The following is a 57671-nucleotide window of genomic DNA, read 5'->3' on the forward strand; positions in this document are numbered from 1 at the left end:
GGCTGGTCGCGCTCTACCGTTCGTGGGGCGACCGGTACGAGACCTCGTTCGCAGACCTGGAGCAGCAGAGTCAGGCAGCGACAGAACGGCTCCGATCCCGCCTCCGGGGGCTCGGCTACCGCTGACTGCCCATGCAGGTGCCGGGCCCATCGAGGTCGCCGGAGCGGACCGTGCCCGCATCGGCCGTGACTGCTCCCGACAGTCGGGGGCTCACAGGAGTTCCACCACGCCCCTGGGGCCTTCCCGCCCCGGGCCCAAGTCGGCCGAACCAGCCCTCTGTCACTAGGCGTTCCGGCGCCGCAGGCCCAGGCTGACCGGGACTCGGCCCACTGACGGTCCGGTAGATTCAGCGATACGGCTGATCTTCAAGGGAGCGGCAGCATGCCGCGCGTGCGACACGGGGGCAGTGGGTGCGGAGCGGACACGCGCAGGACCGTCGACAGAAGGCCCTGCTGGAGTGCTGGCGCGCGATCGAGCTGTTCAGCCCGCCGACCATCCCGGCGCTGCCCCGCCGACGCCCCGCCGCACGCTCCGGGCCGAGGGACGAGTACGTAACCGACCTGACGCCGGAGCCGGGCTGGCCACCGCTCCTGCCGTGGGCTTCAGACCATCCGGAGACGGGGGCACGGCGGGCACCGTACGGTCGCATGTGGCGGCACGAGGTCTACTGCGGGGTCTTCGACCTGGAACTGCTCCGCCAGGCAATGATCGCCGTACTGCCCGCGGGGACCGATCCCGACCCCGGCGTGCCGCAGACTGAGCTGGTGCTGTCGGGCCAGAGTGCGATGTTCGCGCTGGTCCTAGACGACGAGGGCCGACCGCTCGAAGACACGTCCGTGATTTCCGCGTGCGCCTGGGCTACCGGCCGCCTCTTCGATCCGGGGCCGTCCACACCGGGGTGGCTGGACGGATTCGAGGAACTCGACGAAGCATTCGGCGGGGCGATCGACGAGCTCACGGCCACCACGATCCCTTACGGTCCCACCACACCGGCTGCCGAAACAGCGTACGCGCGGTGGCCCGGCTCCGAGGGTACTGCGGGAGCGCCGGGCACGGCCGGCGGCGGCTGGCAGCGGCTGCTCGCCGAGATCCTGGGCGGCGCCGCCGTCGGCGCGGTCGGGGCCCTGTTCGGCGAGGTCGCCGGCGCCGCCCTCCAGGGCGCGGCGGAACCCCTGGTGCGCCGCGCCGCGGACTGGGCCGCAGCCCGCCGCCCCGCCGAGGAGCAGGTGCGGTCCGGGCGGCCGGACGGCACCCGGGGCGTCCCCGAGGGGTCGTCGGCCGGCGGTCCTGACGTGCCGACCGAGGCGGATCACGGGGCTGGCGCCGGTGCCCGTCCACTCGGCTTCGCCGATCTCGTCGCCCTGACCGCGCAGATTGCCGACCTGTGCGGAGTACAGGACCACCTGCGCCCGCAGGTGGTCCGGGTACGCAGCAGGCTGGTCCAACGGCCGCGGGACCCGCAGGCGAAGGCCGCCGCCGCCGCGCCGTTCTTGAACAGTCTGCTCCCCCCTGATCTGGCCCGGGTTTCCGCGGCCGTCGGGAAGGGGTTAGGCCCGGCGCTGGAGGCGTACCTGACCGAGCTCGACGCCGTCGCCGTGGGGGCGCGGACGGATGTGCGCCGGGAGCGCGGGGTCGTCCTGGAAGGGGTGGCTCCGGAGCTGGTTCCGGCCGGCCGCTGGCCCGCACCGGCGCGGTTCCCGCTCGCGCTGAGCCAGCAGTTCGCGGTCGACCGGATGCTCGCCGACCGAGCGGGAACCACGGGTGGGATATTCTCCGTGAACGGCCCGCCGGGCACGGGCAAGACCACGATGCTGCGGGACCTGGTCGCCGCACTGGTCGTCGAGCGGGCAGCGGTGCTGGCCACGTTCGACCGGCCCGAGAAGGCGTTCACCGGTCCGGCCTGGCACGGCAGGGACCGCCAGGGCACCTACCCCCGCACCGTGTCGCGGCTCGACCCTCGGCTGACCGGGTTCGAGATCGTGGTCACCTCCTCCAACAACGGCGCCGTGGAGAACATCACCGCCGAACTGCCCGGCATGGGCGCGCTCGGCGAGCACTGGCACGGCGGCCCCGACCACTTCTCCGACCTCGCCTCCGCGCTCCTCGGCGGGCCGGCCTGGGGTCTGGTCGCAGCGGTGCTCGGCAACAAGACCAACCGCAAGGAGTTCGCACAACGGTTCTGGTGGGGCCGGCTGCCCGAGAAGGAGACCCGGGCCCGCTCCGCTGCGGGACTGCCGCCGCTGCGCGGCATGCAGGACGTCCTGCGCGACTGGCTCCCGCCGAAGCCCCCGCCCGGAGGCCGGCCTCGCGTCACCCCGCCGGACCAGGCCGCGGCGGCGGGTACCGCCCAGCCCGTGCCGTCGTGGACCGAGGCCGTCGCTGCGTTCCGTACCGCCCAGGCCGAGGTAGAGCGGCTGCGCGCCGAACGCGCCCGGCTGGCCGGGGCCCTGGCGGCCGTCGAGTCCCCGTCGGCCGGGCAGCGGATCGCGGACCGGGAAGCCGCCGTGTCCCGGGCCGACCAGCAGGTCGCCGCCGCCACGGCGGTCCTGGACCGGGCCGCCGCCGCCTCGGCCACCGCCAGGACGGCCACAGTGGTGGCCGAGGCCGGATACGGGACGGCCTCCGAGCATGTACCGCGGGCCCGCCAGGAGCTGGCCACCGCCCGCGCGGACCTGTCGGCCGCCCGTGAACTAGCCACGCACCACCGTGAGTACGTGACCGCGCTCACCGCCCGCCACGACGCGCCCCCGGTCATCGAGCGGGGCCTGCGCGGCGGACTGCGCCGCCTGCTGCAGAGCTCTGCCGACCGGCAGGCCGCCGAAAGGCAGCAGGAGCTCACCCAGGCCGAGATCGCGCACCTGCTCATCCAGCAGCGCGCTGCGCTCGAGGAATCCCTGGAACAAGTCGCCGCGGCCGTGCGCACCGAGTCCCTGGCCGCCGACCGGCACACCCGCTCCGGCAGCGCCGTCGACGATGCCGCCGCCAGCCTCACCGCCGCCCTCGACCACGAACGGGCCGCGAGCGCGCGGGAGGCCGTGGCAGCCGCCGCCCTCCGACACGCCCGGCACATCGCAGACTCGTCCCGCCGCGACCTGCGGGTCGCCGTGGCCGAACTCGACAGCCGCCACCGCGAACTGCGGGAGGCGGCCCGGACGCTTCCGTTCCTGCCGCTCGGCTGGTCGCACCTCGCCGAAGCCGACCAGGAACTCGGCTCGCCCTGGTCCGACGAGGCCTGGTCCACCGCGCGCAGCGACCTGTTCCTGCGCGCCCTCGACCTGCACCGCGCCTTCGTCGCCGGCGCCGCAAAGAAGGTCCGCGGCAACCTCCAGGTCCTCATGGAGCTGATGGCCGGCACCAACGGGCCCGTACCCGACGAGGAGTTCGAGCACGCGTGGCAGACCCTCTTCCTCCTGGTGCCCGTCGTCTCCACCACCTTCTCCTCCATCGGCAGCATGTTCGCCCGCCTCGGCCGGGAGTCGATCGGCTGGGTGCTCGTCGACGAGGCCGGGCAGGCCACCCCACAGGCCGCGGCCGGGGCGATGTGGCGGGCCCGTCGTGCCGTTCTGGTCGGCGATCCGCTCCAGCTCGAACCCGTCGTCACCATGCCCACGGCCCTCCAACGCCGGCTGCTGAACGCCTACGGCATCGACGAGCACTGGCTGCCCTCGGCCACCTCCGCCCAGGCCGTCGCCGACCGGACCAACCGCTACGGCACCTACCTGCCGGCCCCGGACACCGACGACGAGCACGTCTGGGTGGGCTCGCCGCTGCGCGTGCACCGCCGCTGCGAAGAGCCGATGTTCACGGTCAGCAACGAGGTCGCGTACGGCGGCCTCATGGTCCACGGCACCAAACACGAAGCGTTCCCCGATGCGGAACGGGACGGCCTGCTCCCCAGCCGCTGGCTCAACACCGACGACCCGGCCCGCCCACCCGAGGACCCGTGGGGCGAACGCGACCGCCGGGCCTTCGAGTTCATCCTCGACCACTTGCACCGGCACGGCGTCGACATCGAGCGCGTGCGCGTCATCGCCCCCTTCCGGGCCCTCGTGGCCGAATGCCAGAAGATCTGCCGCGGCCGTGAAGGCTGGACGTCCGCACTGATCGAGGAGCGCTGCGCCACCGTCCACCGGGCCCAGGGCAAGGAAGCCGATGTCGTCGTCCTCGTGCTCGGCGGCGGCCGGCCCGGCGCCCGCGCGTGGGCGGCCGGCACCCCGCACCTGCTCAACGTCGCCGCGAGCCGCGCCAAGCGCCGCCTCTACGTCATCGGCGAGCGCGACCTGTGGGCCCCGCTCCCCCACTTCGACGTCCTCGCCCGCGAGCTCACCGATTTCCACCACCGCCGCGACCACGCCACCTGGCCGCCGGACGGCGAGTAACCGCCGACCAAACGGCAGAGCAGAGGACTACACGGACGCCACGATGCAACGCCGCAAGCCCGACTCAAGGCGCAAGCCAGAATCGACCCCTTGGCCCGTGCACGACAGATTCCACTCATCCGCAGAACGGAAGTTGGCCGACTCGCGCCTTAGCAGCCAGGTCGCGCGTGATTCCCAGATCCCCGGCGAGGGTGCGGGTGAACGCCTGCACCTGTTCCCGGAGCTGGGCCTACATACCTTCGGGGGTCGTAGATCAACGTGGTCTGGGCAGGGCCGTTGTCGGCGTGGGCTGCTATGCCTGGGTGGTCTGTTTGTGCGGGAGGAGAGGGGCTCGTGCCGTACACGGCTGTGCATGCCGTCTTGGGGCGGCTGTATGCAGGGCTGCCGGATCTGGGGCGCGGGATCGTCTGGGAGGACGTACACCGGGTACGGCCCCGAGCACCACTGTCCTGTCCGGACTGTGAGGGCGCAATGAGTGCGGTGCTGCGGGGCGGGACCCGGTTCTTCGCACATCACGGAAAGCGGCCAGACGACTGCCCGCTGGAGAACGAGAGCTTCGAGCATCACATGACGAAGCTGGTGCTGCTCGGGGCGATCCGCGATGCGGGCTGGCACGCCGAGCTGGAAGTGAGCCCGCCGGACAAGTCCTGGCGGGCCGACGTGATGGCCACCTCCCGGGACGGCAGCCAGCGGATGGCGTGGGAGGCGCAGTTGTCGCCGATCACCGTTCCCGACATCCAGGCACGCACAAACCGGTATGCCGAGGCGGGGATCCGAGTGTGCTGGGTGTCGCCGCACGAGAAGTCCCCGAAGTGGATCGACGAGGTGCCCGCAGTGCGGGCCCAGCCTTCGGAGGCCGGCGGGGCGTGGGCGGTGGATGATGGTGTCGCCGCGTTCGACTGGAGTTTCGGTGCGTGGGGTGTGCGGACGACGCCGCTGCTGGTGTTCGTCCGGTGGGCGCTGGAAGGTCAGGTCGAGCCGGTGGTAAGTCTGCGCCGGTATCACCGGGTGAAGCGGCGGGTGGGTGGGCGGCTGTGGGTGCTGCGACGTGGGATGTGGTGGACGTCGGCGAAGTCGGCCCGCTTACAGGCCGAGCACGACGTGATGCGCCGGCGCCAGGAGGAGAGGAAGCGGGTCGCGGAAGAGGCGCGGCTGGCAGCGGAAGCGGAGGCCGAGCAGGTCCGCTTGGAGGAAGCCGCGCGGGAGGAGGCGCGCCGCCTGGAGAAGCTGGAGGAGAGTAACCGCAGGGCGCGGGAGTTGTCGGATGCACGGCACGCCCGGTGGCTGGAAGAACGGGCGGAGCAGGTGGCTCGGCGAAACCGGAAGCTGGCCGAGGCAGAGGAGCGGCGGCTGCGCGAGGAAGCCGAGGAAGCGGAGCGCGTCTTGCGCGCGGAGGAGGCCAGCAGGGCGTGGTGGTCGTTGCTCTCCGGCGCTCAGGTGCGGGAGTTGTTCGAGGCGGTCGCTGCCTGGGCCCGGCAGGAGCACAAGGTGCAGCTACGGATCCCGGATGGGCTCTACCCAGAACCGCGCTACGGCCACGGCGCTCCCCTGTTCAGGGTGGATGGGTACCTGTACGGGGTGGCCCGGCCCTGCCCCGGCCTGCTCGTGCCGTCAAACGGGGTCGGCCAGCTGACGGTGTTCGTCCGGAACAAGACCGAGGCCAAGATGCTGGCTGGCGTGAAGTGCAAGGAGCTCGTGGTCTTCGATTTGCCGGAGCACGAGCAGCTCTTCTTCGGATAGTCCGACCGCCCCGCGGCCGACAAGGCGCCAACGGCGCGCCAAGCGCGGCCTGGACTGTGAGCATTGCCAACTGCACAGGTCACCCCGTTACAGGTAAGCACCAATCGAGCCGTCTGCCCTGCCTGCTCTCCACCGGAGCGGTGCGGGCTGAACAACAGTAAGTCCGTCCAGATCATCTATCGCCTCAACGGCTTCATCGACGGGCAGTCACTTACGGCGTACTCACCATCTCCTGTTCGCCGCGTGCGCGCCTTGGGTGCCGTGTTTAAGCTTGGAACCGGTGCTGTGCCTGGTGATCATTTGGGCACAGACTCGACGAAACAGAGCAGGCCGGTGACAGCCGCGCACCGGTATGCCGCAGTGCGCGGTATGTGAGCTCCCTTCCGCGCCAAGACTGACGAGGTCATCCTGGTGACATGGCGACCCTCCCGAAGGCTCCCTGCCCCTCTTGCGCCGTCCCGCACGCCCTGCTACCTACGAAACGAATCGGGTACGGGTCAGTCAAGGACCACAAGATCGAGCCCCGGGCACTGGTGCTGTGTCCGGGCAGCATGGTCCACGTCGCTTACGCCGAGGCGCGGGCGTGGCAGCTCGAGTTCGAGCGCGCCCAGCAAGACGCAGCAGCGTCGACCGCGGTGGAAGAAGGACTCTTCTAGGGATGACGATTGGGCAGCCGCCCCTATTCAACTCATCACGGAAACAACGAGGAGCACGCGAGGATGACCCACCCACAGCGTCCCGTCGGTCATCGCCCACCTCCCCACCCCGACGATGGGAGTGTCGTGAGTAGCGGACAGGCGTCGCTGAATGGCAGCGCCGCCCCTGCGCCTTGGGTGGCAGGTGCGGTTGTGGCTCACGAGGGCCGCGTCTTGCTCGTCCGGCGACGGGTCGCCGAGGGCCAACTCTCATGGCAGTTCCCGGCGGGCAAGGTCGAGCCGGGCGAGTCCTTCGAGGAAGCCGCCGTACGCGAGACGAAGGAGGAGGCCGGAGTGGACGTGCTCGCCGTGGCCCCGCTCGGAAAGCGGGTACATCCGATCACCGGACGACGGGTCTCGTACACGGCCTGCGAGCTGGCCGGCGGGACCGCGTATGTCGCGGACGTCGACGAGATCGCCGAGGTCGCGTGGGTGGCCCTGTCAGAGATCCCGCGGTACATCCCCTACGGACTCTTCGAGCCCGTCCAGCGGCACCTGGACGTCGTCCTTCAACCTTGACGTAGCTATCAGGACGAGAGCCTCTGCTGCTTGACCCAAGCCTGCACGTCCGACACCTTGAACTGGATCTTCGCGTTGCGGCCAGCGCCAAACTTGTAGGGGGTGAGCCCCAGGCGTGGCGCTTCCCTGTAGACCCACTGAACCGACATGTTCAGGTAGGTCGCCGTCGACTTGACGTCCATGAATTGCGGCGTCACGTGGCACTCCGGGGCTTGCGTGAGGGACCAGGGCCCAGCGCCCTGATGTCCAGCAGCCTCGCAGCGGTCCTCGGGCTTGGTGAGGCCGCGCATCTCCGGTACATGGTCCTGAGCCAGTAGATGCGCCCTGCCCCGAGCCCGAGGGAATACCTGGCGGACCTCGCCGATTGTCGCTTCGGATGATCCGAGGACTTGCATGGGGGCGGGCGTGAGTGATCTGAAGGCGTTCCGGATACGGGATGGCCGGGCGGTGGAGATGGCGGGGTCCTCCGTCGCGTTGGAGCGGCAGCTGCAGTCGCTGATCGAGGCCAACATGGAAGCCATGCTCGGCATCCGCTTCCTGGCCAGCGAGTACCCGACCGGGCGCCACCGCGGGCGGATCGACTCCCTGGGCCTGGACGAGACCGGGACTCCCGTGATCATCGAGTACAAGAGAACCCGGGACAAGGAGGTCATCACCCAGGCGCTCTCCTACCTGGCGTGGCTCGAGGACAGTCACGCGGAGTTCGAAGGCCTGGTGCGTGACCGGCTCGGGGCTGATGCCGTGGAGACGGTCGACTGGACCAATCCGCGGCTGGTCTGCGTGGCCGGCAGCTTCACCTCGCACAGCGCCGTCGCGCTGGAGGTCATCGGGCGCCGGATCGACCTCATGGCCTACCGGATGTTCGAGGACGTCGTGACGCTGCAGTTGGTGGCTTCGGTCGGCGGCCAGGCTGCGCCGGTCCGTCGGCGGGTGTCCGCTGCCTCGGAGCCGGCGGGGACGACGGTCCCGAAGTCGGTGCAGCAGTATCTCGACGAAGCTCCGCAGGACCTGCAGGACCTGTTCGCGGATCTGGACGCCGTGCTGCTGGCATACGGGGACGTCCGCCGGGAGGCGCAGGTTCACTACTTCGCGTACCGCAGGATCAAGAACGTCGCGACCGTGCGCGTCCAGCCGCGCAATCGGGTCCTGGTACTGAACTTGAAGGTGGATCCGCGGACGGTCCAGCTGGCCGAGGGGTTCTCCCGGGACGTGAGCGGTCTGGGGCGCCTCGGGACCGGGGACCTAGAGGTGCGGATCAGGTCGCACGAGGATCTGGAGCGGGCCGGTGAGCTGATCCGGCAGAGCATCGACGCAGGCTGATCACCACCAGGGCAGAGGGCGGCTGCCGTCCGGTTTTTGCCGGACGGCAGCCGCCCTTCTGTCGTTTCACCCTGCGGGCCCAGGCGCGGCCGTCTCACTTGCCGGGCCCGGCCAGGGCGAAGTCGCCCTGGAGGCTCGTCTCACGGAGACGCTCCTCGGCGATGCCAGCGTAGTGGTCGGAGAGCTCGACGCCGATGAAGTTGCGGCCTTCCAGCAGAGCGGCCACGCCGGTGGAGCCGCTACCGGTGAAGGGGTCGAGGACCGTGCCGCCAGGCGGGCAGACCTGGACGAGCTGGCGCATGACCTCGACAGGCTTCTGCGTGATGTGGACCCGGTCCTTGCGGGGCTGGGAGGCGACGTAGTGGCCCGGCAGGTAGAGATCGCGGGTGTTGTCGAGGCTTCCCTTGACGCCCCAGACGATGAACTCTGAGTCCTGCTTAGGACCGCCCTTGCGGGGCCGGGAGGCCGGCTTGATCCAGGGGATGGTGCCGGACCAGGTCCAGCCGGCCATCTGGAGGGCATCGGTGGTGGTCGGTTCCTGCCTCCAATCGGTGAAGACCATCACCACCGCGTGTTCTCGAGACGCCCGATACGACTCGGTGAGCAGGTCGGTGAGCCAGGCGCGATACGAGCGCTGATCGCGGTTCTCGCCGGGGAAGTTCTGCAGGTCGTGCTTGGCGTCGCCGCTGGTGTACTTCGCGCGGGCGGTCCGCCCGGTTCGGTCCGAGCTGGTGCGGCCGCCAGAGTTGTAGGGCGGATCGGTGATCACTGCGTCCACGCTCACGTCCGGCAGGGACTTGAGGACGGTGAGCGCATCTCCTCGGTGCAGCGTGTACGACACAGGTGCGGCCTTTCATTCGTCTTGCGGTCGGTCGCGATCCCAGATCTGTTTTGGAATCTGGGAGTACGCACCGGGGATTACCCCTCCATAGAGCCTCGGGCGGCGCTCTCGTGGGTTTGGTGCGGTGGAGGTTAACCGACTTCCCCAGCCGTGCCGAATGAGCCCGCGCTCCCCTCGAAGGCGGACCTTCACGAATTCCCAGCCTGCTTGGTGCGGCCGGATTCCGTCTCTACAGTCTCGCCGAGTCCAAGCCCTGGAGCTGCTGGAAATTCGGAGGGACGTACCTCTCATGTGCCGAATGAGATTACGAGTGCGGCTGGCTGCCGCGCGCCAACACCAAGGACTTAGATGCGAGTTAGCCGCTCCCCTGCGTCATCACTGCCTTTGGCCCGCTGAGGCCGAGCATTCACGACCAGTGCGGCACCGGTGGCCTTTCGACGAGAACTCCGGTGCTGCCCTGTCTACGAGTAAGGAGCTGCGGATGCAGCTTGCCCGGGCACGTCCAACTCCCTGGCCCAGGCTTCGGCGTCAGCGAGCATCCGGCGGTCACCCGTGATCAAGGTTGCCGCGATAGCCGGCGCGGTAGCGGTCGCTCCACTGATCCTGATCGCGCCGCTCACTGTTGCTCTGATCGGCTCCTCGAACGCACAGGCTGCCTGCGGTGACCAGCAGGGTGTCGATACGGCCGCGGTGGCCGGGCAGGTGGAGTCGGTCCTCAAGGGCAGCAGCAGCGGCTCAGTGTCCGTGCCGGGCCTGGATGACCCCAAGGAACAGATCCCGAACGCCAAGGCGATCCAGGCGACCGGCGTAGCGATGAAGGTGCCCGTTCGCGGGCAGATCGTCGCGCTCGCCACCGCCCTGCAGGAGTCAGGGCTCCGGAACCTCGACTACGGGGACCGGGACTCGCTGGGGCTGTTCCAGCAGCGCCCTTCGCAGGGCTGGGGGACACCAGAGCAGGTACGCGGTCCCGTCTACGCCTCGACGAAGTTCTACGAGGGACTGCTCGAGGTGTCGGGGTGGGAGTCGATGACCGTCACCCAGGCTGCTCAGGCAGTGCAGGCGAGCGGTTTCCCCGACGCATACGCGAAATGGGAGCCGTTGGCGACAGCACTGCAGAAGGCCATCAGCACTGTCCTCCCCCAGGGCGGCGCGGCAGCCCCTGCGCCCCTTGGTGGTGGGTGCGGAGCCGGTGGCGACGGTACGGGCTTCGCTCCGATTCCGCCCGGCTCGCTCCCGGACGGGTACCAGATTCCGGCGGATGCCCCGAAGCCCGTACAGACGGCTATCCGTTGGGGCCTGGGGCAGCTCGGTACCCCGTACCAGTGGGGCGGTGCCTGCACCGAGCCGCGGGGCCCGGACCCGATGGGGCGGTGCGACTGCTCCTCGCTGATGCAGATGTCCTTCAAGGCCAGCGGAGTCTCACTGACCCGGACCACGTACACACAGGTCAACGAAGGCCGCGCGGTGAGCGTCGACACCCTCCAACCCGGCGATCTGCTGTTCACGCGCGGCACGGCCGCCGTACCCGAACACGTCGGCATGTTCATCGGCTCGGGGCTGATTCTGCACGCACCCCGGACCGGTGACGTGGTCAAGATCTCGACCCTCGCGGACTGGAAGCCGGACGTGCTCGCAGCCCGTCGCGTCGTCTGACCGATCTCCCGCCTTCCCCCTCTCCCCCATCCCACTCTCGGGCCTCCCCATGCCCATTTTCGAACTGGAGTTCCCCATGAAGTTCGTTGAGAAGATCCAGTTCCTTGCGTACGACCCTGGCGTCACACCGCGCGAGGGTGGCCTTCCCGGACTCGATGTCCTCAAGAACGTGATCAGCTCCATCAACCTGTTCGGCATCATCGCCGTGGTCGGAGCGCTGGCCATCTCCGCGCTCGTCTGGGCCTGGGGCCACCACAGCGGAGGCCACCAGGCGGAGGCGAACGGCAAGAAGGGCACCGTCGTCGCGGCGGGTTGTGCCCTGCTGCTCGGCGCCGCCAACGGCATCGTCGCGTTCTTCTCGGCGATGGGCACGCAGGTCCACTGATGCCGAAGAAGCGTCTCCCCGAGGGAAGGCACAGCGCTCCTGCCACCTCGTCGGTCTGGCGGCGGATCCTGATCGGTGCCGTCGTACTGGCCGTCCTGACCGGGGTGGCCGGACTGCTCGCCTATTTCACCCGCACCGATGCCGGCGGTAGGGCGAAGGAACCGGAGGCCACGGCATCGGCCGCTCCGTCCGTCCCGGCCAAGCCCTCCGCGGGATCGGGGGGCAGCGCCCCGACGCCGCCCACGACCAGTGACCCGATCGCCTTCGGGAAGGCGGCAGCTCAGGCCCTGTGGAGTTATGACACCCGCACCCTCTCCCAGCCGGAGCACTTGGCCGGCCTCCAGCGGTGGATGACAGGCGAGGCGAGGTACGCGGACTGGGCCTCCGTCACCAAGCAGATCCCTGACCCGGTGCTGTGGTCCCGGTTGCGGGACAACCAGCAGCACATCACCGCCACCGTGGGCGAGGGGCACTTCCCGAAGGTGTTCAAGGCAGCCCTGGCCGCCGACCCCGGTGCCATCACCTCCGCCCACGTCTACGCCGTCACCGTCTCGGGGCGTCAGTCCATCGCCTGGGCCGGTGCCGGCGGTGGAGCGGAGGCCCGCTCCCTCACGCTCGCGGTTCAGTGTCGGCCGCAGCAGAGCTGTGCGCTGGCCGGCGTCCTGCCGACCGTCTCGCCGTGACTCCCCCCGTCCCTGAAAGGAGGTACCCCCTGTGGGAGCCTGCGACATCCCCATGATGGACAAGGTCTGCGGCATCGTCGGCGGCGTGGTCGGTTCCACCGGCGAAGCCGTCACCGACGGCATCGGCGCCTGGATCGCCAAGTCCATGGGCGAGATGGCCCAGGGCGGCGCCGATCTCGCCGCCCAGGCCGTCGACCAGACGACCGGCATCGATCTCAATGCCGAGTGGTTCCGCTCGAACTACGAGCTGCTGCTGCCGATCGGCCTCATCCTGACCGTCGGCACCTTCTGCTTGCAGCTGATGCGCGCCGCGTGGCGCCGCGACGAGCGGGCGCTCGCCCAGGCCGTCAGCGGCACGGTCGGCGGCGTGATCTTCGCGTTCGCCGCCATCGCCTTCACCACCGTCGCCCTCAACGTGGTCGACGCGCTGAGCGCCGGCTTGTTCCAGGCGGCAAACAGCTCGATCGACGACGCGGTACGCCGCATGATCAAGGTCAACCTCTACGGCGCGATGTACGGCTTGGGCTGGGGCATCCCCTCCATCGTCGCTCTCGGCGCCGCCGTCGGGGCGTTCCTGTACTGGGCCGTGATGGTCGCCCGCAAGATCGGGATCCTGGTCCTGGTCACCTTGGCGGTCTTCGCGGGTGCCGGCGGCGGCTGGGAGGTCGCCCGGCGCTGGCGGCGCGGCTGGATCGAGGCCACCGGCACGCTGATCGTCAGCAAGATGCTGATGACGATCGTGTTCCTCCTCGGCATCTCCGCCATGGGCAAGACCGATCCGGCGGACGGCCTCGGTGCCCTGTCGGACGCCATGGCAGGCATCGTGATCATGGTGCTGGTTCTGCTGTGTCCGTACGCGACCTACAAGTTCATCCACTGGGCTGCGGACGGCGGCGGGCAGGAGGATCTGCACCGCACCGGTGTGGCGGGCGCGGCGGTGGCCGCTCAAGCCGCGAAGACGGCGGGGCAGCTCGCTGTCCAAGCCGGTACCGGTATGCCTGCTCCACAGGGACCGGCAAAGGTTCCAGGGCAGGGCTCCGACGGTGTCGTGTCCGGGATCGATCCGAGCGGAGGCTCGGGAGAGATCTCCGGCGGTGAGCAGAAGCAGACCAGCTTCCGATTCGGCGAGGACGCGGGTGCCACCGGCGACAAGGGCCACGCACTCATCCGTAGGCCTCCCGGTGACGGTGACCGCGGGCAGCCGCTGATCCAGCGCCCCGGCCAAGGCGTCGGCGGCGCGTTGGCCGAGACTGCCCCGGCCTCGTCCGGGCCGACGCCGCAGGGCTCCGGGGGATCGGCCACGCAGCCGATCCAGGTGTACCGGGCGGCGCCCCGTACCGGCTCGGCGGGTCCCGTCGGCGGGCCGACACCGCAAGGCGACGCCACATCTCAGTGGTGGGTCTACCCCAGTCAGCCGAACGGTCCAGCCTCCTAGCCCTGCCCAACCAGGGGGCGGGCCGTGGCCTGTGCGGCCTCAGCCCGCCCCCGTTCCCTCACCTCGCGCTTTCTCAACGTTCCAAGGACGGCCTCGCCATGCCCTTCGACTCTCCACAGCCCGACGGCCCTGCCACGGTGAAGTTCCCCCACCGCTCGCGCCGGGGCGTCCTGCTCGGACTGTCCGCGCCACAGCTCATCGCCGCCACCATCACCGGCCTGCTCCTGCTCGCGGTGCTGATGGCCTCCGGTGTAGCCAGCGCGCTCAAGCTGATACCCCTGTGGGCGCTCATCCTCTCGGCCGTCTTCGTACGTCATCGCGGCCGGTCGCTCGCCGACTGGGCACCGATCGCCCTGCGGTACACATGGCGGCGTAGCAAGCGCCAGCTGGTCTGGCTGACCCGGCCCTCCAGTCGACCGCGGCGCGACGGACTGCTCCACCTCCCCGGCACCGCCGCGTCCCTGCGCGTCGTCACCTCGCCGGACGGCCGTCTGAGCGCCGTACACGACCCCCACAACGGAACCCTCACCGCCGTGGTCAAGGTCTCCTCCCGGGCCTTCGCCCTGCTCGATCCCTCCACCCAGAACCACAACGTCGCCGGCTGGGGCCGCACTCTCGCCGCGCTCGCTCGCACGGGCCACATCGCCCGGGTCCAGGTGCTGGAGCGCACCGTGCCGGACAGCGGCGACTCCCTGAACCGGTACTGGGGCGCGTACGGCAATCCCCAGGCGCACCTTGCCGGGCCGGTCTACGCCGACCTGCTGACCGCGGCCGGCCCGGCCGCAGCCCCGCACGAGAGCTACGTGGCGCTCGCCCTGGACCTCAAGGCGGGCCGCCGTCTGATCAACCAGGCCGGTGGCGGGCTCTCCGGCAGCTTCGCCGTCCTCACCCAGCTCACCTCCACCTTCGACCAGGCCGCCCGCAACTCAGGCCTCACCCCGGGCAGCTGGTTGCTCGCGACCGAGTTCGCCGCCGTGATCCGTACGGCTTACGACCCCAAGGCGCTGGCAGCCCTCGACCAGTGGTCGGCCACCGGACGACCGCAGGCCGACCCGGCTGCCGCCGGCCCCGTCGTCCTGGTCGAGAAGGCAGACCGGATCGAGACCGACTCGGCCCACCACGCCACCTTCTGGATCGAGAACTGGCCCCGGATCGAAACCTCTCCCGGCTTCCTGCACCAGCTTCTCTTCACCTCTGGGGTACGGCGCACCCTGTCCCTGACCTACGAGCCCAAGGGGCTGGACGCCGCACTCAAGGACGTACAGCGCAAGAAGGCCACCGTGATCGCGGACGCCGCCGAGCGCCAGCGCAAGGGCCAGGTCGACTCCGAAGAAGACTCGGTGGAGTACGCAGACATCAAGGACCGCGAACGCCAGCTCATAGCCGGCCACGCCGACGTCGCCCTGACCGGGTTGATCACCGTCTCCGCCGACACCGCCGAGCAGCTCAACTCCGCCTGCGCGGCCATCGAGACCGCGGCCGTCGCCGCCCTCGTCGACCTCCGGCCGCTGACCTGGCAGCAAGCCGAGGCCTTCACGAACGCCGCCCTGCCGCTCGCCCGCCCGTAGCCGACCGAAGGGGTTCCTCATGCCGACCGAGTCCCAGGCGGAGCTGGCGTACGCCACCGAGGCCCTCGACTTCCACCGGGCAATCACCGTCCCGGCAGGACCCGTCGCAGCGAGCCGCACCGAACTAGACGGCCTGCACCGCCATCTCCTCTCCCTGTACGCCCTGTTCGACGCCCATGCGACGCGTACTCAACCGCTGGCCAGGGCAGAGGCCGACCAGCTACGGGCGGCCCGGATCCGGATATGGCAGGCGGCGGAGCATCTCCACGGCGCCTTTCACGCAGCTCCCCGCCCCGGCACCGGCCTCATCCCCTCGCGCGAGGAGTGCCGCAGCCGCCTCCCGCAGGGAGCGCCCGAGCTGACCATCTGCCGACGCCACCTGGAGACCGCCGTCCTCGTACGGTGCGACCACACCCCCGCCGAGCTGCGCGGCCCGTCCACCCGACTCTGATCCAGGAGCACCAACATGTCCTCCCGCACCCGGGCGACCGCCAGCCCCCTCTTCGTCCCGCACAAGACCGACCGTCGCTCCGCCCGCGTGGCCCGTGACGAGTTCGCCGCCGCCCGCGTACAGGCGAGGCACGCCTCCCAGCCGGAGACCATCCGTACGAAGACCGGCGCCGCCCCCGAACTGCGCCCCACCTACCCGGCCGCCGGCCGACCTGGACCGGACTCCGGCCGCGGTGGGCGGCTCAAGCTCCCCGCCCACCGCATGACAACTGCGACCGCGAGCGGCGCGTACCCCTTCCTCGCCGAAGGCGGTCTCGGAGCCCAGGGGATCTACGTCGGACAGGACGTCCACGCGGAGGCGGCGTTCACGTACGACCCGTTCGCCCTCTACGGGCGCCTGGAGGGCTTCACGAACCCCAATATCCTGCTCGCCGGGATCATCGGCATGGGCAAGTCCGCCCTCGCCAAGTCCCTCGCCGTGCGCGCTGTGGCCTTCGGTTACCGCATCTACGTCCCCTGCGACCCGAAGGGTGAGTGGACGGTCGTCACCCAAGAGCTGGGCGGCCAGACCATCGCCCTGGGCCCCGGTCTCCCCGGCCGGCTGAATCCCCTGGACGCACCAGCCAGGCCTCACGCCGTCAGCGAGGCCGACTGGACCACCGAGGTCCGCAAGCGACGCCTCCTGCTGCTCGGTTCGCTGGCGAAGACCGTTCTCCGACGCGAACTGCACCCCATGGAGCACACCGCCCTCGACATCGCGCTCGACCACGTGGTGGCGTACCGCACGTCGACCGGCACCACCCCTCTGCTCGGCGACGTCGCCTACGTTCTCGGCTCCCCCGAGCAGCTCGAGGCCGCCACCGGCGACCGGTCGGGACGCCTCGGCCACGCTGCTGAAGACCTCGCTCACGCGCTCCGTCGTCTCATCCACGGCGACTTGGCCGGTATGTTCGACGCGCCGTCGACCGTCCGCTTCGATCCCGGCGCGCCGATGCTGTCCATCGATCTGTCCCGGCTCGGCGGGGCGGGCGACGACACCGGCCTCGTCCTCGCCATGACCTGCGCGAGCGCCTGGATGGAATCCGCCCTCTCCGACCCGACGGGCGGGCGCCGCTGGGTGATCTACGACGAGGCGTGGCGCGTGATGCGGCACGTCGCTCTCCTGGAGCGCATGCAGTCCCAGTGGAAGCTGTCCCGGGGCCTGGGCATCGCGAACATGATGGTCATCCACCGCCTGTCCGACCTCTTGACCGCCGGGGATGCGGGGTCGCGAGGACGAGCCCTGGCCGAGGGCCTGCTCACCGACTGCTCGACCCGGATCATCTACCGCCAGGAAGCCGACCAGCTGGCCACCGCGGCCGCTGTGCTCGGACTGACCGGGGTGGAAACCCAGGCGGTCTCCGCCCTGACGAAGGGCCGCGGCCTGTGGAAGGTCGCCGGCCGGAGCTTCATCACCCAACACCTGCTCCACCCGCGGGAACGGGAACTGTTCGACACCGATCTCCGCATGGCTGCATGACCCTCATACCCCTGATCCGCGGCTCGGCCAAGCCCGGCGGCCCGGCTGACTCTTGCAGCCCACGGAGTTGCCGGCCTATCCCGGCTTCGTTGGTCCCAGAACCCCTACACCGAGAACGCCACGACGAAGGGACTTCAGCCAGTGCTCCTCCCCCTTGAGCCCGACGTCGCATTCGGTTGGCACCCGGACCTCGGCGTTGCGGCAGCCGTCGCGGACGCGCGTCCGTACCTCGACGAGGTCCTACGTGAACACGGGTTCAGCCACAGCGCGGGCAGGGACCTCTACCTGCTGCCATCCGACACACCGCACGCAGCGGCTGTACGCGCGGCGGCCGGTGCAAGCCGCCGGTTTCAGGAGGCTCACCTGACCGTGGTGGCCGATCCCCGGCTCGCAGCCGTTCAGGCCAGCGCCCGTCCGGCTGCGGTATCCGACGGCACTCGCGAGCGGCAGCAGGCAGTCGGTGTCGACGAAGTTCTGGAGCAGATCCGCAACCGGCACGGCGGCTCGGCTACCGATCTCGGAGCGTTCATCAACACCGCGGCCGCCTGGTGCGACCGGATGGCCACGTCCAGTGGGGAGGACCTCGCTGACGACCTCCGTTCGCTCTCCGCCGAGGTGAACACATCAGTCAGGCCGGCGAGCCGTGCGGCACAAGCGCGGGCAGCCACGGCCTCCTCGGTGCGTCGCCCGGCTTCGGCACCGACCGCACCCATTGCCGCCCCACGCCCTGACTCCCCTCCGGTCAGGCCCAACCGTTCCCGTTGACCAGTCCCCCTCATCCCCGAGAGGAATGCACTTCCATGGCCGTCAAGACCCTCTGGTCGATCGAGCACGACTGCGGGCACACCACGCAGGCCGATCTCTCCGATCGTCAGGCCGATCGCCGTGCCGGCTACGCACGTTGGCTTGCCCAGCGCGATTGCACGGACTGCTGGCAGTCCTGCCGCAGCCAGGACGCCACGTCGCGATCGGATTGGCTGGAGCAGAAACGTTCCGCCGAACAAGCCCGCGCGGCCGAGTGGGCCGAGCGGTACCGGATGCCGTCGCTCGAGGGTGTCGGACGTGCTCTCGCCTGGGGGACGCGGTGCCGTCACCAGCTGGTGACGGCCGCCTACACAGCCCTGGTCGTGGAAGGCGAGATGAGCGACGCCGAGTGGGAGGGGTTCGAGGGCTCTCTGCGGCCACTCACCCGCGCCGGCTGGTGGATCGACCAGCGGGATGCCGACCCGGAGGACCTTCCCGAGCTCGTCGAAGCCGCCACCTCGGACGACCGGCCCACCGAGAACCCCTTCTTCTGAGCCGCACTCCAGTGCCGCACCTGCACAGGTCAGTTGCTCGACCGACCACGCCACAGACGTCCAGGAGTCCCTTCCGTGAACCGCAGATCCCTCGCCCTCTCGGCCGTCTCCCCCACCCCCACTTCCCCTGACCGGACTGTGACTTGCCCTCACCTCGTACCAGTACGCCCACGTCCACCACCGGCACCGACTTCCTCCTCTATGTCCTCTTCGCGGCTGTCGGACTCGGATTCGGTGCCGGATCCCTGGCCTGGCTGTTCGGGAACCTCGCCGAATCGCTGATCGGATCCTCCGGGCCCTGGACCGCGTACGAACCGATGGCCGCCTTGCTCCACGCCTCCGATGCCTGGCCGCGGCTCCCCCGGGTGGCGCTCGTCATCGCCTGCTACGTCCTGCCCGTGCTGACCGTCCTGGCGGCCGCGCTGGTGGGCGGAGGTATCTGGCTCCGCCTCCGTGGCAATCCGAAGGGGTTGGCCGGACAGCGTGAGCTCGCGTCCCTTCTGCCGAAGGAGGGCGCGGCGAAGTCCATCAGCCTGCGTCCCAGCCTCACGGGCAGCAAGCCCAAGAACGTGGCCCCGAACGATCGCGGGGTGCTGCTCGGTACGCTGCAGCCGGGTCGCAGGGAGATCCGCTCCTCGTGGGAGGACGTCCTGCTCGCCATCATGGCGCCGCGCTCGGGAAAGACCTCAGGCCTCGCGATACCGGCGATCCTCCGCGCGCCCGGGCCCGTGCTGCTGACCTCGAACAAGGCGGCCAACGACGCCTTCACCGCCACCTTCGACGCCCGCGCGGGCGTCGGAAGGGTCTGGACACTCGACCCTCAGCAGATCGCCCACGCGGATCGGACCATGTGGTGGGACATCCTGGCCGACGCCCGTGACCTGGCCGGCGCCCGCCGTCTGGCGGGACATTTCGTGACCGCCTGCGTCGACGAGTCGAGCGCCGGTGACTTCTGGTCCACGGCCGCCGCCAACACCCTCACCGCGCTCTTCCTCGCTGCTGCCAACGACGGCCGCCCGATCACCGACGTACTCGGCTGGCTCGCCTCTCCGGCTGACCGCACTCCCGTCGACCTGCTGCACGACGTGGGGCTGGAAGCTGTGGCAGCCCAGCTCCACGGCACGGTTGCAGGCGCCGTCGAGACGCGCGACGGCATCTTCGAGACGGCGAGGCAGTACGCAAGCTGCCTGCTCGACCCGGGTATCGCTTCCTGGGTCACCCCTCCCTCGAACGCGGCCGAGGTGTGGGAGTTCCAACCGGAGGCGTTCGCCACCAGCAGGGACACCCTGTTCCTGCTGTCGAAGGACGGAGGCGGTTCCGCCTCCGCGATCATCGCGGCCGCTGCCGACGCGGTGATGCGCGCCGCGGTGATCCAGGCCGAACGCGATGGTGGCCGGCTCGATCCTCCCCTGCTCGCGATCCTCGACGAGGCCGCGAACGTGTGCAAGATCAAAGACCTCCCCGACCTGTACTCCCACCTGGGCTCGCGCGGGGTCATCCCGATCACGATCCTGCAGAGCTACCGGCAGGGCCAGCGTGTCTGGGGCGACACCGGGATGGACGCGCTCTGGAGCGCTTCGACGATCAAACTCATCGGATCGGGTATCGATGACGCCGACTTCGCGGACAAGCTCTCGCGGCTCGTGGGCGACCACGACGTGCCCACCGTCTCGGTGTCCACCAGCGAGTCCGGCAGGTCGACTTCGGTGTCCATGCGGCAGGAGCGGGTGCTGCCTGCCGATGCGATCCGCGCTCTGCCCAAGGGGTCCGCGCTCCTCCTCGCGACCGGCATCCGGCCGGCTCTCCTCGGCTTGAAGCCTTGGTATCGGGAGCCGGACGCCGACCGGCTTGCCACCGCATCGGCGAAGGCCACCGCAGCCATCACCGAGCGGGCCGTCGGCAAGGTCGTCGACCAGAACGAGTTCGGCAAGGCGGCATAGGTATGACACCGCTGCTGTACGCGGAGCAAGCCACCCTGGGTGCGATGCTCCTGGAGCCACACCAGCTCGGCCGACTCGCGCCCTGGCTTCAGCCGGCCCACTTCTACCGTCCGATCCACCAGGCCCTGTACGCCGCGGCCCTCAAGCTGAGGGACGACGGTCACCCCGCCGCCTGGCTCGGGGCGGAGGAACCGATCCCCCTGTCGTGGCTAGCCGACACCGTCGTCGAGGCTGGCACCCATACCCAGGGCGTCACCGCGTCGTATGCCCACCAGGTCGTCTCCGCCTGTCCCCGTCCCGGTCATGCCGTGGTCTACGGGCGGATGGTGCTGGAGGGAGCGATCCGCCGCTCTGTCGCGCAACATGCGACCCAGCTCCATCAGGCCGCTCGCACCGATGCTCCGCGAGGAACATCGGAGGAGTCGGTCCGCCAGGCCGGGGCGCTCGCGACGGCCCTCTGCGACCTCGGCGGTCGGTGGGGCACCGACGTGCAGCCGGTACCGCATCCGCTGCCACCCTCATTCGTGCCGGCCGAACCGGACGAACAACTGCTGGCTGAAGAGGAGTACCTGCTCGGCAGCCTCAGTGCCCGCCCCGAGCAGCTGAGCCGGGTGGTGGGCTGGCTGCATCCCGGGGACTTCGCCGACGCCGGCCATCAGCAGGTCTACCGAGCGTTGGGAGCTCTGCACCATAGGGGCGAGCCCGTCGACCAGCTGACCGTGCTGTGGGAGATCCAGCGTCGCGGCGCGCTCGCCGACCGGACGCTGGATACAGATCGAGTGCTGCGGATCTGCGACAGCTCATCGCTCGGCGGGGCTGCGGAGCACTACGGCGAGCGCGTGGTGCGCGCAGCCCTCGTCCGTACCGCCTCCGACACCGCTCGTCGGGTACGCGCCCTGACCGACGACGAAACCCTCGCTCCGGGGAGGCTGATCGGCCACGCCCTGCATGCGCTTGGGCCTCTGAGCGCCGTCCACGACCGCTTGCGCACAGCCACCGGTGACTTGCCGGCCTCCCCGCCTGCGCCTGCCAGGGCGGCACCGGCACGTGAAGCGCGAGCTGATGCCGCGCGCATCCGCAGCAGCGCCCGTCGTCCGGGCTCGCCCCCGGCCCCGGCCTCCACTCCACATCCCGTCTCTTTCCGCCCTGCCCCACGACGGAGTCCCTCATGACCGTACGAGCAGTCCACCCGCCCGACGAGACGTTCGCGCTCCACGCCACCGGCCGTGCCTTCGAGGAGGTGCGGGACATCGTCGAAGTGCCCTCGAGCCGCCAGGAGATACCCGATCTCTTCGTCGCGGCTGACCAGCTTCAGCGTCTGTCCGCGTTGATCGCGGACGTATCCGATGAAGTCCTGTTCCGCGTTGCAACCGATACGGCGGAGCCCGACCCGGGACCGGTGATCTTGGCCTATACCTCGGCGCTCGTACCCGCCGGACGGGCCATGGAGGCCCTGACCGCATCGGCCGAGCAACTCGGCTTCCTCCGACGCTTCGCCCACGTCCTGCCCGGTGCTCCGGAGCTCGAGGAGGGTCGGGAGGCGGCGTTCCTAGTGGTGCAGGATCGCCTGGAGACCGCGCGCGTGGAGCTCGGCGACGCTGCTCAGGGACTGTACGGCGCCGCCGCCCGGCTCGGCGGAGCCCCGCCACGCTCCGTGGCCGCGCTCAGCCGCTCTGCCCGCATTACGGACGCGACCGCTTTCACCTCCCCGGCACACCGATCGACGCCACCCGCACGGCTCGCGTACACACCCGCTCCCCGTCATGGCCGATGACCACGTGAGGTCCGGCAGCGGGCCACTCATCGGGAGCCTCTGCTCGGGCTACGGCGGGCTTGACCTGGGCGTTCAAGCAGCACTGGGCGGGACCGTCGCCTGGCACGCCGACATCGATCCCGGCGCCACTCGAATCCTCGCTCGGCACTGGCCAACCGTTCCGAACCTCGGCGACATCTCAGCCGTGGACTGGACCACCGTGCCCGAGGTCTGCGTCCTGACAGCCGGCTTCCCCTGTCAAAGACGTCTCGGTCGCCGGCCGCCGAGCCGGGCTGGCCGAAGGCACCCGGTCCGGTCTCTGGCACCACGTCATCCGTGCCATCGAAGCCCTCAACCCCTGTCTGGTGGTGATCGAAAATGTCCGTGGACTGCTCACCTCGCCCGCCACTTCCCCTGGCGCACTGGAACTCTGCCCGTGGTGCCTGGGAGACGCTGCAGATCAGCCTGCTGTGCGGGCATTCGGTGCCGTACTCGGCTCCCTGGCCGACCTCCGGTTCGATGCACGTTGGTGCGTCCTACGGGCCTCTGACGTCGGAGCGCCGCACCGCCGCGAGCGGGTCTTCCTCGCTGCTTGGCCTTCCTCCCACCGTCGCGCTGTTCAAGACGCCGACCAGCAACCTGGCGACGAACGGCGGAAGTCAGCATCCTGCGAAGCGCAAGCACGGCGGCCACGGTCCGACTCTCGCGGACGAGGTGGAGTGGCTGCTGCCGATACCGACGCGCGCCAAGACGACCAAGGCTTCATCGGGCCTGCCCTGCTCCGAGGGGAGTCCGCGCCTCCTTCCTTCTCCGCCGCCGCTCTTCACCCTTCCCGGCTCGACATCGAGCGGTGGGGGCCCTATGCCGCGGCCGTGGCCCGGTGGGAAGCCCTGACCCGTCCTGCTCCCGCGCCGACCGATCCTGCGGGTCGCTTGAGTCCCCTGTTCGTCGAGTGGATGCAAGGGGTGGAAGCGGGCTGGGTCACCTCAACGCCTGCACTCAGCCGACCGGCTCAGCTCAGCGCCCTGGGGAACGGAGTGGTGCCACAGCAGGCCGCCGCCGCGCTTGCGGGGCTCGCTCCTCCAGTGCAGGGCTGCCCGCATCGTCGGGCGAAGTGATGTGGCGGAGCTCTACTCCGGATCTCCGGCTGAGCCAAGTCGCCGCTTCCCCGGACCCTCGACATGCCATCCATCCGACTCGCCAAGGGGCTCGCCATGCCCGAACATGCCCACGCCGGGCCGGTACGTGTCTCGGACCACGACCTGGACGATCTCGTCGCCACTGTGACACGGCTGGTCACGGACAGCCAGAAGCACGACGAGAAGATCGCGCGCCTGGAAGAACCGGCGGAACTGATCGAGGACTCCGACCTGGCCTCGACGGTGCGGCCGGTGCTGTCCGGCTCAGGAGACGCACCCCACCCTCCTTCGGACGCTTCGTCCTCCTTCTTCATCTTGGCACTGGACGGCACTGCGTACGCGGACGAGTTGGCTGCCCTGACGGACTGGGTCCACCACCTTCTGCTGCCGGTATACGGCCGGGAGATCACCACCAGTCGTCCCTGGTGCGGACAGTGGTCCGAACACCCCGAGGCAGTCGCCCGCCTCCACGGCCTGTGGCTGGCATGGCAGCAGCTCACCGATGCCGAGGCCGGCCCCGCCGGACCCTCCACATGGCACCGGGACCACCTTGATCCCGTCTGGCAGCAACTCCGCTCCCCTGACGGACCTTTCGGCGCCTGCACCACCAGCCCCACACGGCCCGCGCACCGGCTCCTCTCTGCACCCGTCGTCTGAGATGGGATCCACCGACAAACCTGCAGGCCCGCCGGACTACCGGATCACCGGCTTCGAACCGGCCAACGCCGTGACCGAGGACTCCTACGAGCTCGTCGCCTCAGCAGAGGACGACCTTGCCGTCGTTGCTGCGCACCACAACGCCAACGGCAGGGACACCTACTTTGTCCTCTACGACGCCACCGCGATCTACGGCCACCCGGGCGCCCCCGCGTACGTCGCCGTGCACGTCACCAGGGACCTCGAGCGGCGAGTCTTCGACTTCGATCACGCGCACCACCCTCTCGTGCCTTTGGCACAGAACTGGCTGATCGAGAAGGGCTGTCCGCCGGATGCCGTACGAGCATTCACCGACCGCGGGCCCCAGCCGGCAGACGCCCTGACCTCCCGGCTCGAAGGACTCCTTCGGACCAATGTCGGGCAGCGGTACCTCGTTCTGGACCACTACACCGATCACCAGAACAACTCCAACGCCGGGGCCCGGACTTCGACCCTCGTCCACGATCGCCACCCTCTCTCCGCTGCCCACCCGTACAGGGTGTTCCTGGAAGAGGTCACCCAGGACTTCGAGACCTACACCGTGCGGGAAGGAGCATTCAGCAGTATCGAGGCTGCGGACCTCTGGATCGCCGCTGTCGACCTACCGCTGCCGCAGGCACCGGCGCCGGTCCAGGGGCGGCGTGCTGACGCAGCTCGGGCCCGGACTGCGGGCGCCAACGCAGCACCCTCCGCACCCTCGGATGCCACCAGGACCGGCGATCGATTCGGAAGGACACCTGCATCCGCCACCCGCAGGGGTCCACGATGAAGACGGCACGCTTCGCGTTCGCCGCTCATCCCGATGCCCTGGCAGACCTGCGCAGGGTGCCAGACCAGATTCGGGATCTGGCCCTGCTGGAACTGCAGCACCTCGTCCACGGCAACGAACGCGGGGCAGCCATGCAGCGCGAGCTCGCCGGATGCCACAAGGTCTACGTGGATCCCGAGACGCGCCGCCCTCATCCCAACACCGGCGGGAGATCTACCTGCTCGCGGTCGGCGAGCGCCAGGACAACGCCGTCTACCGCACCGCCGCGCGACGCCTCCATCACGCGGCACCGACCGATACCCCGGACCGCGTCAACCCGCGAGCCCAGGCAGCCCGCGCCCGATCCCTGCACCCCATGTCCGTACGACAGCCGTCACTCCAGGAGGTTCCCGCCTTTGCCTCTTCCCCCGACCGCTCCGCAGCCCGGCCCGGACACAGGGCCCCGTAATGCCGAGGAGGTCCTCGTCGCTCCCGTGGCCCTGGCCGGGAGCGGATCCAGCCGGACCGTCTCCGAACCTCTGGACGATGCCGCAGGCTGGTCCAAGGTCATCGCCTTCGGAACTGACACGTACTACACCAGCCCGTGTCAGCGGGTGCGGATCGCGAACCCTGTGGAGGGCCACTATGGCGGCTGGACCATCACCTTCGCCGAGGACGCTCTCGGCGTACCGGACTGGATCACCACGTTCGACCGGAACACGCCCGCCGAGGTGGTCAACGCTTTCACCACCACACTCGTCGAGGGGTTGGACAACAACTTCCGAGACCGCCTCCAGGGCGGGAGGCACTTCACCCCCAGCAGCCCAGCAGCCCTCCTCTCCGAACGCAACTGGCAACCGGCCGGCCATCAGCCCGGAGCCCACTACCAGCTCTCGCCGGACGGCCATGCCGCCTATCGGATACGCCTCGGCCGGCTGCACGAATTCGACGAACTGATGGAACCCGAGCTCTCCACCTGGCGGCTCTCCGGGGGCCTGGATCCCCTCACCGCGCCGACCTGGCGGGCGTACTTCAGCACCAGCACGCCCCAGCACCTGATCACAGCCTCAGCCATGGCACTGGCGGACCACGCGCCGGTCTCGCGGTTCGCCCCCTCAATCCCGGACCTTCATCTCCCGCTGGTCACCATCCATCCCGCCCCTGGCCCACAGCAACCGCGGGCCGCTGCAGCCCTTGCCCGGTCCACGAGGGCACCACGGAACCCCGATGCTGCTTCGCCCGTCGTTCCAGCTCAGGCCGCCTACTCCACCCCGCCCCGCCGGCAACGCTGACGCCAGGCGGCCAGGGGCGCTTCGCCCACGGCAGACTCGCATCCGCCGCGACGATTGCCGTCGAGTCGATTGGCCATGTGAACGTACGGTCGCGGGAACCCTGCAGGCAGCGGCGGAACCTCGCAAGTGAGTTCGGTTTTGGCGCTGAAATCGACACGTCGAGCTGGATTCCGCACCGCGCAGCGCTCAGGGCCGGCTTCAGCGGGCATTCTTACGCCGCCGTTCAAGTTGGGGTAGCCAGTATTCGGGCGGCTGGGGATCCGTGGCCGCTGCCACCCAGCCTTCATCTTCTTGAGGGTTGCGGGGAGCCCAGGCCCGGTGGGTCCAGCGCGAGGACGTCCCTGATGTGCGCTCCCAGGGAATCGGGGATGTCCCGGTCAAGGTGGTTCAGCAGGAGAGGAATTCCCAGCGGACCCTGCTTCGGGGCCGACGTCCGGTAGGTCACCTGGCAGAAGGCGTCCGCTTCGAAGACGACGCCCCGGGCGTCGGCTGGCCCCTTCTCGTCCGAGAACCAGATCAGCCGGTCGCCGGCGACCATGCGTTCGCGGCCAAGGAGCATGCCGTTCTGCGCAGTTCCATCCCTGTCGAGGAACGGAACAGGGTCCTCGTCTGCGCCTGGATCGTTGTCGCTGATTCCGGCCACGTGTCCGGGGTCACGCGTGGCGTGGATCTCCAGTAGATCGCCGTCCGCGTGGGCCTGCCAGAAGTCGAGGACGTCGGCCGACGAGCTAAGCAGATGCGGGTACGCCGTGAGCGTGAACAGCTGCCCGCCCTTAAGGGGAAGGACGACGCGGTCGCCCGCGCGCAGGCGATGAATGACAGGGATCGGCTCCCAGGTCGTTATCCCGGTTGCCTCACCCTGGCAGTGGCGGATCGCTTCGATGGCTGTTTCCAAGTCGACGTTGAAGAACTCCCTCTCGGCACTTACCCGTTGGGCAGTAAGGAGGCGGTGTACGGACCGTTCCACGTCTTCGGGCCGGGACGAGATGGCCCTGAAGAGCACCTCGAAGGGGAAAGGGACCGACGTACGTGACAGTTCCTTCGCCCGGTCCTCCGCGAGCCGGTCGGAGTAGCCGATCTTGAGCATGCTCGGGAACGCGGGGTTCCGCTGAACGTACACGAACCCAGTCGTCCGAGGGGGAGGTAGGAGAGTCCTTGTGCGCGGCCCATGTGAGTCGCCGGCTTGCTGGACTTTACAGATACCCCTCGAGAATCCGGAGAGCGTAACCGGCGGGTCGGTCGACAGCGCTACGATCCCGCCTTCGATGTCGCGATGGGACGATGCAGTGATGCGGCGCCCCGAAGAGAAGTGCTCAACCTGTGCGGGCGGCAGGAGCCGCAACGCCTCTGCGAGCACCTCGACCCCCTCGTACCGGTCGTGGTCGCAGTCACGGGCCCCCGGGAAAGCTCGATTGAGTGCGTCGGTTGCGGCTTCCGTGATCAGGTCAGCGAGTTCCTGACCGATGGGTGCGTACAGCGTGCCGAGATGGGTGGACTCGACCTCCCATTCATCTTGATCGTTGCGTGAATGCGCGTAGAGGTCGATGGGGACACCGGACCTCCTTGCGAGGAGAAGCAGTTCACAGGCGTGGGCAGGATTTTCCAGGTCGAAGGTGAAGTGGGCCCGCATACCGAGGGACTCAGTCCTGGGCTTGCGGCAGACAAGGAGAAGTCGGTGCGCATGTCCGGGATCCCGCTCGAAACCAATGGGCAGCACCCCCTCACCAAGTGCGGCGCGGGCGGCCTCCGTCTCTTCCTCGGTCTGGACGATGACGTTCCACCACGGCAGAGGGCCGAATGTGCCGTGTACCGCCTGGACGTCGGGGACGCAGGACCCGACTCGGTATCCCTGTCGGAAATCGAGCGCCCTGTTCAGGAAGGTCAGGATGCAGGCGTCCTGAAAGCGATCCTGCTGCGTACGATTCCGCAGGAGGTCGCGCTCTGTCGCGCTCAGGCATCCGATGGCCCCGGCGAGCATCTCCAGCTGCTCGTCGAGAGCATCCAGGGCGCGGGTGACGACTGGTCGCGAAGCATGGCTTAGCCGGCGGCGGCCAATTGCATCGCGGAGATCTCCTCTGGCTGCGGTGCAGGAGGCCACCTCCGTACCTAGCTGCCGTAGATGCTCAGCCCCATAGGCGGAAAACCGGTTCAACCACAGGCCGTGAACCTCGCTGCTTCTCCTGAACAGGGCAACTGACGCGGCGTGCTGGACACGCGTGTCCGGCTCCGCATTCAGTCTGGACCAGATGGTGCCTGAGTACGCCTCCAGAGGTGCGAGTGAGCGAGGCGCCAGAGCTTCTGCGGCACCCGGGAAGTCCACTCCTCCCCAGTACCGAGTCAATTCCCTGGCCGACCGGACGGCGGTGGCCGCCTGGGCAAGCCGACCGGACCAGTGACCCAGCAGAAGGGCGTACGTGCTTTCTGGATCCTCGGCGCGCAGGCCGACGCCCAACAGCACAACTGAACCCGTGAGCCCGTTGTACTCCATGAACCCACGGACATGCTTGACCAAGCTGGCGAGCTGATCCATGTCTGGTTTGGGATCAGCGAAGAGCGGGTGATTTGCCAGCAATTCGGCGATTTGCGCCATGGATCGGCCACGCGCGTCCAGGACGGCGATCCGCAAGACCAAAAGGGCGCGTAGCAGATCCAGATCCTTCGGGTCGCTGGCGATCCGCGCGGGGGCAAGCAACGGGTGGTGACCGGCACTGGCGGCGATGCCCTTGCAGATCTTCTGAATCCACTGCTCGCGCAGGTCAGTTAAGTCAGCGGCGGAAAGCACAGCTCTAATCCCCCTGTTCACATGGACGACAGTGGGGCTCTGTCCGACTTTCGGACGGGATGCCGCCCCACCCGGAAGCACTGCTGTTGCGTGGTTCCGGCGCTCTACTGACGCTGCGGGCAACGTTGCAGCCGACAGCGTGCCCGTGGGCCATTGCGTTTCGGAGGGCCACGGTCAGGGTGCCCATCTTCCTTGCCTGTCGCATCAGCGGAGTGTAAGAGATGCCGCTGACAAGGTCCGTGCCGGGAAGAGATGGACGGTGGTCCAACGGAAGCCACCTGCTCAATCTGCCGCGGCAACTACCCAGGCCCGTTCACGGCCATCACCGCAGACGCCGATTCACCCCGGCAACGACACGAGCTTCTGCAGCGGGTTGCTCCGCAGCGCCCTGGCGGTGACTCACCGTCTTGGGACCTGGACGACGTGGTGCGGCGCTAGCCGTTGCGGGGAGTCTCGCAGTTCGCCTCAGGCGCCAGACCAAGACGTCCGTGACGTCGTCGGCGGACTCCAACTCTCGCTGGTTGACGACTTCCTGAAGCAGAGCCGCTGGCTCGTACCCTGCCCGTTCGGCTTCATCGAGCGTGGCTGCAAGCGCGCCCCAGCCAGGCTCGTCCAGGACCTGATCGGCGTGGTCGGGAAGAGCCGAGCTCACGGCCTCGGCGTGCCGTAGCTGGGTGGATGGGGTGAGTCGTCGGCCCTGTTCGCGCATGGCGCTGAGCGGGGATGTGGCGGACGAGCGGTAGGCCGCTCGGAGGTGCTGGGCCGCCTGGCGAGCAGCGGCGGCTTGCTGGGCGTGGCCCCGGGCGGAGTGCCAATGCATGGCGGCAATCGTGGCGAGAACCAGCGTGGACAGCAGCATCGCGGTGGCGCCGCCGTCTTCACCTCGACCGAGGGCGTCGCCGGCGCGGAGAATGCCTCGTGCGGCGGAGCGGATGGCGCGGTTGTCCGAGCGCTCTGCACGGATGTGGGAGCGGGTGGCGCGTTCGAAGGCACGGGCTGCCTGATGCAGTTCGCCGCGTGTCGAGACGGGTGAGGTCTGGGCGAGGGCGTCCAGCAGTTCTCCCACGCCGACGAGCTGGGCGGCCGCGTCTTCGTCGTCGTCTGCCGTGAGAGTCGCTGCGGCTCGCTCGACCAGTGGGGAGGCAGTGCGACGGGTACGGGCCGGGCGCGGGCGATTCTGGTCGTCCCCGCTGGGGCCGTCGTCCAGGGGACCCGCAGCGAGGCGTTGGCGGATCTTCGGGAGTGAGAGGTCGGGGGCCAGTTTCGAGCCGGAGAACCAGATGGGCTCCCCGTCGCGGTTGCGGTCACCGGGGAGGGCCACCTTGTAGCCGAGGGTGTCGCCGGAGGGCGCGAGTCGCTTCTCGACCCGGAGCCCTGCATCCCTGAGTCGACGGAAGAACTCCTCGTCGTTCGCCGCTCCGGCCAGTGCCTGGCGGACGGACTCACGGAGCATCTCCCGGCTCGGCTCGGAGCGTCCGGTGCGTTCGGCCTTCGATCGTTCGGCACTTGTCGGACGCTGGGCGGCGGTGCGGTCACCGGCGTTGAGGGCCTGGAGGCCGAACTCCGCTTCGATCCTGCGGCACTCGGCCTGAGCCCTGATTCCATCCTGGTGCCGGCGCGGTCGGCGCCCGTCTTCGCGTACGAGGGTGGCGACGAGGTGAATGTGGTCCTCGGCGTGCCGTACGGCGATCCAGCGGCAGGCCTGGCTGTCGCCCTCTTCAGCGATGCCGGTGGCGTGGATGATCCGCCGGGCGACCTGCGCCCACTCGGCATCGGTCAGGTGGCGGTCGCCGGGGGCGGTTCGTACGGGGCAGTGCCAGACATGGCGAGCCGGCCGCCGGTCTTTCGGTAGGGCTAGGACAGGCAGGTCCAGCCGGTCGGTGAGCTGCTTGAGGGTGACGGCGGAGTCTCGGCCCGGGTCAGGGGCAAGCTCTGGCAGCCAGGAAGCCACCAGGTGGGGGTCGGTGTGTTCGTCCCGGCGGCCCGGCCCGTAGAGGTAGGCGAGGAGCCCGTACGTCCGGCTGCCGGTGGAGATGTCGGGTACCACCCGGTCAGCGCTTCGCGATCTGGGTTGCGGCAGCTTCGACCCGGGAGGCGGCGCGCAGGACCCGGCGTACGACTTCGTCGGCGTAGTCGGCGTGACCGCCGCTGTTCAGTACGCGGGCGATCTGGTTCAGGTTGTTGCCGACTCGGGCGAGTTGGGTGCTGGCGCTCATGAGTTCGGCGACGAGGCCACGTTGGTCGAGGAGCCAGGTCTTCGGACCGCCCTGGGCTCGCGCGACGGCGACTGCTGCGTCGGCGAGGAATCCGGCGGTCTTCAGTCCGACGGCCTCGGCGGCGCGTTGGATGTCGTCGAGTTCGTGACGGGTGAGGCGGATGCTGCGTACGTGGTCGCGATGCTCGTGCTGGCGCAGACGAGGGCGCGTGCGCGGGGCGGAGCTGGGCGGATTCTCCTCCCCTGGCTGCGGTCCGCCCTCGGTCGCAGCAATCGGATCCGGCACCCCCTGGTGCCGGTCCTCCGCCGCCCCTGAGGGGGCGGCGGCGTGCGCTTCCGAAACTCCTCCGCTGCCACGGGCTGCGGAGGAGTTTCGGAAGCTACAGCTTGCTCGGCCGGGTGCTGGGCAGTGGTGTTGCTCGAGGCCGGTGGGCGGCTCGGCCCGTTCGCCGACACGGCTCACCGGTGCCGCTCCGATGCGGGGCGGCGGAGGTCGAGGAGGGTCCGGGCCACGTAGTCGATCGCGAGCACGGGGTGGTGGAGTGTGAAGGCGGCGCTGGTGGTGGTGCGCCAGACGGTCCAGGCGCCATCGGGGCCGTGCTCGAAGCGGTGCAGGTGGCCATGGCCAAGCAGCACGGTCAGCCAGGTGTCGACTTCGGCTCGGGTCGCGGGGGTGGTGCGCCGCATGAGGTCTCCGGTGGTGCGTGGGGATGGTGGTGGTCGGTTCTGGGCCCGCGGCTGCCTCTGCTCGGGTGCCGGGGTGGTGCATGGGGTCGTCCGGGGTCACCGAGGCCGGGTGTCCTGGCCGACGGCCTCCGTCCGCAGTTGGTCCATCAGGCCGGTCAGACGGTCGTTGGCCAGCGGGAGACCCTGACCTCGGATGGCGTCCGCGACGACCTGGCGGGTGGCCTTGCCTGCTTCGGTCACCGCGCGGCGGGCGATCAGGAGGAGGTCATCGACCGGCGGGCTGGTGTCCTGGGGCGCCGGCTGAGCTGTCCGCAAGCCGCGTGCCGGACGGGGAGCGGGAGGCATCGTCGGGTGCTGGTGAACGGCTGGAGCGGGTCTGCTGCCCGCTGGGTTCCGGTTCTGGTCACCGGCTCGGTTCGCCCCGGTGAGCTGCACGATCCTCCGCTCAGGGGTGACCGGGAGGTGGCTGTCCTGTCCCGTCCGGTCAGCAGGCAAGCTGGACGGCCGACCGGTAGTCACGGGACGGGTGACGGTCGGCTGGATAGGACGGCCGTCCCAGTCGTCCGGCTGACCGGGGACACCGGACACCTCTGCCCGGCGGGCGATGAGGATGTACAGGTGAACGCTGCCTGCGAGGGCGAGCGGGGCGAGGGTGGACAGGATGCCGACGGTCAGGTCCCCGAGCCGGAGGCCGGCGCCAGAGGGCTGCTGTTGGTTGAGGCGGATGGCGTGGAGGGCGTTCGCCCAGATCGAGGCGGCCGTGGCGCTTCCGAAGAGCGTCCAGACGTAGGTACGGGCGGTGAGCGGCGCGGTGCTCATGACGAGCAGCGCGCGCACCCCGTAGGCGATGAATCCGTCGATCACCAGGGGGAACAGGTAGGTCAGGAATCCGCGGACGTGGATGGCGGTGGCCATCTGCTGGAGCGCGTCGTACGAGAGCGCGCAGGCGGCGGCGCCGAGGGTGACGATGGCGGCGCGGTCCCAGCCGGTTATGCGCGCGGCGTCGGCCCGGTCCGTCATGCGGCCCTCCCGAGCTCCGTGTGGTCGGGGCCCTGCCCGGCGGGGTCGATTGGCAGCGGCGCACCGGCGGGCCTTGTCTTCTGCCGGGGCTTCCTGGTGCCGATGGCTCGGTTGCGGATCTCGCGGCGGGTCTGGCGGTAGAGCTTCCCGGCGTGGTCTTGGGTGACTTTGAGGAGGCGTGCGAGCCGGTCGATGTCGGTTCCGGCTTGGTAGGCGGCGCGGGCGACGGCCTGGCGTTCGGCTCCGGTGAGGTGGATGTCGCGTCCAGCAAGGGCCGCGTTGACCCGGGCGTAGTCCAGTCGGTTGGCCAGCTTGCTGTGCAGTGAGGCGCGCTCTTCTTCTGTCATGCCTCCTCGGATGCCTTCGCGGTCGCCGTTCTCGAGGGCGGCGTCCAGGCAGGTGAGGCGGACGGGACACTGGCGGCACAGGGCCTTCGCGGCGTGGATGCGGTCGGTCTCGTCGGGCTCGGGGAAGAAGAGGCCAAGGTCGACTCGGTGGTGCGGAGTTGAGCGGCAGGCGGCGCGGTCCTGCCAGGTGTGGTCACCGAGGGTGCGCGGCGTGTGGGGGTCGGGGGTGGTCATGCGGGTGTCTCCGTATCGCCCCGGCCTGCTCTGAGGCAGGTGCAGGCCGGGGGTTGGTGCGTACGAGGGGGTGGGCTGCGGTGCTCGCCGGGGGAAGGTCAGGTGGCGGTGGCCGCGTCGAAGCAGCGACGTTCGGCTGCGAGGGCACGTCTGCGGTCGGGGCCGTCGAGGATGACCTTGTCGGTCATCTCCGTGAGGCGGGACGCGACCCGGTCACCGATGTGCTCTCGGAGGTCGGCCATGCCGAGGTTCGTCGTGAGCAGCGTCGGCAGCATCTCGTTGTAGCGGCGGTTGATGAGCCGCATCGTGATCTCCTCGGTCCACTCGCTGTTCTTGGCGGCACCGAGGTCGTCGATGATCAGGAGGGGGCAGCGGGCGAGATCCATGAGTTCCCGCTCGCCGTCGTGTCCGGGGCGGGGGCGCAGGTCCGCGTAGAGGTCGGCCGCCGTCGTCGCCTTCCAGCGGAGGCGGACCCCGGCCGACACCAGGCAGCGGATCGCCCCGTATGCCTGGTGCGTCTTGCCCGTGCCTGTGGTGCCGACGATGAGGAGCGACCGGCCGTTGGCGATGCCGGGGGCTCCTCCGGGTCCGGGGCGGCCATCCTGCGCGATGTCCCGTACCCAGGCGCTGATGGCCGGGTGATCGGCGACCGCGTTGCGGTAGCGGGCGGGGATGCGGGCCTCGGCTGCCTGGAGGGCGGCCAGCGGTTCCTCGACCACTGCGGGGACTGCGTCGGGGTTCTGGCCGCGCGTGATGAGGATGCCGGTGAGCCGACGGGCGAGGCCGCTGACGCGCTGGGCGTCGTAGTCGCGCATCACAGCTCCTCGGCGTAAGCGGTGGACGGGTCGGTCGGGTTGGCCCAGCCCCGGTGTGCGGGGAGGCTAGGCCGCGATCCCGTCCGGGCCAAGCCGGTGGGGGCCGCGTTCATCGCCTCGTGGACCAGGCTGGGCAGGGTGCTCGGGTGAAGTCCCTTGGTTCGGTGCTTGGTGAGGCCGTCGCGCACGTGGGCGGCATCGATGCCCTCGGCGAGCAACTTGGCGGTCTCCCGGCCGAGGCGGCCGAGTACATCGCGGGGCGGTCGGTGTGTGCAGGCGGAGGCGTACTCGGCGATGAGTTGCTGGGCCGAGGCGGACTCGGGTGCGGGAGCGCTCGCGCTCCCCGAAGGTAGAGATCCTAGATCCACGTTCCTAGGTCCTAGATCCGGACTGTGATCCATCACTGCGGGCTCACTGAGGGCTTCGTGAGTCCTCATGGAGGCCTCAGTGAATGCCCTCCGAGCTGCGGTTTTCTGATTCATTGAGGGCTCATGCAGGTACTCCGGACCCTCCGTGAGTCCTCGGTGAGGGGACACGGAGGCTTCATGGCCTGCTCCGTGAGGGCTCCCGAGTCCGGCGGCCGTCGGGCCCGCGCCGTCGTGCTGGGGGCAGGCCGGGTGGCGTATACCGCTGGGACGGTTGATCTTCTGGTGCAGGTGCCAGGTGATGATGTGGAGAGGTACCGCTTGCCGTCCTCGCCCGCGTAACGGCAGACGAGGTCCTGGGTGGCGAGCTGGGCCAGGTCGTCCTCGACGCCGACGGGGCCGTGGTCCGGGCGCAGGGACCACAGCAGCCCGGCGAGGACTGCGGGTTGGTCCCGGAAGCGTCCGTGGTCGTCGGCCTGGGTGAGCAGCCCGAAGAAGGTTCGCTCGGCGGTGAGGGGGACCGCGGCCAGGGACTCGGAGGCGAAGGCCTCCGGCTTGATGGTTCTGATGCGGGCCATGATCAGCGCCTCCGCTCGACTGCGGTGTGCCGTTCGGTCGCGGGGCGCAGGACTCCGCTGTCGAGATCGAGGTCGTACGGCTGGTCCCATCGGACGTCGGGGTGAGCGCGGATGACCCAACGCGCGGCAGTGAGGCCGCGGACCCGCGTGAGGGGTATACCGCGACCCAGCCGGTCGTAGGCGCGACAGAAGGGGCTGGGCCAGCTCTGGCTCGGATCGAGCTGGGAGATGCGAAGGACTGCGGCTCCGGGGGCCATGTCCGCGAGGATGCGGGCGAGCCGGTGTGCCCGTGGGCTCCGGTACTCGGGCATGCGAGAATTCCTCACTCGTAGGTGGGGCGGGGCGGCCGTTCTCGTCGAAAAGGCCAGCCGACCCGCACCCGGTTATGAATCCGCGCCCTCCGGGGTGTCGGCACGGTGCCCAGGAGCGGCTAACTCCTGGGCACCGTTCTCATCCAGAGCGGCGCGATTCCCCGGTGTTGACCCGAGGGAGCAGCAACATATGCATGGCGCCCAGAACACTCCAGCTTTCAGAGGGTGTTGGCGGTCATCGACATCGACTCGACATATCCCCTTGCGAGGCCAAGCGGCCAGACGCCGCTGCAAGGCGTTGGGGTGGCCGTCGGGCCGGAAGGTCCAGTCCAGTCGAGGCGGGCCGTGCACTGAAGGGCGACTTCAATGACCCTCAGAGATCGACGTCAATAACTTTCACCGAATTGATCAGTCAATTATCTGAATGTCCCTGCACGTGAAACACCTAGGCCGCGAAAATGAGCCAGAGCCACTTCCTTGTCCCGCCCTCAGGGGCAATTCCACGATCAGTAATTTCGGCTCTACGCTGCCGAAACTTCGGCCAGCAAGTCACTGATTCGAGCAGCTGCTTCCCGCGTGCGCGCAATCTCCTCTGCCGCATCGGGAGTCATGTCCCCACATGGCTTCGCCACCACCACGGCGCCCATGACAACGTTCCGTCCGATCGGAGCAGCCACCGCACACCAGCCGGCTCGGACTTCCTCGCGTGACACGGCAATGCCATTCGAAGCCGCGTCACCCACCGCACGCAGGAACGATTCCGGATCTTGGATGTATCCCGGCCCTGTCAGCGACGTCGGGAGTCCCTCCACGGCCACAGCTCTCTGCACTGTGGCCGGCAGACCGGACAGGAGGACCCTGCCTGCGGCACCCGCGCGCAGAGAGCGGGCCGAGGCCATGAAGCCGTCACCGACGACCCCTGGCTCCGCCAACACCCCGCCTCGGGCGACGTACTGCTCTGTCCTACGTCGTGCCGCAGTCAGCGGAGTGAGCGACTCGATCGCGCAGAGCATCCCGTTCGCCTCATGGAGCAGCCGAGCCAGAATCTGGCGCTGGGGCGCCTCGCTGAACCGATACGCTGCGGCTCGCATTCCTAGGCCGACGGCGCCGGAGCCAAGGCGGTATTTACCTGCCTCATCCCTCACGAACACGTCGTAGGCCAGCCCTGAATTGAGTATTCGGTGCACCGTGCTCTTGTTAAGGCCTGCTTCCCTGGCAATGGCGCGTGGCCCGTGGGACGGGCCGTCCATCGAGGCCAAGGTTCGCTGCACGTGAAATACGCGGTCACACGCCGTGTCTGCCATATTCCCCTCCTATTCCGTCATCTGCCAGGCGGGGCGCGTAGGTGCAGACCCGGCGGGTATCAATCGAGCGCTACGCCGTCCTTCCAAGCGTCCCAGCAGCCGACAGGAAGTCGGCTTCCGGAAGTTCAACTTCCGGGACTAAAGTCCCTACCGCTGAGGCGCCGAGGACCGGCCCATTCGAGACCTCACAGGCCTTGTCCCCGTTGGGCTCTCAACCGAGAGGGTCACTTCACGCAAGGACGGCATCACCGGGAGCGAGGGAGGAATCATGCCTACGCCCACCCGAAGTCGGGACCAAAGTCCCGACCGGAGGCCTGCCCTGGATGAGCTGATCGGGCTCGCAGGACTGCTGCGAGCATGGCGGGCAGCAGCCGGCACGAAAATGCGGCGCAGCAAACCGCTGTCGCAGGCCGAGGTGGCTGCCCGGGCCGGGATGACCGAGCGCTGGTACGGGGAGCTGGAACGAGGGGCATCGCCACGTCTCGGACGCCCGAAGATCGACCAGCTGGCGGCCGCCCTGCTCCTGGACGAGGACCAGCGCGAGACCCTCTACCTCTACACGGACGGAGGCTCCCCGCCCCGCTCCCCCACGCCTCCGGGACACGCCGACGGCCTTCACCCGCTCCAGCTGCTCCTTGACCATCAGATGCCACGGCCCGCTTACCTCAGCGATGCCGCGTGGAACATCGTCGGTTTCAACCGAGCCATGGCTCAGTGGTTCCCGTGGGTCCTGGAGCCGCGCCCCAATCTGATGCGCTGGGCATTGCTGCATCCCGATGCCCGGGAGCAGTACGTGGGATGGGAGGAGCACGCAGGGATCTACCTCGCGATGGTGCGGATGGCGCTCGTCAAACACGACAGGCTGCCCGAACTGGTCTCGCTGCTGAACGAGGTCCTGGCCGACAGCGACTGCCGCCGCATCTGGGACAGCAAGCCGGAGTTGGTGAGCCACCGTGACGGCCACGTCTTCCGACTCCACATCTCGCGTTTCGACCACCAGGACATCGAGGTCATCTCGCAAGTGCTCTACCCCGCCGCCTTCCCGGACCTCCGGTTCGTTGCCATCACCTGGCTCGGCAGCCGCGAAGACCCTGGGGCCGAAGCCGCCCGCCGGAGTCCATCCGTCGCCGAGGGCAGCAGAGAACGCGCCACAGCCACGCGGTCGGTCCAGGGCACCCCAACGCGGCCGTACTGGGCCCTCGACTCCTTCGAAGCAGCGCGGTCGCTGGCCGGCTCGTCGCCCGTCGATCTCCCGGGCCTCAGCGAGGCGGCCGGCCGGGATACCCGGCTCACCGCGGACTGCTCGGGACAGAACGTCATCTGGGCGACGAGCGAGGCGGGCGGCATGGTCGCATTCGAGGACCTCAGTACGCAGGAAGCCCTCGCGCGCATCCCGGTTCCGGCGCTCACTGCAGGAGCTCGGCGGGAGTACCAGAACCTGCTCCGGTCCACTCTGGCCCCGGATGGTCCGACTGCTACGAGGCAGATCGACGAGCTCCTCGCCCCGCACAGCGCCGCCATCGATCTCCTGGTCGACCTTCGCGGCCAGCTCAGCCCCGCCACCGCGGCCGGCTCATCACAGAGCCTCAGCCACAGCGAGTCCGATACTGCGACGGAGAGAGCCCGAGAACTCGCTGGAAGGCTCGGCGCATCGCCTCGGTAGTGGCGTAACCGCTCAAGGCAGCGATACGTACGACATCGTCGTCGGTGTCCTCGAGCAGCCGCCTCGCCGTCTCCAGCCGGGCGTTGGCCACATAGCGCCCGGGCGTGACGCCCGTTTCCTCGGCGAACGCCCGCGTGAACTGCCGGGCCGACAGGTTGGCGCGCTGGGCCAAAGCCTTCACCGACAGGTCGGCGGCCGGGTGGTCGGCGATCCACTGCTGCAGGTCACGGAGCTCTTGGCGATGCGCGAGCTGCGCCTGCATCTGCGTGCTGAACTGCCCCTGGCCCCCGGACCGCCGCAGGAAGACGACCATGTAGCGTGCGATCGTCAGGGCCGCGTCCCTTCCGATATCTTCCTCCACCAAGGCCAGGGCCAGGTCGATGCCGGCAGTTACGCCCGCAGAGGTGTACACCGAGCCATCCCGGATGAAGATCGAGTCCGGTTCGACAGCGATACCGGGATACCGCTGCGCCAGCTCATCCGCACTGTTCCAGTGCGTCGTCACCCTCTTGCCTGCGAGCAGGCCGGCCTCGGCGAGCAGAAACGCACCCGTGCACACGGAGACGACCCTCTCTGCCTTGGGCGCATTGTTCTTCAGCCAAGAGATGACCTCCGAACCCCCGACACCAGCCCCGGGGACACCTCCGGCACCGCCCGGCACGAGCAGCGTGTGGGGAACGTCCGCACCCGCCAGGTCCACGTCGGGCATCAGGGTCACACCACTGAGCGACGCTACGGCGGACCCGCCCGGCGATGCCGTGGCGATGCGATATCCGGTCTGTCCCGGGGCTGTGGCGGCGAGGTAGGCGTTGGCCCCGGCCAGCACGCCCACGGGGCCGGTGACGTCCAGCGCCTCGACGCCGTCATACAGCGTGACCAGCACCGTGCGGGGCCTCATACCTCAACAATGCCGACCCAGGAGGGTGCCCGCAATGCAAGACTCCGGCGTGCGCCCACGCTTCCAACGGCCTGGCCAGGCTCTCACCTCGTCCGCTCTGCGCTGTCCCGTCGCAACATGATCACGGACAGGCCTTGGTCGAGCACCTCGCCCCGCGCCCCGCAGTGTCAGTTCTGGCCACACGGCGGTAGCCCGATCACGGCGTCCAAGTACCTCTGCACCGGCTCGAAGATCCCGTCCGGGATGTACCCGGGAAGCTGTGCAAGGGTCACCCAGGCCACCTCGGCTATCTCAGCCGGGGCAGCGGCACGAGCGGAGCCAGCTACAACATCGCAGGCGGCGTACGACACGAGGCGTCCGGTAGCCGGATGGCGCCGCTCGCCCAGTACCCATGCCACGGACACGTCCAGGTCGGTCTCCTCCTTCGTCTCCCGTACGGCCGCGTCCTCCCACGCTTCCCCAGGCTCGACCTTGCCCGCCGGAAACTGCCACGAGAGGTTCCCCTCCGCCACCCGACGCCGCACCAACAAAACCTGGCGTTCATGGACCACGATGGCGGCAGCAACCCTCAGCCGGCGCCTGTCCGGCCCGCTGCGGTGCCGGCCGTCCTCAGGCACCGTGGTTCCGCATGTGCGGTTCCAGCAGATGGATCGCTTCCTCCCAGTCGAAGCGATCGGCGCCGCCGCCTGCCTTCGGGCGGTGAGGGTCGTAGCTGCCGATCGATATCCCCATCTCACGAAGTTCAGCAATGCTTCGCCGGTACGCGGGGTGCGCCGCCAGGGCGGAGTTCACGTACGGCAGGACAGCCGTGGGGATGCCCATTCCGTACGCCTCGCAGAGGATGGCCAGCGCGAGGTTGTCGGCGAAGCCTGCGGCCCACTTGTTGACCGTGTTGAAGGTCGCGGGGGCGGCCACGATGGCGTTCGCCGGCGGCAGGGGCCGATCGTCACCCGGCGACCTCCAGGCGGAACGGATCTGGAAGCCGGTCTGCGTCTCGATCGCAGGGGCATCGAGAAAGGGCAGGGCATGCGGAGTCGCGATTACCCCGACGTCCCAGCTCCGCTCCTGGGCCGCCGTGATCAGCTTGCCGACGTCGTCCGCGATCCCGGCGGCACAGACGACGACGTACAGGAACGGCTTGCGCTTTGTATCCGTCACGCGAGTCCCCTTCAGCGCCAGTAGTCCGCGAGCATCTCCGCCGGCCAGCTCGGTTCACGGACCTCCCCCCGCGGCCCCATCTCCTGGAAGTACGGCGCGACGTCATACACCGGAGTGCCATCGATCGCGTCGAGGTCGGTGACGTGAAGGTCCAGGCCGTCGACCTTCACCAGGCGCGGGAAGGGCTGCGCCAGCTGGTTCGGCCGCCGATGGTTCCGGTGCACGAACGTGCCGGTGGGTGGCCAGGCCGGATTGTTGCGGGGGCTCCGCGCGTGGAGGGCGACATCGTTGGGCGATGCCTTGTGGAAATGCCAGACGACGAGGAGGTGCGAAAACTCCTCCAGGCCTTGCACAACCTCGACGGGGAAGTCCGGGTTCAGACGGATGATCGCCTGCCCTCCCCAGTGGTCGTCCGTGGGCTCGCCCCGTCCCCCGACCACGGTCCCGATCGGCGTGATCTCCAGCGATTGCGTCATGCGCTCCCCTTCATACCGGGTCCTAACCAGCCCAATCTATGCGCGGGCCAGAGGGCAGCGCACCAGTCGAGCACCGCAACTCCGAGATCCGGCCGCGCCGGCGTAGGCCATACGACGGCTCACCCGATCACCGCGTCCAGGTGCCTTTGTACCGGCTGGACGAGCCCGAACCGGACGTACAGCGGCAGCTCTGCAAGCGCCTCGGCCCGGACCGGCACTCGCCGAAATCGGCATCGACCGAGCCGACTCTTGAGAGCAGAGTGCGGCCCCGGGCACATCCAGAGCGCGCTGTCATACCCACGTGCGAGGGTTGCCAACGGCCTTGCCCACAAAGTCACCTGGGAGAGCAGGCTGTGGATATGCGTCAACGATTCGCCAACGGGGGTGGTGATCGGACGCATGGGGCAGACATGTTGATCACGCGTGCGTAGGCAACCACCACGAGCCAGGCACCCTGGGGGGAATGTGGCAGACGTGAACGTCGACAGGCTTCGCGGGAGGGATCTCGCAGAGTACATCGTGACGACCTACGGCTTCTCGGTCTACCCCGTGCAATCAGACGGGACGCCGCTGCAGAACTGTGAGACGTGTCGTTCCAGAAGCGTGCGGTACAGATCCGGTTCGTTGTCATGCACGGCCTGTGTCCAGGGGTTTGGGGAGGAGGCTCCTGAGCCGGTCAAGCACTTTGTGTCGGCTGAGACGATGTGGTGTCACGGCTCCCACTCGGCCACGGCCAGGCCGGACAGGGTCAAGGACTTCTGGCCCACCGACGCGCCCCCGGCGGTCGCCCTTGCTCCCTCCGGGCTGCGAGTTGTCAGAGTGTCGCCGCAGATGGAGGAGCGGGACTTGTCCGAGATCATCGACTACGCAGACATGGAAAGGACTCTGGTCCTGGGACACCCTGACGGGACAAGATCCATGATCTACATGGGGTACGGTCCAGCGACGACCCCGGGACCGACCGCGTCCTACTTACAGCTGATGCACACCTGTTCGGCATTCTTATGGGATGGAAGGGTCGTCGCCGACTATCCCGTCTCGCACATGCGAAAGAGCATCTACGGGTCCCTGCAAGAGTGCGACAGTCTTCTCGGTCCGTGTAGCTGTTCTGTCGACTACGACGATAGGAATCAGTACCGGTACAGCTGGCAGCACTGCCCCCAGTCGCCGGACACCCATCCAGGGATCACAAACTGCCGAGGCGGCGCCCAGGTGACGGACGATGTTCCTCGATTCGAGCTAGAGGCCGACCTGGTCAACTGGCTCGTCAGACAGCTCTCCCCTTACTTCATAGTTCAGCGCCAGGTCTCAGGTAAGTCCATTCACGGGAAAACCGTCCGCCTGGACCTTCTCCTGACTCCACGCGATACGACGGGCTGGAAGAAGACCGATGTGGTCTTCGGGCTGGAGGTGAAGCAGCCAAGCAGTGACCCGGCGAAGCTGATAGCCCAGGCCATCGACTACTCAAACTCGACCTGGACCGGGCATGGGCGAATCCCGATCCTGATGTACCCACTCGCATCCAAGTTCCGGAACGAACCGAGCTTCATGCACTTTCTACGGACCCTGGCCGCGGAGTTCATGGTTGGGGAGCTGTCGCGTGACAACGCGTTGGGCTGGACCATCACCATGGGAGGCGCTCCCGTCTGGCACGCCTCAAGGGGGCCGGCGGGCGTGGGCAGGACCAGCCTGTTCAAGGTGAGGGACGGGCACCGATGAGGTCGAGCACGGCTCACCAATTATGAGAAGAGGCCCGCGGCGCTCAATCTCGGCGCGCGTCGGTCCACTCGGCCGGGAGATGCTGACCTTGATCGACTTGAGTTCGGCCACTGCCCCTGTCAAGGAAGGTTCGACCGCAGACGACATGGCCGAAGCCGGGCCGTAGTCCCTGGCGTGACCACACCTTGCCGGTCTCCCCGGAGCAACGCTGTGAGGAAATCAGCAGACAGGAAGTGAAACTACTGTGACCATGACATACGGAGGGCTGCCGAGCGACCTACGATGGAGATAACCAGATGGCAGAGGAGCAATTTCCGGATTTCCATGTGTCTACTCCCTCTGTCTATCTGGACCAATGGGTGTGGATCCGCTTGGCGCGCGCCGCAAATGGCTCGCCACGGGAAGAATCTGACCTCGATGTTCTGGCCGCGGTAAGGAGGGCCAGTGCCGCCGGCATCGTCTTCCCGCTGTCCCTCACGCACTACTTCGAAACCAGCAAGATCACCGATCCCCGCCAGAGGTTCGATCTTGCCCGCGTCATGGCGTCGGTATCACGCTACCGGACCCTGCGATCGCGACAGGTCTTGATCCGACACCAGGTTCTACATGCAATGCACGAGTGCTTCGGCAGGCCCACCTTCCGCCCACGGCGACCGCAGGTACTTGGGACCGGCGTCATGTGGGCCGCGACGGGCGAGCACGGTGCGTTCGCACTCTACGGGCGGGTCGGAAATGTCGACGTTGACACAGTCCCCGAGTTGCGGTCTTGGCTAGGCCATGTAAATCAGTATGCCGAATTCCAGATGCTCGCTGGGCCCCGGGACGAGGAGATAGCGGACCTCCGCAGTAGATACGGCTATCAGCCTGAGGCTGCATTGCAGGCTACGCACAGCAGGCTTGAATGGGAGGAGCTCTACTCCCAGATTTTGGCTGACGAGCCCATAAGCCGCCAGGAGCTACGTGTTCGCATCCAGGCACGCGAGATGGCGCACGAGCATTTCAATTTGCTGATAGAACTCCTTACGGAGTACCGACTCGACCTCCATCGCGCCATCGGCCTCGATCCCGCCAAACCGAGGTCCGGCCGCCAGCGGATGGTGAGGTTCGCCGATCGTATACCGTCTGTGCGGATCGCAGTCGACCTGAAGACCGAGCTCTTTCGCAATCCGACCAGAGCTTGGAAGATGAGCGCCTTGCACGACATCGATGCACTGAGCGAGGCACTTCCCTACTGTCACGTCGTCGTGCCCGACGCCGACATGGCCGATCTACTCTCTCGCTCGAAGGCCGGTCAACGGAGCGGCACTCGAATCGTCAAGAGACTCCAAGCACTCCCTGCCGAATTGACCGCACTCCGGGAACGCTTCTAGGAGTCCGATACCACTTCGAGTGCGACCGAAATGGCAGCGACAGCCTGGGGCAGGCTTCGAAAGACCTGAGTCCGCCTCCCCAGGCGTTTGATTCCGCGCGCCAAGGGCTCGCGCATCTGCCGCTCGCACACGACAAAGTCCGCGTAGCCGGCCGCGCACGAGAGGTACACCATGTCGATCACGTCGTTCGGCTTCCACGTGGTCCCCTGGTTGAGATGGCGCTCGTGCAACATCTCCCGAAAGAGACCCAAGGAGGGGAGGCTACCGAGCTCTTGAACAGACTGAGAGTCGCTCGCCCAATCCTTCAGTTGGCCCGCCGTCCATCCAGCGGTGTAGGACTCCTCAGCCACCTCCCGCTGCAGGTCCTGGAGGAGCCAGACATCGATCGACTTGCGCTTCTTCTGAGAATCGCTGCCCTGGCCATCCAGCCAGTCACTGAACCGCTGGTTGGCCTGAGTCCACCCGGTTTCCGGGCCCCGCTCGCCACCGACCGAGTCCAGCATGACATCGATGAGCGCCGTCGCTGAAACGAGCGCCTCATGTTGGAATGCCTCCTCCGAAGGAAAATCCGCTGGAGGACAAGGCGGCACAACCCCCCGCGCTGCGGAATGGATCACGTTCGGCGCGAGCGTGATGGCCGTCGGCAATTCAGCCCCGGGCTTCACTCTGTTTCGGAACATCCAGCGAAGCTCGTCCCGTCTGACCTGGAGTGGGTCCCGCAACTGCCAACCTCTGCTGAGCTGGAGAACGGCGAGGCCCAGACGATGCCGCCCCTCAGCGTTGGACCACTTTGTCGTCTCGTAGTAGTGGCCCGCCGAGGCAGGGAGGATGACCCTTCCCTGTTCCACCCATTCCACGAGCCGGCTTGCTGCTTCCCGATCGGCTCGCGCTCCGGCGTCCCGCCCCTGGAGCACGTCGCTCACGGGGCGCCATTTGTTCTGGTCCAGGTAGACGACCAACCTGCCGTTCAGCCGGCTCGCCGCGTCGTACCGTGGCAGCTCGAACAGGATGGCATCACCCTCACGCGTCTGAGCAAACAACCCTTCGAAGGTAGGCGGGTAGGCAATACGCGCAAGCATGCTGCTGGGCTCGAACACCGGGGATCGGAACGGGAACCGAGCCTCCTTGCCGTCGGACCTCGTGAGCACGGCGGCCGCGGCATCGCGGTCCAGCGTGACCAGGACGACGCGCAGGTCGTCTCCACTCTCCATGGCCCAATGATGCAGGATGCACCTCAAAACAAGCTCCTGCTTGTCCGCTTCCTCCAACTGCCCAGGTCGCAAACGATTCGAGTTCGTGCCCGAGCCTCGTCCTGCCCTCGGCGAAGGGTTCTCCATGGGCGGCGAGGCGGAGGCCGATCGCGGTGACAGGCGGGTTGACAGCGCGGGCGGGGCCACCAGGAGATTCGCCCCGGCCCCGTGGCCGAGCGTGCTGAACTGCGCCTCGCTGTCGGCTCTCCGCAGGAAGACAACCATGTAGCGCGCGATCGTCAAGGCCGCCGCCTCTCTGCCCACGTCTTCTTCCACCGGGGCAGGGACGAGATCGATGCCGGCGGTCAGGTCTGCGGAGGTTTACACCGAACCGTCTCGGGTGAAGATCGAGTCCGGTTCGACAACGATGTCGGCGTACCGCTGCGCCAGCTCCTCCGCGCTGTTCGAATGCGAAGGTCACGTAGGGGAAGGTGTCCGTCTACGTCGTGTGCGGCGGACAGCTTTTGCTGTTCCGCCAGACTGAACTACTCCTGTGAGGAAGGCGGAATCCTGGTCCCCGCGGGCAGCATCCGCCCGGGGTGAAACCCCGGGCGGATGCTGCTCCACACGAAGCTCGCGAGGAGACGGGCCTGAACTTCAAGATCGTCTGCAAGCTCGGCGAGACCGACTACGACACCAGCCCGTACCGGTTCGAGATCCAACACGGTCATGCCCGGCGCCATCGGCCTAGGAGCAACGATCCTCAACACGACTCTGGCGGCGTGACCGGACTCTGCCCGCGCCATTCACCCCTGTCAGGCAGTGGCAGCGGCGCGGGGTGGCCCGTATCAGCTACAAAGGCAGGAACGGACTGGGCTTGCCGTGCCAGGAAATACGCAACGCGTCGCGGGCTCGGGTGGCGGCGACGAAGAGCTGGTTACGGCTCTTCCTGAGCTCGCGTTCGTACCGGGTGGGGTCGGTCTGCTCGTACTGCTCGACGAGGGCAGTGCGCGGAAGGATCCCGTCGCTCGCGCCAATGATCGCAAGTTTCTGGTATTCGAGCCCTTTGAATCGGTGCATCGTGCCGATGTGAACCTCGCCGCTCCCCTGTGGGCCTTCCTTGGTGAGAGTAGCTGTGGTGATGCCGTGCTTCATCGCCAGGTCGGAGGCAACGCGGCCGGCCATCTCACCATCGGCGACACAGACGGCCATGGTGCCGCTCGGGTCGCGTACGGTGCCGTCCGCGCCAGGCTGGGTGATGGCCGCGCGCCACTGCTTGAGGGCTTCGGCGAGCTGGGCAATCTCGTCGGTCCAGTCGGCGCAGGCGATGAACTCGGGCACTGGGCCGTGCAGCAGGGAGTGATAGCCGTCGAGGGTGTCGGTGCCGTCGTCGAGGTCGTCGTAGGTTGCCCCGCTGACGACCTTGGCGGCCTGGTCGAGGATCTCCTGCGTGGTGCGGTAACTGAGCGTCAGCTTCGAGGCGCGGCCGCGGATCTGGACACCGACGGTGGAAAGGGTCACCTGCCGGTCGTAGATCCGCTGGTGGGTGTCGCTCGCGATGAAGAGATCGCCCTCGCCGGACGCGACCATGGCTCGCAGCATCTTCCAGTGGGCAGGGCTGAGGTCCTGGGCTTCGTCGACGACGATGTGCTGGTATCGGTGACGCACGTAGCGCATGGCGGAGCTGTTGTCGTCGAGGTGGACCAGATCGCCCCCGCCGATGTCCGCCTTACGCTCGGCCCGGATCTTGATCTTGTGGGCGCGCTCCATCTCGTAGCGGGCCGCCCGTTCGGCAGCCTGGGCCCAGGTCTCCCGGCCCAGGCCGTTGAGACGCAGAGCGAACTGTTCGAGCAGCTTCCAAATGGCGGCACGTTCAGGGCGACTCAGGGCGCGCCCCATACCGGCGCGGCGGGCCTTGAAGTAGTCCTGGCGGGTCGCGAGGGACTGGCCGAGGACGATCTGTTCCCATTCTTCGAAGAGGAACTCGGCCCCCCAGCGCTGCTCGTCGTGCTCGAAGAGGACTTCGCGCAGGACGTCCAAGGCCCCTTCCTCGCTGATAAGACTGCGCTGCGAGCCGGGCGCGGTGTTCTCGTTGAGGACGCTCTGCGCAAGCTGGTCGATGTGCTTGATGTCGACGCGGCCGAGCAGTACCGGATCCATGAGCGAGCTGAGCCTGGAGCGTAGGTCGGCGGTGAGGTTCTTGGTGTACGTGGTCAGCAGGATCGGCTTGTTGTGGCCAGGCGGCAGGGCGGCAGCGAGACGGGCGACGCGGTGCAGGGCGACGATGGTCTTGCCGGTCCCAGGGCCGCCGCTGACCCGGGCCGGGCCGCCGTAGTTCCGCTCGACGATCTTGCGCTGGGTGGGGTGGAGGTAGACCTTCCAGGCGCGGAAGTCGCCCTCGGCAAGAACGTTGCGGATATCGTCGTCGACCGTAGTGACCGCGGTACGCCTGAGGGCCGCCGCCATGTCGTCCTCGAAGCCCGGCTCGAGTTCAGTGGCAGCGGGCTGGGTGATCTCACGCTCGACCTCGTCCACCGACATGCCGGATCCGAGGCCGGTGAGTACCTCGGCGGTCAGGCGTGGAGCGCCGGCGATGAGCTGGTCGAGTTCCTCGTCGGTCGTGACGGTGAGGGCAAGGTCGATGAGCGCGTCGGTGACACCGAGCCGGCTCAGGTCAGCCGGGGTGCAGCCCACGAGGAGCGGTTCCTCGGCAACGGCGGGTTCTGGCGTCTCGACGGGTGCGGGCATGGGCTCTACCGCAACGGTCTGCTCGTCCGGAGCCGGAGTCAGCTGGAGTCCCGCACGCTGGAGGACGCTCTGACCGACCACGCCGAGGTCGACGAACTCGATCTCACCGGTGATCCGGTTGATTGCGACGGTGAGTTCCTCGTAGACCTCCCTGCGGTGGCGGACAGCGACGATCAGCCACTGCGGGATGCCATCAGCGCCGACGCCGGCCCGGGCGAGAAGCGCCCGGTACGAGCGGTCGATCTTGGCGCGGAAGATCCGGCCGTCGCCCTTGAGGGGCTTGAGGTCGAGGCTGGGGTGGTCAGGGTCGAGACGGAACTGGTGACAGAAGTCGTAGAACTTCGTCTTGACCGACGACTCCATCTTGTAGAGCTCGTTCTCGGCCTTCTGGTAGAGGCTGAGGCGTGCGGTCATCGTGCGGCACCCTGTTCTTCGGAGTCTGAGCGGGTTGTGGCGTCGGGAAGCGCGGCCATCAGGGCGTCGAGATCGGCGAGCCAGTCGTGAGCCGAGCGAATGGTGAACCCGGCGTCGTGGAAAGCGCGCCAGGTCTTGTCGCTCTCCTCGTCCTCCTGGTCGTACGGCTCGGCCATGACGGCGATCCGCATGTCGCCGTGGTCCCAGGCAAAGTCTGCGAGCCAGCCTCGTTCGCCGAGTTCGAAGCCGTAGGCAGGAGCCTTCTTGCCGCCGTCGGCCAGGGCATGGGCGAGGCGGGTGAGCAGGGCCTCGGGTTCATCCTCGTCGAGGTACTCGAGGATTTCCCGGTCCCACAGCAGGTCCCGCAGCTTTGCTTCCAGCTGGGTGGCCCCGGATGCCCCCACCGCAGGACTCTCTGGAATGGGCGTAACGGTGCCGAACTGCACGACCAGAGATTCGAGTTCGCCGAGGCCGCCGAAGGCCTTGAGGACCGAGGTGTCGCACTTCGCCGCGGTGGCCGACGTCAGCTGAACACCGTCACCGCCGTCATGGGCGAGGAACTGCAGGATGTTGGACCACTGGAGCCAGGAACGCCAACGTGCCTTGTGCTCGGGCGTGCCAAGCAGATCGGGTGCTGTGTCGTCGAGGCAGACCAGGGCGGACCAGCGGCGGGTGGCTCCGTCGACGAGGAAGGCCACGGGGAGACCGGACTGGTCGCAGGTGTGGAACAGGTTAAGCGTGCCGGTGCCCTGAATGGCAGCCGGGTCAGTGCCGTCGGTGCGACCCCAGGCGTCGAGGAGACGGTCGAGGGACTGGCGTGTCTGGTCGGGCGTGCCACTTCCGACGAGAATCTCCTGGCCTGTTCCGAGGAGTCCGCCGACCATGGCTGATGCCCGCCTGCCCCAGGCCGCGTCGTCCGGAGTGCGCAGGTAGGCGAGGAGCATGGTCATCGGATCGGCGAACGCAGTCGTGGCGAGATCGTCGCCACCGTGTTCGGCGAAGAGCTGCTTGGCGATGTCCTGGGCGCTGTGCGGATAGGGCGGCCATACCGGCTCAACCACCTCCCGCCCTTGGGAAGTCTGCGCAGTGCCCATCTGCCGCTCGAAGGCTTCGAGGTCGTCCCAGGTGAGCTGGAAGACGGTGCGCCCGTCCGCCCGGAGCCGGTTGCGCTTGTCGGCGTCACCGGCGAGCCGGTTGTGCCTGCGGGTGGCGTGGTATCGGTGTCCGTCGAGGTAGACGGTGATCTTCTGCTTAGGGCCCTCGGTGCGTTCGAAGGTGAAGTCGGTACGGGTGAACCCCTCGTTGCGCTGGGCGGTCAAGCGCCAGCCGTGGACAGTGCCGACCTCGTCGAGACGCAGGTAGGCACTGTTGTCACCGCTCTCCTCCAGGACGGCGTCGCCGCGCGCACCGGCCCACCCACGCAGGGCGTTGAGGAAGCGCGCCTCAAGGTCGGACTCGACCTGTCCATCGAGGCCGATCTGGTCGGTGTTGCCTACCGGTTTGGTGTTCCAGGCGTCGCTATCGGTGCCGAGGAGTTCGTCGAGGATCTCACGGGCGGCCTGGCGGGAGACACGGTCGATGTGCTGTTCGTCGGCGTAGCGGTACAGGCAGCGGTGGCAGGCTGGTCCGTTCTCCCCGTTGCAGGGGCACTCCAGGAGAAGCCGGCGAGCGCCTTCGAGGACCTGCCGAAAGGCCGCCGGGTCGGTGAGCCGGTCGAGGTAGCCGGTGCCGTGCGGGAGGCTGTCGTACAGGACCAAGAAGTGCCGCTTCTCCGGGGTGTCGCGGTCCGGCATGGTGGCGATGGTGGTGTCGAGGTGCTGGGGGTCGCCGCCGAAGGCATCGTCCACGCCCAGGCGCAGGGCCGCCTGGAAGGAGTGGACCTTCTCCTCGACGAGGACGGTCGCAGCGGGCAGCAAGATGCGCAGGGCTTCGGTCTCCAGCTCGTGGGCTAGCAGGACGGGTTCCTGGGACACGTCCTGCTTGCCGCGCCGCAGCGGGCACCAAGGGGTGTGGTGCTTGATTTCGCGCTGGCGGTTGGCGGAGTTGTCGACGGCGTCGCGGTCGTCATCGAAGACCGGCCGTCCGTCGGCCGTCGCGGCTCCGCAGGCGGTGCACACGTGGAAGGGGGCGATGCGCACGGGCCGCCCGGCGAGCTGGTCGTTCTCCTGGGCTCCGATGCTGAGCGGTCCGGCGTTGACGCGGCGGATAACGGCGTGACGGGTGTAGTCGACGCCGAAGATCTCCTTGGTGTGCCGCCAGGACTTGCCCGGGACGAAGTCCTTGGGGGCGATGTCGACCATGTCCACGACGGTGTAGAAGCGGCGTTCGCGGTCGTCACTCTCGTCGCCGATCCTGGCGTCCTCGCGCTTGTCTCGGGCGGTGACGACGCTGGGCTGGACGATCTGCCACAGGCTGCCGGAGTCGGCGATGCCCGCCTCCCCGCAGCGCGGGCAGGGGGTGATGTCGTGCTCTGCATTCTCGGTGCGGACATAGCCACACGAGGGGCAGAAGCGCCAGTGGCGCCAGTCCTGGTCCCGGCCCGTGACGATGTCAATGCCGGTGATCCGGTGCTTGTAGCCCTCGGCGTAGAAAGTGTTGCCGGGGGCGAGTTCGGACAGGGCAAAGCTGCGCGGCCGCCCGTAGGAGAACTGCTTCGACTTGTAGCTGTCCCGCCCCTCGGACGTGGTGCCCTCGGGCCAATACACACTGGCCTCAAGGGTGGTCGTGGCGTCGATGAGGGCGTAGTTGGGCAGAAGACCGAGGTCGCACAGCACGGTCTGCGCCGGCTGACGCTGACGCGTGGCTCCCTGCTTCGAGAGGGCGCCCATTTCCGCCTCCAGCTCAGCCTTCGTGCGCGCCTGCTCGTCGTCGCCTTCCTTGAGCTCGTCGATGGCAGAGCGGATCGTACGGATACGGGTGCGCAGTTTCTGATTCTCGCGCTCCCACTCCCGCTCGGCCTTCTCGATCGCGCTGCGGATGCCCCGGACCGCGTACTTCCTCAGCTCCTCCTGGGCGGTCTCGCTCACGCCGGCCGGGAACAGCGCAAGGAAGCCAGCAACGAGCTCCTCCCCATGGGCGAGTGCGGCCTCGGTGAAGTCGGCGAGATAGCCGGAGGGACCGAAGAGCTCGTCGACACGACGGGACAGGGCTGCAAGCGGCTTACCGTCCTCGCGCAGCAAGCGGCCGCGCGCCGCGAGATCGAGAAGATGGGCGGTGTACTGGCGGCGCAGGATCTCGATGGCCGACAGATATGAGCCCGGAGGCACGATCCGCCCATCGATCATGTCCCGCGGCCGGTCTAGGAAGTACAGGTCGCGGCGGGAGCGGTCGGGGATCGTGAGGAGGAACGCGTTGCCGGTACGGCGCCCGGCTCGGCCCGCCTGCTGGGCGTAGTTCGCCGGCCGGCGCGGCAGAGCGCCGAGGACGACGGCGGACAGGTCGCCGATGTCGATGCCCATCTCCAGAGTGGGCGTGCAGGACAGCACATTGGGGTCGTTGAACCCCTCTCCCGTACGGAAGGCCTCCTCGACGCGCTCGCGCTTGCCCCGGGAGAGCAGACCGGTGTGCTCGGCGGTGATGACCTGGTACGTCCCGGCTCGCCGGTACAGGCGGCGGTAGTAGTCGTCGCGGTAGTCGCGGTCCCGGTCATGCCGGTCCACGGTCTCCAGCCACCGGTCGCCCGCGATCAGACGTCCGGCCGAGCAGCGGTACGACTGGCAAGGCTGCCCGTGGTACTGCGCCAGCAGTGAGGGGTGGACGGTCTGCTCCCAGAAGCACTTCGGGCAGCGCGCATACGACTCGTTGACCTGGGTCTCGGACAACAACTGCAGCCGAACGGCACCTGGTTGGAGCCCATAGACGCGGACGGCCGTGTCGCGCGGCGAGCGCGCGGCGAGCAGCCCGGCGTCGGTGAGCCGGGGCAGCAGCCGCACCCAGAACTCATCGGCCTGCTCACGGGTCATGTCGAAGCAGCGCTGGGCCCAGGACTGATACCAGGACAGACGTCCAGCGGCGAAGTCGAACTCGCTCTTCTGCTTGGGCCGGGCGAGCAGGAAACTCGGCGCGGAGACGCCTCGGGGAAATGCCTTCATGCCGCGCGGGCGGCCTCCCCAGATGAAGTAGCGGCTCGTGCCCGCCTCGTCGAGGAACTTGTCCAGCCAGCGGTGCCCGACAGCTCCCCTCGTACGCAGTCGCTCCAGCAGGCCGCGCAGGAAGGCCATGTACCGGGCGTCGTCGTGAGCGGTGAGGGCCAGCCCATGTTGGGCGGACTCCTCGTGGGCGGTACGTACGATCGCGACGGCCGCCCGGTCGTCTGGGATGTCCACCCAGGCGGCAGCGGTGCGGGTCAGTTCGAGGGTACGACCGTTCCGGGAACGGAGGCCCAACTCCATCACGGCCTCGAACGCGAACCGCTCACCGATCAGGTCCCAGGTTCTCTTGTCCCCGCCTCGTCCCTTGCCCGACAGCAGCCGCGCGACTCCCGCGTCGTCGTGCAGGTCCGGCGGGACGACGGCGGCGAGCGTCTCACGGTCGGTGGTGGACACGACGACGTCAGCGACAAGGTCGTTCAGCGCGGTGGACCGCTGCTCGCTCAGGTGCTTGGTGAACAGGGCCCGCAAGGAGAAGGTGTACGAGCGGGAAGCGACGAAACCGGCCCGGTGCGCGGCGTCCTGCACCGAGTCGTTGAACATCAGCGTCTTCGTCTCACGCTGCCCCTTGTCCATCTCCCCGTCGGTGAAGAGCTGTGTAATGGACGCGGCGGCGAGTGCGGCGGCGCCCGTACCGAGGAAGCGAATGGCGTTGTGCGTACCGCACGCCGGGCACCAGTCGTCCTTGGCCGCCCGTTCCGCAATATCCCCGAGCTGAACGAGCACGAAGACTGAATCGGGGCCGGCGGGCTGCGGGTTCCCCTCGTCGTCGTAGTCGTCCTGAGGGTCGGGCAGGCGCAGGCGACGGGAAGTACCGTCGAGCACCATGAGCACGCCAGCCCCGCCCGTAGTCAGCGATCTCTGCGCCGTCGGGTCCATGGCAGTCCGGCCGTTGCCCTCGCGAGCCTCGTTGTCCGTCGCCGCCACGAGGGTGCGTACCTTGGACTTGTTGGCCGTGACGGTGGCACGGCGAATCTTGTGGGCCTCGAAGCTCAGCTCTTCCAGGTCCGACTCGGGCGCCAGGACCGACCAGCCGGAGCGCCCGCACTCGCGGCAGTACACCGCGGGCAGAAAGACCTTGGTGTCACGCGAGGTGGTCGTGTCGGGTGTCGCGCGCAGCCGGCTCTCCGCCCCGATGGTGTCCCAGGCGAACTCAGCCTTCGGCCAGGGGAGCACACCCCTCAGCATGCGAGTGACGGACCGAGCCCACTGGTGCACCTCGACCTGGACGAAGGGGCGGCCGGTGGTCGGCGCCTCAGGGGCGCGTGCAACGGACAACAGGGCGACGAAGCGGGCGAGTGCTACCGCGGCAACCTGCGGCCGCGTCGTGATCGCCTCGTCCCAGCTCTTCGCCCCACTGCGACGCATCACGTCGAGCACCTCGTCGTAGGTGCACGCCGTGCCGTCGAAGGCCTTCAGTACCGCATACGTCAGACGGTTGCGCTTCAGCGCTGCGCCGAGCACAACCGGATCGGTGATGCGGCTTCCGGTGACGGCCTCGGCAAGGTCCGCGAACGCCTCTGGGCCGGACGCCGGATCCGGCAGAGCAGTCAGCGCCTCGGGGGGTGCAGCCTGGCCGGGAAGAAACTTCGCGTCCGTGATCGAATCGTCGAGCATGAACTCGTCGACCGTCAGACGGTCCTCCCCGACGATCGCGTCCTCGGTGAACTCGGCACCGAAGACGTTACCGGCCACGGAAAGGAGCTGCCGCACCCCGTCAGCGTCAGTGCCGGACGCAAGGGTCGCGGAAGTAGCGACGGGAGTGATCGAGCCGAGCGACTTGCCGGGCTGGTTCGCGCCGACGGCGATGGCAAGGCGGCGAAGCAGCATGGCGACGTCGGTGCCCTGCGCGCCGTCGTAGGTGTGGAACTCGTCGACGACCACGTAGCGGATATCGCTGTCGTCCCACAGCGGACCATCGGCGGCACGCTGCAGGAGCAAGTCGAGCATCTTGTAATTGGTGATCAAGATGTCCGGCGGAGACAGTTGCATGTCCTGCCGGCGGGTGTAGACCCGGTCGTAGTGCGTCGCCGCCTTGTCCCCGATATACAGGCCGGCTCGTACGCCGCTCAGCTCGTCGTAGTCGGTGAGCAGAGCGTTTATACGGGCCGCTTGGTCAGTGGCCAGAGCGTTCATCGGATAGAGGAAGATCGCCTTGACCCCGTTGTTCCCGGCCGCGCGCTCGCGGGCGCAGTGATCGAGCACGGGATAAAGGAACGACTCAGTCTTGCCGGAGCCCGTACCCGTCGTGACCAGCGTGGGCTGAGGTACGTGCCCGTCCTTAGAGCTGAGCCGGGCGAAGGCGCGGGCCTGGTGCGCGTACGGCGTCCAGCCGTCCGTACGTACCCAGTCCAGGTCCTGCTGCCAGCCGTCGCCAGCTGGGGTGAAGGGCGTGCGCAGCCGCAGGTACGGGCCCCGGAACATGCCCGTCGTCTCGTCCCCAAGAAAGGCGTGCAGAGCCTTGCGCGCCCCTTCGTCGGCAAGGCCATACGTCGTGGACAGGTACTGGAGCAGGCTCTCCTTGAGTCCCTGTGCTTCGAGGGTCGGCCTCACGAGGTCGGAACCTCCATCTTCTCCGGGTCCCAAAGGCCCTTACTCACGGCTTCGTCGAGACGCTTCTTGAAGTAGGCGTGGGCTTCACGCATCTCGTGCTCGCGGTCGGCCTTGTAGAAGGGAGCGGTGTAGCCATCAGGGACGGGGACGGTGCTCTCAGAGTCCTTCTCGTAGGCCTCCTGGTAGGCCTCGAACTGGGTCCAGTGGTCCTTCGTCTGGTCGAAGCCGTACGTGTGGTGCTTCCCGGCGATCTTCCGCTCGGATGCGTCGAACCAGGTCACCCGGTCAAAGTCCTGCATGATCGGGAAACGGGCTCGGTAGATGGCGATGAGCGTGTCCGCGTCGATGCCGAGCCATACGGCGACCAGCGCGTCGATCTCGACGAGGGCGGCGCGACGGGCGTACTCGGTGCGGAGGGGGGTGCGGCGCTGCCAGGTAGGGGTGATGTCGTGCAGCTCGGTCGTGAGATTGGGCCAGTTGATCGCCCAGGGCTCGTAGCCGGGCCACTTGGGGTCGTAGAGCTGTGCCCAGAGGTCGGCGTAGGCGGTGGTCAGGGAGTTGAGGCGGAGGGTGCGGAGAAGGAGGGCGGGGGCTAGGGGGTGGTCTTCCTGAGGAGCCGGAAGTCGCTTGGCCTGAGCCACGTCAAGGTGTCCGACGCCTGCGGTCCGAAGCAGGTAGTCGACCGGCAGCGCGGCCGCGTAGCCCGCGACAAGAGTCGTGAGGCGCGGTCCCGCAAGACGTGCGGAACGCACTGCGTGGATGTGTGTCGTCCCAGGTGGGATCAGTGCTCCATAGAGCGCGCGCTCGGTGTCAGGCGCAACCATTTCCCGCCACGCAACCCGATAGTCCTCGCTGTACGGATAGCTCGCCTTGGCAAGCAGGAACTTCTCGACCTGCTCGTCCTCGACCTCCTCCAACTGCAGCTTGCGCTTCTCCGCGATTCGAAGCCTGGCCTGATCCTGCTCCTCCTCCGACGCAAGAAGCTCCTCGTACCGCTCCCAGTCGGTCCACCTGTCCTGCTCCCCCAGGAACACATCACGAGAAGCCACGCAACGGTACTCAGACTCCGGCACGGCGTCATCCACGAGCGCCAGCGGGTCGAGGCCCCGTGCCTCACCGCTGCCCTGGCTGGGCTGCTTGAACATCGGGTTTGCCACGCCGATCTGCGGCCCCTTGAGGATGACGTCGTTCCACGCCTTCGCGAGATAGTCCTGCTGGCCGTCTACGTCGGTGTTGTAGTCAATGAGCCGTTGATTCTTGTCCGGGCCGAACTGCGCTTTTCTTGATGTGGTCTCGTTGTACCCCGGCGTGACGTCAGGCTCGTAGACGCTGAGACGCAGGGGGTAGGTTCCCAGCGCGTCAATCGCCGGGTCCTCCGCCGTACTCACTGGCGTGAGCAGACGCGTGTGTTCCAGGGGCCCTTCATCACCCGCGAGTCGGCGCCACCGCTTCAGGGTGTCGGAGGTCACGCGAACAACACGCTTAGGGTGGGGACGCTCGTCCCAGCTTCCTTGGTACTTCACCCCTGGGGCAACGCCGTCATCAACAGCGCTGAAGGACAGGCGAAGGACGTCTGCGGCAAAGAGCCACGACAAGTTGGCAAAGTCAATCTCGCCGCATCCGCCGTAGATGTGAACACCGAACTCTGTCGAGTGACCGACAGGTTCTGGGAAAATCCGCCGCTGGTTCACGAACCCGCCGTGAACCCGCAACCGTTGGAACGCTGCTGCCCGCAGCGCAGCCTCATTGTCGCCTGTGAAGTGAGTGTCCGGGTGCACCATCCCGGCTGTCCCGTCACATGCCGCGTGATCCCAAACCTCACACATGAAGGCCCGGTACAGATCCGGACGGCTTCCCGAAATCAGTGGGTAGACGGCTGATGCTGAGAGATAGCTCGCCGTCGTCACCGTGTTCGTCACCTCACCGAGCAGGTACTCCCGCACCCCGTCACGCGTGAGCTCGGCCTCTCGCAGCCGGTTCTTATCCTCCGCCTTCAGCCTCTCACCGAGCATGAACCACGGTTCGTACTCCGCGAGGACCGGGTCTTCCTTCCATTCCGGCCGCACCCACGGCGGATTACCGACCTGCAGGTCGAATCCCCCCGCCTCTCTGGTGAAAACGCCCACGAAGTCCAGCTCCCAATGAAGAAAGCCCTGTTCCTCTGCGATGTCACGGACGATCCGCATCCACGGGTAGCGGGTCTCGACCGCCTTCCGGGCATCATCCATGTCCATCTCGGGCTGAGTTTGAATCAGCTCTTCGAGGGCCTTCAGGTCCTTGAGCGATTCAACGGACGACAGGATCGTCCCCTGCGCCAGGTCCTTCGTGCCGACCATGGACTCCAGAAAGGCGATCCAATCGTCCAAGTCTGTCAGCGGGATGATCTCGCGGCGGCGCGCTGGCCCGCGGGGCTTCCGCTGCGCAGAGCGGGTACGCGCTTTCTCGCCCTCCGCCTTCTTCGGGAGCTCCTCACCGGGATCGTCCTCGCGCAGGGACATCTGGTCACCGTCCAAGGCGAACAGCATCCGGCTCTCCACGAACCGCGGCGGGGCCGTGGGCTCAGGCACGGTCTGCTCATTCTCGGCGGCCGGCCCTGCCACCGACGACAACAGGGCATCCAGGT

The 57671-nt window shown here is 68.3% G+C and carries 42 protein-coding genes and 3 pseudogenes (2 of these 45 cut by a window edge); 25 read left to right on the top strand and 20 right to left on the bottom strand.

Translation table 11 applies throughout. The annotated features are described in order from the left end of the window. The 4 genes from SLAV_RS05675 to SLAV_RS05690 form a co-directional block, all read left to right on the top strand. Positions 1 to 125 carry the 3' portion of a type I restriction-modification system subunit M gene (locus SLAV_RS05675; protein WP_051840883.1) on the top strand. Its footprint begins 1876 nt before the window's first position, so the window shows 125 of its 2001 coding nt (coding positions 1877-2001); the start codon falls outside the window, past its left edge; it ends in the stop codon at positions 123 to 125. Between the two features lie 522 nt (positions 126 to 647). Continuing rightward, a complete protein-coding gene (locus tag SLAV_RS05680) occupies positions 648 to 4379 on the top strand; it encodes a DEAD/DEAH box helicase (RefSeq protein ID WP_030229866.1) in 3732 nt (1243 codons plus the stop codon). 471 nt (positions 4380 to 4850) lie between these two features. Further along, positions 4851 to 6119 carry a competence protein CoiA family protein gene (locus SLAV_RS05685; RefSeq protein ID WP_158740650.1) on the top strand — a complete coding sequence of 423 codons (1269 nt, stop codon included), beginning with the start codon at positions 4851 to 4853 and terminating at the stop codon, positions 6117 to 6119. An 848-nt stretch (positions 6120 to 6967) separates the two neighbouring features. Continuing rightward, positions 6968 to 7333, top strand: a complete 366-nt coding sequence (locus SLAV_RS05690; protein ID WP_234333581.1) for an NUDIX hydrolase — start codon at positions 6968 to 6970, stop codon at positions 7331 to 7333. An 8-nt stretch (positions 7334 to 7341) separates the two neighbouring features. Here SLAV_RS05690 and SLAV_RS05695 read toward each other — a convergent pair whose 3' ends face one another. Next, complete coding sequence (locus SLAV_RS05695) at positions 7342 to 7623, bottom strand: helix-turn-helix transcriptional regulator (RefSeq protein ID WP_037687263.1); 282 nt, start codon at positions 7621 to 7623, stop codon at positions 7342 to 7344. 103 nt (positions 7624 to 7726) lie between these two features. On the opposite strand from SLAV_RS05695, the gene SLAV_RS05700 reads away from it, so the two are divergent. Then, complete coding sequence (locus tag SLAV_RS05700) at positions 7727 to 8653, top strand: DUF5655 domain-containing protein (RefSeq protein ID WP_234333582.1); 927 nt, start codon at positions 7727 to 7729, stop codon at positions 8651 to 8653. A gap of 94 nt (positions 8654 to 8747) precedes the next feature. On the opposite strand, the gene SLAV_RS05705 is transcribed toward SLAV_RS05700, so the two are convergent. Then, positions 8748 to 9494 (bottom strand): DNA-methyltransferase, encoded by a 747-nt coding sequence (locus SLAV_RS05705; RefSeq protein WP_030229870.1) that lies wholly within the window; start codon positions 9492 to 9494, stop codon positions 8748 to 8750. A 552-nt stretch (positions 9495 to 10046) separates the two neighbouring features. Here SLAV_RS05705 and SLAV_RS05710 point away from each other — a divergent pair. The 17 genes and pseudogenes from SLAV_RS05710 to SLAV_RS42225 all read left to right on the top strand — a co-directional run bounded on the left by SLAV_RS05710 (position 10047) and on the right by SLAV_RS42225 (position 26053). Continuing rightward, positions 10047 to 11147 (top strand): C40 family peptidase, encoded by a 1101-nt coding sequence (locus SLAV_RS05710; RefSeq protein WP_030229871.1) that lies wholly within the window; start codon positions 10047 to 10049, stop codon positions 11145 to 11147. Between the two features lie 76 nt (positions 11148 to 11223). Next, on the top strand, positions 11224 to 11532 hold the full coding sequence (locus tag SLAV_RS05715; RefSeq protein WP_030229872.1) for a DUF6112 family protein: 309 nt from the start codon (positions 11224 to 11226) through the stop codon (positions 11530 to 11532). Then, entirely contained in the window at positions 11532 to 12215 is a 684-nt protein-coding gene (locus SLAV_RS05720; RefSeq protein WP_030229873.1) for a hypothetical protein, read from the top strand. The genes SLAV_RS05715 and SLAV_RS05720 overlap by 1 nt, the downstream gene beginning before the upstream one ends. 31 nt (positions 12216 to 12246) lie before the next feature. Continuing rightward, positions 12247 to 13650 (top strand): SCO6881 family protein, encoded by a 1404-nt coding sequence (locus SLAV_RS05725; RefSeq protein WP_030229874.1) that lies wholly within the window; start codon positions 12247 to 12249, stop codon positions 13648 to 13650. Positions 13651 to 13748: 98 nt separating this feature from the next. After that, a complete protein-coding gene (locus SLAV_RS05730; protein WP_030229875.1) occupies positions 13749 to 15218 on the top strand; it encodes an SCO6880 family protein in 1470 nt (489 codons plus the stop codon). 19 nt (positions 15219 to 15237) lie between these two features. Further along, positions 15238 to 15669, top strand: coding sequence for a DUF6238 family protein (locus SLAV_RS05735; RefSeq protein WP_030229876.1), 432 nt, complete (start codon positions 15238 to 15240; stop codon positions 15667 to 15669). A gap of 15 nt (positions 15670 to 15684) precedes the next feature. Beyond that, positions 15685 to 17187, top strand: coding sequence for a putative type IV secretion/conjugal transfer ATPase (locus tag SLAV_RS05740; RefSeq protein ID WP_030229877.1), 1503 nt, complete (start codon positions 15685 to 15687; stop codon positions 17185 to 17187). 141 nt (positions 17188 to 17328) lie between these two features. After that, entirely contained in the window at positions 17329 to 17952 is a 624-nt protein-coding gene (locus SLAV_RS40910) for a hypothetical protein (RefSeq protein WP_158740652.1), read from the top strand. Positions 17953 to 17987: 35 nt separating this feature from the next. After that, positions 17988 to 18485, top strand: a complete 498-nt coding sequence (locus tag SLAV_RS05750; protein WP_030229879.1) for a hypothetical protein — start codon at positions 17988 to 17990, stop codon at positions 18483 to 18485. Between the two features lie 143 nt (positions 18486 to 18628). Next, positions 18629 to 20425 carry a type IV secretory system conjugative DNA transfer family protein gene (locus SLAV_RS05755; RefSeq protein WP_030229880.1) on the top strand — a complete coding sequence of 599 codons (1797 nt, stop codon included), beginning with the start codon at positions 18629 to 18631 and terminating at the stop codon, positions 20423 to 20425. 2 nt (positions 20426 to 20427) lie between these two features. Then, positions 20428 to 21597: a DnaB-like helicase N-terminal domain-containing protein gene (locus tag SLAV_RS05760; protein ID WP_030229881.1), complete on the top strand. Its 1170-nt coding sequence runs from the start codon at positions 20428 to 20430 to the stop codon at positions 21595 to 21597. Continuing rightward, positions 21594 to 22199, top strand: a complete 606-nt coding sequence (locus SLAV_RS05765) for a hypothetical protein (RefSeq protein WP_051840886.1) — start codon at positions 21594 to 21596, stop codon at positions 22197 to 22199. The genes SLAV_RS05760 and SLAV_RS05765 overlap by 4 nt, the downstream gene beginning before the upstream one ends. Further along, a pseudogene (locus tag SLAV_RS43065) lies at positions 22189 to 22371 on the top strand (hypothetical protein); the annotation flags it as partial. The gene SLAV_RS05765 and the pseudogene SLAV_RS43065, both read left to right, overlap by 11 nt. Before the next feature lie 100 nt (positions 22372 to 22471). Further along, on the top strand, positions 22472 to 23296 hold the full coding sequence (locus SLAV_RS41485) for a DNA cytosine methyltransferase (protein WP_250649647.1): 825 nt from the start codon (positions 22472 to 22474) through the stop codon (positions 23294 to 23296). A 96-nt stretch (positions 23297 to 23392) separates the two neighbouring features. Then, entirely contained in the window at positions 23393 to 23974 is a 582-nt protein-coding gene (locus SLAV_RS05780; protein WP_030229883.1) for a DUF4913 domain-containing protein, read from the top strand. A gap of 1 nt (position 23975) precedes the next feature. Continuing rightward, positions 23976 to 24782 carry a hypothetical protein gene (locus SLAV_RS05785; RefSeq protein WP_158740654.1) on the top strand — a complete coding sequence of 269 codons (807 nt, stop codon included), beginning with the start codon at positions 23976 to 23978 and terminating at the stop codon, positions 24780 to 24782. Next, on the top strand, positions 24779 to 26053 hold the full coding sequence (locus SLAV_RS42225) for an SPDY domain-containing protein (protein WP_234333583.1): 1275 nt from the start codon (positions 24779 to 24781) through the stop codon (positions 26051 to 26053). Before SLAV_RS05785 ends, SLAV_RS42225 begins: the two co-directional genes overlap by 4 nt. A gap of 283 nt (positions 26054 to 26336) precedes the next feature. Here SLAV_RS42225 and SLAV_RS05800 read toward each other — a convergent pair whose 3' ends face one another. From SLAV_RS05800 to SLAV_RS43620, 10 genes and pseudogenes are all read right to left on the bottom strand, one after another. Beyond that, positions 26337 to 28835: a GIY-YIG nuclease family protein gene (locus SLAV_RS05800; RefSeq protein WP_051840890.1), complete on the bottom strand. Its 2499-nt coding sequence runs from the start codon at positions 28833 to 28835 to the stop codon at positions 26337 to 26339. Positions 28836 to 29157: 322 nt separating this feature from the next. Continuing rightward, on the bottom strand, positions 29158 to 30882 hold the full coding sequence (locus SLAV_RS05805; protein ID WP_234333584.1) for a relaxase/mobilization nuclease domain-containing protein: 1725 nt from the start codon (positions 30880 to 30882) through the stop codon (positions 29158 to 29160). Between the two features lie 4 nt (positions 30883 to 30886). Beyond that, complete coding sequence (locus SLAV_RS05810; RefSeq protein ID WP_234333585.1) at positions 30887 to 31336, bottom strand: MobC family plasmid mobilization relaxosome protein; 450 nt, start codon at positions 31334 to 31336, stop codon at positions 30887 to 30889. Between the two features lie 173 nt (positions 31337 to 31509). Beyond that, a complete protein-coding gene (locus tag SLAV_RS05815; protein WP_030229889.1) occupies positions 31510 to 31737 on the bottom strand; it encodes a hypothetical protein in 228 nt (75 codons plus the stop codon). 96 nt (positions 31738 to 31833) lie between these two features. After that, complete coding sequence (locus SLAV_RS05820) at positions 31834 to 32757, bottom strand: DUF2637 domain-containing protein (RefSeq protein ID WP_030229890.1); 924 nt, start codon at positions 32755 to 32757, stop codon at positions 31834 to 31836. Further along, entirely contained in the window at positions 32754 to 33338 is a 585-nt protein-coding gene (locus SLAV_RS05825) for a WhiB family transcriptional regulator (RefSeq protein ID WP_030229891.1), read from the bottom strand. Before SLAV_RS05825 ends, SLAV_RS05820 begins: the two co-directional genes overlap by 4 nt. A gap of 98 nt (positions 33339 to 33436) precedes the next feature. Next, complete coding sequence (locus SLAV_RS05830) at positions 33437 to 34153, bottom strand: ATP-binding protein (protein ID WP_030229892.1); 717 nt, start codon at positions 34151 to 34153, stop codon at positions 33437 to 33439. Beyond that, positions 34153 to 35096, bottom strand: a pseudogene (locus SLAV_RS05835) (hypothetical protein). Before SLAV_RS05835 ends, SLAV_RS05830 begins: the two are co-directional and overlap by 1 nt. 2 nt (positions 35097 to 35098) lie before the next feature. After that, positions 35099 to 35407 (bottom strand): hypothetical protein, encoded by a 309-nt coding sequence (locus SLAV_RS05840; protein WP_037687266.1) that lies wholly within the window; start codon positions 35405 to 35407, stop codon positions 35099 to 35101. A 521-nt stretch (positions 35408 to 35928) separates the two neighbouring features. After that, a complete protein-coding gene (locus SLAV_RS43620) occupies positions 35929 to 36711 on the bottom strand; it encodes an IclR family transcriptional regulator domain-containing protein (RefSeq protein ID WP_078950323.1) in 783 nt (260 codons plus the stop codon). 268 nt (positions 36712 to 36979) lie between these two features. Between SLAV_RS43620 and SLAV_RS05850 the strand changes: the two genes are divergently transcribed. Then, on the top strand, positions 36980 to 38374 hold the full coding sequence (locus SLAV_RS05850; protein WP_078950324.1) for a helix-turn-helix transcriptional regulator: 1395 nt from the start codon (positions 36980 to 36982) through the stop codon (positions 38372 to 38374). Here SLAV_RS05850 and SLAV_RS05855 read toward each other — a convergent pair. From SLAV_RS05855 to SLAV_RS05870, 4 genes are all read right to left on the bottom strand, one after another. Then, complete coding sequence (locus SLAV_RS05855) at positions 38298 to 39272, bottom strand: GlxA family transcriptional regulator (RefSeq protein WP_030229895.1); 975 nt, start codon at positions 39270 to 39272, stop codon at positions 38298 to 38300. The genes SLAV_RS05850 and SLAV_RS05855 overlap by 77 nt on opposite strands. A gap of 167 nt (positions 39273 to 39439) precedes the next feature. Next, positions 39440 to 39889, bottom strand: a complete 450-nt coding sequence (locus SLAV_RS05860; RefSeq protein WP_234333586.1) for an NUDIX hydrolase — start codon at positions 39887 to 39889, stop codon at positions 39440 to 39442. Continuing rightward, positions 39882 to 40430, bottom strand: coding sequence for a flavoprotein (locus SLAV_RS05865; RefSeq protein ID WP_030229897.1), 549 nt, complete (start codon positions 40428 to 40430; stop codon positions 39882 to 39884). Before SLAV_RS05865 ends, SLAV_RS05860 begins: the two co-directional genes overlap by 8 nt. A gap of 11 nt (positions 40431 to 40441) precedes the next feature. After that, on the bottom strand, positions 40442 to 40906 hold the full coding sequence (locus tag SLAV_RS05870; protein WP_030229898.1) for an SAM-dependent methyltransferase: 465 nt from the start codon (positions 40904 to 40906) through the stop codon (positions 40442 to 40444). A 465-nt stretch (positions 40907 to 41371) separates the two neighbouring features. Here SLAV_RS05870 and SLAV_RS05875 point away from each other — a divergent pair, with 465 nt between their 5' ends. Together SLAV_RS05875 and SLAV_RS05880 are read left to right on the top strand one after the other, a co-directional pair. Continuing rightward, complete coding sequence (locus SLAV_RS05875; RefSeq protein WP_158740656.1) at positions 41372 to 42625, top strand: hypothetical protein; 1254 nt, start codon at positions 41372 to 41374, stop codon at positions 42623 to 42625. A gap of 296 nt (positions 42626 to 42921) precedes the next feature. Beyond that, positions 42922 to 43995 carry a hypothetical protein gene (locus tag SLAV_RS05880; protein ID WP_030229900.1) on the top strand — a complete coding sequence of 358 codons (1074 nt, stop codon included), beginning with the start codon at positions 42922 to 42924 and terminating at the stop codon, positions 43993 to 43995. Positions 43996 to 45425: 1430 nt separating this feature from the next. On the opposite strand, the pseudogene SLAV_RS43625 reads toward SLAV_RS05880, so the two are convergent. From SLAV_RS43625 to SLAV_RS05905, 4 genes and pseudogenes are all read right to left on the bottom strand, one after another. After that, positions 45426 to 45608: pseudogene (locus SLAV_RS43625) on the bottom strand (GlxA family transcriptional regulator); the annotation flags it as partial. Positions 45609 to 46037: 429 nt separating this feature from the next. After that, on the bottom strand, positions 46038 to 48347 hold the full coding sequence (locus SLAV_RS05895) for a UvrD-helicase domain-containing protein (RefSeq protein ID WP_030229903.1): 2310 nt from the start codon (positions 48345 to 48347) through the stop codon (positions 46038 to 46040). Continuing rightward, a complete protein-coding gene (locus tag SLAV_RS05900; RefSeq protein ID WP_030229904.1) occupies positions 48344 to 55048 on the bottom strand; it encodes a DEAD/DEAH box helicase in 6705 nt (2234 codons plus the stop codon). The genes SLAV_RS05895 and SLAV_RS05900 overlap by 4 nt, the downstream gene beginning before the upstream one ends. Continuing rightward, positions 55045 to 57671 carry the final stretch of a hypothetical protein gene (locus SLAV_RS05905; protein WP_030229905.1) on the bottom strand. Its footprint extends 2878 nt past the window's final position, so the window shows 2627 of its 5505 coding nt (coding positions 2879-5505); the start codon falls outside the window, past its right edge; the stop codon is at positions 55045 to 55047. Before SLAV_RS05905 ends, SLAV_RS05900 begins: the two co-directional genes overlap by 4 nt.

The sequence above is a fragment of the Streptomyces lavendulae subsp. lavendulae genome (genome assembly GCF_002803845.1).
Classification (GTDB): Bacteria; Actinomycetota; Actinomycetes; order Streptomycetales; family Streptomycetaceae; genus Streptomyces; species Streptomyces lavendulae.

Excerpts from the sequence above, each read along its gene's own strand:
- SLAV_RS05685 (WP_158740650.1), top strand. The coding sequence starts at position 4,851 with ATGAGTGCGGTGCTGCGGGGCGGGACCCGGTTCTTCGCACATCACGGA.
- SLAV_RS05680 (WP_030229866.1), top strand. The coding sequence starts at position 648 with ATGTGGCGGCACGAGGTCTACTGCGGGGTCTTCGACCTGGAACTGCTC.
- SLAV_RS05825 (WP_030229891.1), bottom strand. The coding sequence starts at position 33,338 with ATGACCACCCCCGACCCCCACACGCCGCGCACCCTCGGTGACCACACC.
- SLAV_RS05720 (WP_030229873.1), top strand. The coding sequence starts at position 11,532 with ATGCCGAAGAAGCGTCTCCCCGAGGGAAGGCACAGCGCTCCTGCCACC.
- SLAV_RS05700 (WP_234333582.1), top strand. The coding sequence starts at position 7,727 with ATGGGGGCGGGCGTGAGTGATCTGAAGGCGTTCCGGATACGGGATGGC.
- SLAV_RS05740 (WP_030229877.1), top strand. The coding sequence starts at position 15,685 with ATGTCCTCCCGCACCCGGGCGACCGCCAGCCCCCTCTTCGTCCCGCAC.
- SLAV_RS05840 (WP_037687266.1), bottom strand. The coding sequence starts at position 35,407 with ATGCCCGAGTACCGGAGCCCACGGGCACACCGGCTCGCCCGCATCCTC.
- SLAV_RS05830 (WP_030229892.1), bottom strand. The coding sequence starts at position 34,153 with ATGCGCGACTACGACGCCCAGCGCGTCAGCGGCCTCGCCCGTCGGCTC.
- SLAV_RS05815 (WP_030229889.1), bottom strand. The coding sequence starts at position 31,737 with ATGCGGCGCACCACCCCCGCGACCCGAGCCGAAGTCGACACCTGGCTG.
- SLAV_RS42225 (WP_234333583.1), top strand. The coding sequence starts at position 24,779 with ATGAAGACGGCACGCTTCGCGTTCGCCGCTCATCCCGATGCCCTGGCA.
- SLAV_RS43620 (WP_078950323.1), bottom strand. The coding sequence starts at position 36,711 with ATGGCAGACACGGCGTGTGACCGCGTATTTCACGTGCAGCGAACCTTG.
- SLAV_RS05870 (WP_030229898.1), bottom strand. The coding sequence starts at position 40,906 with ATGACGCAATCGCTGGAGATCACGCCGATCGGGACCGTGGTCGGGGGA.
- SLAV_RS05715 (WP_030229872.1), top strand. The coding sequence starts at position 11,224 with ATGAAGTTCGTTGAGAAGATCCAGTTCCTTGCGTACGACCCTGGCGTC.
- SLAV_RS05765 (WP_051840886.1), top strand. The coding sequence starts at position 21,594 with ATGACCGTACGAGCAGTCCACCCGCCCGACGAGACGTTCGCGCTCCAC.
- SLAV_RS05880 (WP_030229900.1), top strand. The coding sequence starts at position 42,922 with ATGGCAGAGGAGCAATTTCCGGATTTCCATGTGTCTACTCCCTCTGTC.
- SLAV_RS05855 (WP_030229895.1), bottom strand. The coding sequence starts at position 39,272 with ATGAGGCCCCGCACGGTGCTGGTCACGCTGTATGACGGCGTCGAGGCG.
- SLAV_RS05695 (WP_037687263.1), bottom strand. The coding sequence starts at position 7,623 with ATGCGCGGCCTCACCAAGCCCGAGGACCGCTGCGAGGCTGCTGGACAT.
- SLAV_RS05735 (WP_030229876.1), top strand. The coding sequence starts at position 15,238 with ATGCCGACCGAGTCCCAGGCGGAGCTGGCGTACGCCACCGAGGCCCTC.
- SLAV_RS05730 (WP_030229875.1), top strand. The coding sequence starts at position 13,749 with ATGCCCTTCGACTCTCCACAGCCCGACGGCCCTGCCACGGTGAAGTTC.
- SLAV_RS05895 (WP_030229903.1), bottom strand. The coding sequence starts at position 48,347 with ATGACCGCACGCCTCAGCCTCTACCAGAAGGCCGAGAACGAGCTCTAC.
- SLAV_RS05760 (WP_030229881.1), top strand. The coding sequence starts at position 20,428 with ATGACACCGCTGCTGTACGCGGAGCAAGCCACCCTGGGTGCGATGCTC.
- SLAV_RS05820 (WP_030229890.1), bottom strand. The coding sequence starts at position 32,757 with ATGACGGACCGGGCCGACGCCGCGCGCATAACCGGCTGGGACCGCGCC.
- SLAV_RS05750 (WP_030229879.1), top strand. The coding sequence starts at position 17,988 with ATGGCCGTCAAGACCCTCTGGTCGATCGAGCACGACTGCGGGCACACC.
- SLAV_RS05850 (WP_078950324.1), top strand. The coding sequence starts at position 36,980 with ATGCCTACGCCCACCCGAAGTCGGGACCAAAGTCCCGACCGGAGGCCT.
- SLAV_RS05780 (WP_030229883.1), top strand. The coding sequence starts at position 23,393 with ATGCCCGAACATGCCCACGCCGGGCCGGTACGTGTCTCGGACCACGAC.
- SLAV_RS05785 (WP_158740654.1), top strand. The coding sequence starts at position 23,976 with ATGGGATCCACCGACAAACCTGCAGGCCCGCCGGACTACCGGATCACC.